43 protein-coding genes and 1 pseudogene are annotated in these 49,576 nt (G+C 74.3%); 32 read left to right on the forward strand and 12 right to left on the reverse strand.

Annotation, left to right across the window (positions count from 1 at the left end):
- Positions 1 to 191 precede the first annotated feature (191 nt).
- The 3 genes from ACFVVU_RS36270 to ACFVVU_RS36280 form a co-directional block, all read right to left on the reverse strand.
- The gene (locus ACFVVU_RS36270; protein ID WP_355370890.1) at positions 192 to 1,112 is read right to left on the reverse strand and encodes a lytic polysaccharide monooxygenase; all 921 of its coding nucleotides are present in this window, start codon (positions 1,110 to 1,112) and stop codon (positions 192 to 194) included.
- A gap of 269 nt (positions 1,113 to 1,381) precedes the next feature.
- Positions 1,382 to 1,789, reverse strand: a complete 408-nt coding sequence (locus ACFVVU_RS36275; RefSeq protein WP_380687756.1) for a hypothetical protein — start codon at positions 1,787 to 1,789, stop codon at positions 1,382 to 1,384.
- An 80-nt stretch (positions 1,790 to 1,869) separates the two neighbouring features.
- Positions 1,870 to 3,099, reverse strand: coding sequence for an amino acid deaminase/aldolase (locus ACFVVU_RS36280; protein WP_387794113.1), 1,230 nt, complete (start codon positions 3,097 to 3,099; stop codon positions 1,870 to 1,872).
- 99 nt (positions 3,100 to 3,198) lie between these two features.
- Here ACFVVU_RS36280 and ACFVVU_RS36285 point away from each other — a divergent pair, with 99 nt between their 5' ends.
- A complete protein-coding gene (locus ACFVVU_RS36285; RefSeq protein WP_387794114.1) occupies positions 3,199 to 3,972 on the forward strand; it encodes an SseB family protein in 774 nt (257 codons plus the stop codon).
- A gap of 58 nt (positions 3,973 to 4,030) precedes the next feature.
- On the opposite strand, the gene ACFVVU_RS36290 is transcribed toward ACFVVU_RS36285, so the two are convergent.
- A complete protein-coding gene (locus ACFVVU_RS36290; RefSeq protein WP_380687750.1) occupies positions 4,031 to 4,408 on the reverse strand; it encodes a DUF1844 domain-containing protein in 378 nt (125 codons plus the stop codon).
- Positions 4,409 to 4,868: 460 nt separating this feature from the next.
- On the opposite strand from ACFVVU_RS36290, the gene infC reads away from it, so the two are divergent.
- From infC to ACFVVU_RS36335, 9 genes are all read left to right on the forward strand, one after another.
- The gene (infC, locus tag ACFVVU_RS36295) at positions 4,869 to 5,612 is read left to right on the forward strand and encodes a translation initiation factor IF-3 (RefSeq protein WP_387794127.1); all 744 of its coding nucleotides are present in this window, start codon (positions 4,869 to 4,871) and stop codon (positions 5,610 to 5,612) included.
- 139 nt (positions 5,613 to 5,751) lie between these two features.
- The gene (gene rpmI / locus ACFVVU_RS36300) at positions 5,752 to 5,946 is read left to right on the forward strand and encodes a 50S ribosomal protein L35 (protein ID WP_030055648.1); all 195 of its coding nucleotides are present in this window, start codon (positions 5,752 to 5,754) and stop codon (positions 5,944 to 5,946) included.
- A gap of 109 nt (positions 5,947 to 6,055) precedes the next feature.
- The gene (rplT, locus tag ACFVVU_RS36305) at positions 6,056 to 6,451 is read left to right on the forward strand and encodes a 50S ribosomal protein L20 (RefSeq protein WP_030395970.1); all 396 of its coding nucleotides are present in this window, start codon (positions 6,056 to 6,058) and stop codon (positions 6,449 to 6,451) included.
- Positions 6,452 to 6,549: 98 nt separating this feature from the next.
- Complete coding sequence (locus tag ACFVVU_RS36310; protein ID WP_387794115.1) at positions 6,550 to 7,410, forward strand: TrmH family RNA methyltransferase; 861 nt, start codon at positions 6,550 to 6,552, stop codon at positions 7,408 to 7,410.
- A 122-nt stretch (positions 7,411 to 7,532) separates the two neighbouring features.
- Positions 7,533 to 8,636, forward strand: coding sequence for an ATP-binding protein (locus ACFVVU_RS36315; protein ID WP_387794116.1), 1,104 nt, complete (start codon positions 7,533 to 7,535; stop codon positions 8,634 to 8,636).
- A gap of 248 nt (positions 8,637 to 8,884) precedes the next feature.
- The gene (pheS, locus tag ACFVVU_RS36320) at positions 8,885 to 10,006 is read left to right on the forward strand and encodes a phenylalanine--tRNA ligase subunit alpha (RefSeq protein ID WP_355370869.1); all 1,122 of its coding nucleotides are present in this window, start codon (positions 8,885 to 8,887) and stop codon (positions 10,004 to 10,006) included.
- Positions 10,006 to 12,507, forward strand: coding sequence for a phenylalanine--tRNA ligase subunit beta (gene pheT / locus ACFVVU_RS36325; RefSeq protein WP_380687960.1), 2,502 nt, complete (start codon positions 10,006 to 10,008; stop codon positions 12,505 to 12,507). Before pheS ends, pheT begins: the two co-directional genes overlap by 1 nt.
- Before the next feature lie 186 nt (positions 12,508 to 12,693).
- Positions 12,694 to 13,539, forward strand: coding sequence for a chitosanase (locus ACFVVU_RS36330; protein ID WP_387794117.1), 846 nt, complete (start codon positions 12,694 to 12,696; stop codon positions 13,537 to 13,539).
- 107 nt (positions 13,540 to 13,646) lie between these two features.
- Positions 13,647 to 14,378 (forward strand): hypothetical protein, encoded by a 732-nt coding sequence (locus tag ACFVVU_RS36335; protein ID WP_380686332.1) that lies wholly within the window; start codon positions 13,647 to 13,649, stop codon positions 14,376 to 14,378.
- Positions 14,379 to 14,790: 412 nt separating this feature from the next.
- Here the strand turns inward: ACFVVU_RS36335 and ACFVVU_RS36340 are convergent, their stop codons facing one another.
- Entirely contained in the window at positions 14,791 to 15,666 is an 876-nt protein-coding gene (locus tag ACFVVU_RS36340) for a 3-hydroxybutyryl-CoA dehydrogenase (RefSeq protein WP_380686330.1), read from the reverse strand.
- 294 nt (positions 15,667 to 15,960) lie between these two features.
- Here ACFVVU_RS36340 and ACFVVU_RS36345 point away from each other — a divergent pair, with 294 nt between their 5' ends.
- On the forward strand, positions 15,961 to 16,779 hold the full coding sequence (locus tag ACFVVU_RS36345) for an SDR family NAD(P)-dependent oxidoreductase (protein WP_387794118.1): 819 nt from the start codon (positions 15,961 to 15,963) through the stop codon (positions 16,777 to 16,779).
- Positions 16,780 to 16,837: 58 nt separating this feature from the next.
- Here ACFVVU_RS36345 and ACFVVU_RS36350 read toward each other — a convergent pair whose 3' ends face one another.
- Positions 16,838 to 17,836: a ketopantoate reductase family protein gene (locus ACFVVU_RS36350; RefSeq protein WP_380686326.1), complete on the reverse strand. Its 999-nt coding sequence runs from the start codon at positions 17,834 to 17,836 to the stop codon at positions 16,838 to 16,840.
- Positions 17,837 to 17,882: 46 nt separating this feature from the next.
- Entirely contained in the window at positions 17,883 to 18,779 is an 897-nt protein-coding gene (locus tag ACFVVU_RS36355; protein ID WP_380686324.1) for a polysaccharide deacetylase family protein, read from the reverse strand.
- A 274-nt stretch (positions 18,780 to 19,053) separates the two neighbouring features.
- On the opposite strand from ACFVVU_RS36355, the gene ACFVVU_RS36360 reads away from it, so the two are divergent.
- From ACFVVU_RS36360 to ACFVVU_RS36370, 3 genes are all read left to right on the forward strand, one after another.
- On the forward strand, positions 19,054 to 19,941 hold the full coding sequence (locus tag ACFVVU_RS36360; RefSeq protein WP_387794119.1) for an SAM-dependent methyltransferase: 888 nt from the start codon (positions 19,054 to 19,056) through the stop codon (positions 19,939 to 19,941).
- Positions 19,938 to 20,483: an HD domain-containing protein gene (locus ACFVVU_RS36365; protein WP_387794120.1), complete on the forward strand. Its 546-nt coding sequence runs from the start codon at positions 19,938 to 19,940 to the stop codon at positions 20,481 to 20,483. Before ACFVVU_RS36360 ends, ACFVVU_RS36365 begins: the two co-directional genes overlap by 4 nt.
- 105 nt (positions 20,484 to 20,588) lie before the next feature.
- A complete protein-coding gene (locus tag ACFVVU_RS36370; protein WP_380686318.1) occupies positions 20,589 to 21,098 on the forward strand; it encodes an FBP domain-containing protein in 510 nt (169 codons plus the stop codon).
- A gap of 73 nt (positions 21,099 to 21,171) precedes the next feature.
- On the opposite strand, the gene ACFVVU_RS36375 is transcribed toward ACFVVU_RS36370, so the two are convergent.
- The 3 genes from ACFVVU_RS36375 to ACFVVU_RS36385 form a co-directional block, all read right to left on the reverse strand.
- Positions 21,172 to 21,423, reverse strand: coding sequence for a hypothetical protein (locus tag ACFVVU_RS36375; RefSeq protein WP_380686025.1), 252 nt, complete (start codon positions 21,421 to 21,423; stop codon positions 21,172 to 21,174).
- 146 nt (positions 21,424 to 21,569) lie between these two features.
- Complete coding sequence (locus tag ACFVVU_RS36380; protein ID WP_387794121.1) at positions 21,570 to 21,944, reverse strand: RNA-binding S4 domain-containing protein; 375 nt, start codon at positions 21,942 to 21,944, stop codon at positions 21,570 to 21,572.
- A gap of 40 nt (positions 21,945 to 21,984) precedes the next feature.
- Positions 21,985 to 22,389 (reverse strand): VOC family protein, encoded by a 405-nt coding sequence (locus ACFVVU_RS36385; protein ID WP_380686021.1) that lies wholly within the window; start codon positions 22,387 to 22,389, stop codon positions 21,985 to 21,987.
- A gap of 105 nt (positions 22,390 to 22,494) precedes the next feature.
- On the opposite strand from ACFVVU_RS36385, the gene ACFVVU_RS36390 reads away from it, so the two are divergent.
- From ACFVVU_RS36390 to cobA, 17 genes are all read left to right on the forward strand, one after another.
- The gene (locus tag ACFVVU_RS36390; protein WP_387794122.1) at positions 22,495 to 23,718 is read left to right on the forward strand and encodes a methyltransferase; all 1,224 of its coding nucleotides are present in this window, start codon (positions 22,495 to 22,497) and stop codon (positions 23,716 to 23,718) included.
- A gap of 100 nt (positions 23,719 to 23,818) precedes the next feature.
- Positions 23,819 to 24,847 (forward strand): N-acetyl-gamma-glutamyl-phosphate reductase, encoded by a 1,029-nt coding sequence (argC, locus tag ACFVVU_RS36395; RefSeq protein ID WP_380686017.1) that lies wholly within the window; start codon positions 23,819 to 23,821, stop codon positions 24,845 to 24,847.
- A complete protein-coding gene (argJ, locus tag ACFVVU_RS36400) occupies positions 24,844 to 26,016 on the forward strand; it encodes a bifunctional glutamate N-acetyltransferase/amino-acid acetyltransferase ArgJ (RefSeq protein ID WP_380686015.1) in 1,173 nt (390 codons plus the stop codon). The genes argC and argJ overlap by 4 nt, the downstream gene beginning before the upstream one ends.
- 88 nt (positions 26,017 to 26,104) lie before the next feature.
- Positions 26,105 to 26,980, forward strand: a complete 876-nt coding sequence (gene argB, locus ACFVVU_RS36405; protein ID WP_380686027.1) for an acetylglutamate kinase — start codon at positions 26,105 to 26,107, stop codon at positions 26,978 to 26,980.
- Complete coding sequence (locus ACFVVU_RS36410; RefSeq protein WP_387794123.1) at positions 26,977 to 28,185, forward strand: acetylornithine transaminase; 1,209 nt, start codon at positions 26,977 to 26,979, stop codon at positions 28,183 to 28,185. The genes argB and ACFVVU_RS36410 overlap by 4 nt, the downstream gene beginning before the upstream one ends.
- Before the next feature lie 17 nt (positions 28,186 to 28,202).
- A complete protein-coding gene (locus ACFVVU_RS36415) occupies positions 28,203 to 28,751 on the forward strand; it encodes an arginine repressor (RefSeq protein ID WP_380686011.1) in 549 nt (182 codons plus the stop codon).
- A 188-nt stretch (positions 28,752 to 28,939) separates the two neighbouring features.
- Positions 28,940 to 30,133 carry an argininosuccinate synthase gene (locus ACFVVU_RS36420; protein WP_355370819.1) on the forward strand — a complete coding sequence of 398 codons (1,194 nt, stop codon included), beginning with the start codon at positions 28,940 to 28,942 and terminating at the stop codon, positions 30,131 to 30,133.
- Positions 30,134 to 30,222: 89 nt separating this feature from the next.
- On the forward strand, positions 30,223 to 31,656 hold the full coding sequence (argH, locus tag ACFVVU_RS36425; RefSeq protein ID WP_380690288.1) for an argininosuccinate lyase: 1,434 nt from the start codon (positions 30,223 to 30,225) through the stop codon (positions 31,654 to 31,656).
- A 113-nt stretch (positions 31,657 to 31,769) separates the two neighbouring features.
- The gene (locus ACFVVU_RS36430) at positions 31,770 to 32,027 is read left to right on the forward strand and encodes a hypothetical protein (RefSeq protein ID WP_380715456.1); all 258 of its coding nucleotides are present in this window, start codon (positions 31,770 to 31,772) and stop codon (positions 32,025 to 32,027) included.
- Positions 32,028 to 32,430: 403 nt separating this feature from the next.
- Positions 32,431 to 32,931: a GNAT family N-acetyltransferase gene (locus tag ACFVVU_RS36435; RefSeq protein WP_380688940.1), complete on the forward strand. Its 501-nt coding sequence runs from the start codon at positions 32,431 to 32,433 to the stop codon at positions 32,929 to 32,931.
- Positions 32,932 to 33,511: 580 nt separating this feature from the next.
- Positions 33,512 to 34,552, forward strand: coding sequence for a methionine ABC transporter ATP-binding protein (locus ACFVVU_RS36440; protein WP_380688942.1), 1,041 nt, complete (start codon positions 33,512 to 33,514; stop codon positions 34,550 to 34,552).
- The gene (locus tag ACFVVU_RS36445; RefSeq protein ID WP_380688944.1) at positions 34,549 to 35,292 is read left to right on the forward strand and encodes a methionine ABC transporter permease; all 744 of its coding nucleotides are present in this window, start codon (positions 34,549 to 34,551) and stop codon (positions 35,290 to 35,292) included. The genes ACFVVU_RS36440 and ACFVVU_RS36445 overlap by 4 nt, the downstream gene beginning before the upstream one ends.
- 59 nt (positions 35,293 to 35,351) lie before the next feature.
- Positions 35,352 to 36,182: a MetQ/NlpA family ABC transporter substrate-binding protein gene (locus tag ACFVVU_RS36450; protein ID WP_387794124.1), complete on the forward strand. Its 831-nt coding sequence runs from the start codon at positions 35,352 to 35,354 to the stop codon at positions 36,180 to 36,182.
- 205 nt (positions 36,183 to 36,387) lie between these two features.
- Positions 36,388 to 37,053, forward strand: a complete 666-nt coding sequence (locus ACFVVU_RS36455) for a GNAT family N-acetyltransferase (protein WP_380684308.1) — start codon at positions 36,388 to 36,390, stop codon at positions 37,051 to 37,053.
- Positions 37,054 to 37,264: 211 nt separating this feature from the next.
- The gene (cbiE, locus tag ACFVVU_RS36460) at positions 37,265 to 38,551 is read left to right on the forward strand and encodes a precorrin-6y C5,15-methyltransferase (decarboxylating) subunit CbiE (protein WP_380684309.1); all 1,287 of its coding nucleotides are present in this window, start codon (positions 37,265 to 37,267) and stop codon (positions 38,549 to 38,551) included.
- 471 nt (positions 38,552 to 39,022) lie between these two features.
- Positions 39,023 to 42,754, forward strand: coding sequence for a nicotinate-nucleotide--dimethylbenzimidazole phosphoribosyltransferase (gene cobT, locus ACFVVU_RS36465; protein WP_387794125.1), 3,732 nt, complete (start codon positions 39,023 to 39,025; stop codon positions 42,752 to 42,754).
- 97 nt (positions 42,755 to 42,851) lie between these two features.
- A complete protein-coding gene (gene cobA, locus ACFVVU_RS36470; protein ID WP_380684311.1) occupies positions 42,852 to 44,105 on the forward strand; it encodes a uroporphyrinogen-III C-methyltransferase in 1,254 nt (417 codons plus the stop codon).
- 187 nt (positions 44,106 to 44,292) lie between these two features.
- Here cobA and ACFVVU_RS36475 read toward each other — a convergent pair whose 3' ends face one another.
- A complete protein-coding gene (locus ACFVVU_RS36475) occupies positions 44,293 to 47,064 on the reverse strand; it encodes a SpoIIE family protein phosphatase (RefSeq protein ID WP_380684312.1) in 2,772 nt (923 codons plus the stop codon).
- Between the two features lie 98 nt (positions 47,065 to 47,162).
- Between ACFVVU_RS36475 and ACFVVU_RS36480 the strand changes: the two genes are divergently transcribed.
- Positions 47,163 to 47,972, forward strand: a complete 810-nt coding sequence (locus ACFVVU_RS36480; RefSeq protein ID WP_387794126.1) for a TrmH family RNA methyltransferase — start codon at positions 47,163 to 47,165, stop codon at positions 47,970 to 47,972.
- 535 nt (positions 47,973 to 48,507) lie between these two features.
- Here ACFVVU_RS36480 and ACFVVU_RS36485 read toward each other — a convergent pair.
- Positions 48,508 to 49,576, reverse strand: a pseudogene (locus ACFVVU_RS36485) (hypothetical protein); the annotation flags it as partial.

Below are 49,576 nucleotides of genomic sequence, written 5' to 3' on the forward strand. Positions count from 1 at the left end.
GTGTGGGGAGCCCCCACCGAGCCCCCCCCCCCGCGCGCCCCCCCCAACCCCGCGCCGGCGCTCGCCCCCCCCCCCGGGCGGCGCCCCCCCGCTGCGCCCGCGGGCCCCCCCGCCGCCGTTCTCACTGCCGGTGGATCGGCCGGGGCGGGGCCGAACGGGGGATGGAGCGGCCCGGCCCCGGCTTCCGGCGGTCAGCCGTCGTGTCGCACAGCCTCGACCCGACGGCGCCGGAGCACCATGCCGGCCCAGCCGACGCCGATCGCGGCGGCACCGGTCAGCAGCAGCGGGCCGGTGGCGGAACCGCCACCCACCGCCGCGCTGTCGGCCGCGACGACCTTGCCGGCGGGCTCCTCGGCGTTGCCGCCGTGCCCGTGGTGGGCGACGGTGGACTTGGACTGGCCGGCGGCGATCTGCGCCTCGCTGGGCGCGGCCGGGGCCTGGGCGGTGAGCGCCGACGCGGCGGCGGCGGTGCCGCCCTTGCCGAAGTCGACGTCGGAGCAGCTGTAGAACGCCTCCGGGCTGTCGGTGCGCTGCCACACCATGTAGAGCAGCTGACGGCCGGTGCGCTGCGGCAGGGTGCCGGTGTAGTTGTAGTAGCCGTTGTCCGAGGTGCGGGAGGTGGCCACCTGGGCGACCGGGACGGCGTCGAGGTCGGACCACTTCAGCGGCTGGGTCGGGTCCCAGCTCTGCTTGGTGATGTAGATGGTCTGGTTGCCCTGGTGGGCGGCGGTGACCCGGAAGTTGAAGTTGACCTTGCCCGCGGAGACCGGGCTGGCCGGCCAGTCGGCGCGCGGCAGGTCCAGCGCCTTGTACTTGTCGCGGCCGGCGGAGCAGAGCTTGCCGTCCGGGATCTGCGCCTGGTGGGCGCCGTTGACGCTGGGGAGGTTGACCTCGTTCCAGTCGTACAGCGGCTGGGTGCCGCCGAGCGCGACGACGTCCTTGCAGATCTGCGACTTGGGGGTCTCCGGGCCCTCCGCGTAGCAGGCCGCGACCCGGCTGACCGGGTTGGTGACGGTGCCGTGGGCGGAGGCCGTGCCGATGCCGACGGCCGAGACGGAGAGGAACGCGGCGCCGACGACGCCGACGGACATGGCGGTTCGCTTGATGGACATGGGGTGGGGACTCCTTGACCGTGAACCGGGTCGAGGCTGTGGGGGGAACTGCCGGGCACGTCTGCCCGAGGGGCCCGCCGACCCGGCGCGGCGCCCCTGGGGGGAGCGTATGATTGGACTAGACCAGCTGGCAATAGTGCGTCGTGGGCCACTTTTTGACGGAATGTGGCCCTTCGAGCAGCGCAAAGGCCCGACGGGGCGCCTGGGTTAGGCATCCCTTCGGGCCTGCTTAAGGTGGGACCAAGGTTCTCCGCCGCCCCCCGGGCGGTCTACTGCCCCCGCCTGATCTGCGCGCCGGTCTGGATGACGGTGCCGCGCACCGTCGAGTCGCGCACCGTGTTGACGGTGTGGTGCACCACGACCGACTGCGGCTGCCTCGGAGTGAACTCCTCCAGCAGGGCGCGCAGTTCCTCCGCCACCTGCGGGTCCTGGCGCAGCAGCCGGCGGATCCGGTTGCGCAGCTCGGCCCTCTGGTCGTCGACCAGCTCCTCGTCGCCGTCCGCCCGGACCACCTCGACCCGGATCTCCTCCAGCTCGGCGGACACCTCCTCGGCGTCCCGGCCGCGCCCCAGCAGTCCCGCGAGCCGGGAACGCAGCTGCGTCCAGGCCTCGGTGGCCATCAGTCCGACCACCGTCGTGGCGCCCGTGGTCACCAGCTGTGCGATCTCGGCCTCCACGGCCTCCCCCCTTCGTCCGTTCCGGTCCGCTCCCCCACGGTAGTGGAACCGCGGCCCCGGGTGGAGCGCGGGCGCGCCGCTCAGAGGAAGGTCCGCCCCTCGCCCCGGTAGGTCGGTACGGTGCGCACCACCGCGTCGCCCTCCACCAGGTGCAACTCGGCGAACCGCTCGCAGAGTTCCCCCGCCTTGGCGTGCCGGAACCAGACCCGGTCGCCGATCAGCAGGTCGTCGGCGGCCGCGCCGAGCAGCGGCGTCTGCACCTCGCCGGCCCCCTCCATCGGGTCGTAGCGCAGCCCCGGCGGCAGGTAGGGCACGGGGGAGCGGTCCGGGCCGGCCGCGCCGGACGCCGGGTAGCCGCCGCCGAGCACGGTCACCACGCCCACCCCGGGGCGGCGCACCACCGGCTGGCCGAACAGCGCCGCCGGCCGGCCGCGGAACGCCCGGTAGTGGTCGAACAGCTGCGGCTGGTAGAGCCCGGACCCGGCCGCCACCTCGGTCACCGCGCGCTCGGCCACCGTCGACTCGACGCTGCCGGTGCCGCCGCCGTTGACGAACTCCAGCTCGGCCACCCGGCGCAGCAGCCGCACCGTGGCCGCCCGGCGCTCGGCCAGCTCGGCCCGCGCCCGGGCCTGCATCACCCGCACCAGTGCGGAGCGCACCGGGCGCCCGGGCACCGCGTCGCCCACCCCGGCGACGTGTCCCTCGTAGGCCATCAGCCCGACCACCCGGAAGCCCCGGCGGCGCTGCACCAGCTCGGCGAAGGCGGCCACGTCCTCGGGGGTGCGCAGCGGGGAGCGGCGGGCGCCGACCCGTACCCGGCCGCCGAGCAGGTGAAGTGAGGTGTCCAGCTCCAGGCAGACCCGCACCTCGGCGGGGCCGGTCCGGGCGGCGTCGACCAGGTCCAGCTGGGTGGGGTCGTCCAGCACCACGGTGACGGCGGCGGCGAGCTCCGGGTCGGCGGTCAGCTCGGCGAAGCCCGCCCGGTCGCTGGAGGGGTAGGCGAGCAGGACGTCGCGCAGCCCGGAGCGGGCCAGCCAGAGCGACTCGGCGAGGGTGAAGCTCATCACCCCGGCGAAGCCGCGCACGGCCAGCACCCGCTCCAGGAGGGCGCGGCAGCGCACCGACTTGCTGGCCACCCGGATCGGCTTGCCGGCGGCCCGGCGCACCAGGTCCGCCGCGTTGGCGTCGAAGGCCGCCAGGTCGAGGACGGCCACCGGGCCGTCCAGGTGGGCGGTGGCCCGGTCGTACCGGGCGCGGTCGGCGGCCGGCGAGGGGGCGGGGTGGGCGGCGGAGGCTTCGAGCGTGGCCATGCGCGCAGACTGCCACAGCGGGTCTACCCGCGGGTAGGGGACGGACGGGGGACCTTCGGTCCGTGTGGGGGCGCGGGGCCGTGGCATAGGGTCGGCCGGGTGGACCGCAAAGACTTCTCGAACCCGGCGTTCGTCGGCAAGAACATCCCCGACCCGGGTTTCTCCGGCGACGACGGCACCGCCGACCCGGCGCTCGCCGCCGCGCTCGCCCGTTGGGCGCAGGACCGCGCCGCCGAGCCCGAGGTGCTCGCGGCGCTGACGCCCACCCGGCTGATGGTGCCGATCGTCGCGATCCTCGGCGAGGTCGAGGTGGACGCGCACGGGCACCGCCACGAGAAGACCAGCGACATGGCCGTCCCGGTGCTGGAGGCCGCCGACGGCCGGCGCGCGCTGCCGGCCTTCACCTCGTTGGAGTCGCTGGCCCGCTGGCGCGCGGACGCCCGTCCGGCGCCCACCGCCGCCCCGCAGGCCGCGATGGTGGCCTTCTCCGAGCGGGCGGACACCCTGCTGGTGGACCCGGCCGGGCCGGTGCCGTTCCAGCTGTCCGGGGCCCGGCTGCGGGCGCTGGCGGAGAACCGGCCCTACCTGCCGCCGGCCGCCGACCCGCAGGTGCGCGAGGCGGTCCGGGCGCTGCTGGCGGCCGAGCCGCAGGTGACGGCCGGGCTGCTGGCGCCGGCGGAGGACTCGGACGGGGTGCTCGCGGTGCTCCTGGACCCGGCGCTGGACCAGGCCGGGATGCAGGCGGCCGCGCAGCGGGTCGGGCAGGCGGTGGCCGCCGACCCGGTGCTGCGGGTGCGGCTGGACCGAGGGCTGGACCTGGCGGTGCTGCCGGCGAGCGCCGGGCTGCCGGGCGAGCCGCTCTACCGGCGGTAGGAACGTCGCGGTTGCGTCTCGTGTGTCACGTGACACACGAGACGCAACCGTCGGGGTCTCAGGAGTAGACCGGACCGGTGAACTTCTCGCCCGGCCCGGTACCCGGGGCGTCCGGGACGATCGAGGCCTCGCGGAAGGCCAGCTGCAGCGAGCGCAGGCCGTCGCGCAGCGGCGCGGCGTGGAAGTTGCTGATCTCCGGGGCGCCGGCGGTGACCAGTCCGGCCAGCGCGGTGATGAGCTTGCGGGCCTCGTCGAGGTCCTTGTCCTTCTCGCCGCCCTCGGCGAGGCCGCACTTCACGGCGGCGGCGCTCATCAGGTGCACCGCGACGGTGGTGATCACCTCGACGGCCGGGACCTCGGCGATGTCCCGGGTGAGGTCGTCGAAGCCGATCGCCTCGTCGTCCGCGGCGGGGTTCTGGGTGGGCTCGCTGCTCAAAGGTGGCTCGTTCCGTCGTGCCGGTGTCCGTACACAGGGAGCGTACAAGCCGGGGTGCGCGGGGGCGGAATAGCGTTCGACCCCCTGGCGCTGTATGCTTCGAGACTGACCGGCCAGACGTCCTCACGGAGGTCCGGCCAGCAAGTGGAGGCTCCACCCAGGAGGCCCGAGAGGGCAACCGCGAAAGTCTCCCACCTGATCGGCCTCACGGTCGACGGGTCCGGTCCGCGACGGGCGCCCAGTGTGCCGACGGTCGCCGCAGCGCCCCTCACCGGGTGCCGCCCCCGGTTGTGTGGAGCCCCGCTTGTACCGAGCGGGGCTTTTTTCGTGTCGCGGTGTGAACGGCCGAACGGAGCCGGGCACAGCGCAGCACGAATGAAGCCCCGCCCAGTGGTCGAGTCCACTACGTGCGACCGCCGTCCGACGGCCGCATCGCAGAAGGTGCAACCGAGGAGGCCCCATCAGCACCGAGCCCCGCATCAACGACCGGATTCGCGTCCCCGAGGTGCGACTCGTCGGTCCCAGCGGCGAGCAGGTCGGCATCGTGCCGCTTGCCAAGGCGCTGGAGCTCGCGCAGGAGTACGACCTCGACCTGGTCGAGGTCGCGGCGACCGCCCGGCCGCCGGTGTGCAAGCTCATGGACTACGGCAAGTTCAAGTACGAGTCGGCCATGAAGGCCCGTGAGGCGCGCAAGAACCAGGCGCACACGGTCATCAAGGAGATGAAGCTCCGGCCGAAGATCGACCCGCACGACTATGACACCAAGAAGGGTCACGTCGTCCGGTTCCTCAAGCAGGGCGACAAGGTCAAGATCACGATCATGTTCCGCGGTCGTGAGCAGTCCCGCCCCGAGCTGGGTTTCCGTCTGCTCCAGCGGCTCGCCGACGACGTCCAGGACCTGGGCTTCGTCGAGTCCTCGCCGAAGCAGGACGGCCGTAACATGATCATGGTTCTCGGCCCGCACAAGAAGAAGACCGAGGCGATGGCCGAGGCTCGCGCCGCCGCGGACGCCCGCAAGGCCGAGCGTCTGGGCCGCGCCGCCGGTGCGGACGAGGACATCGCCGAGTCCGACGAGCCCGCCGAGGCCCAGGACGCCGTCGAGGCCCAGGACGCCGTCGAGGCCCAGGACGCCGCCGCCGAGACGGAGGCCGCCGAGGCCGCCGCTCCGGTCGAGCAGCCGGCCGAGGCCTCCCAGGGCGCCTGACCTCCCCAGGTCAGGAAGGTCCGGGAGACCGGCCACCAGGGTGACGGGGCGCCCCGCCCGGTCACCGCAGATCCATCCTTCACGCCCGCGCGGCGCACACCGCGCGGGCGTGGACGGACCGACGAGGAGATACGGCGAAATGCCGAAGCAGAAGACGCACAGTGGCGCCAGCAAGCGCTTCAAGATCAGTGGCTCTGGCAAGGTGCTGCGCGAGCGCGCCGGCCGCCGCCACCTCCTGGAGCACAAGCCCTCCACGCTGACCCGCAAGCTGGCCGGGACGGTCGAGCTGGCCCCCGCCGACGCCAAGAAGATCAAGAAGCTTCTCGGCAAGTGATCGCCCTCCCGCCCGGCGCGAGCCGCGTGCGGGGCAGCTGATCCTTCCCGACCCATTCGAATGACGGACCACGTGAAGTAGTCCGTGGTCCAACCCAAGGAGTAATCAAGTGGCACGCGTCAAGCGGGCAGTCAACGCCCACAAGAAGCGCCGGGTCATCCTGGAGCGCGCCAGCGGCTACCGCGGCCAGCGCTCGCGCCTGTACCGCAAGGCCAAGGAGCAGGTCACCCACTCGCTGGTCTACAACTTCAACGACCGCAAGAAGCGCAAGGGCGACTTCCGTCAGCTGTGGATCCAGCGCATCAACGCTGCGGCCCGTGCCAACGGCATCACCTACAACCGCTTCGTGCAGGGCCTGAAGGCCGCCAGCGTCGAGATCGACCGCAAGATGCTGGCCGACCTGGCCGTCAACGACCCGGGTGCCTTCGCCGCCCTGGTCGAGGTGGCCCAGAAGGCGCTGCCGGCCGACGTGAACGCCCCGAAGGCCGCCGCCGACGCCGCCTGATCTTCCGAGATCGGTTGAGCTCTGACCGGACCCGCAGGCTCGCCTGCGGGTCCGGTCCTGCTTTGCCCCCTCCTTCAGCGCCTCCGGAGAACGAGACCATGCCCAGCACCGACATCCCCCTGCTCACCTCGCTGCGTTCGCCCCGGGTGGTCGCCGCCCGGCGGCTCGCCAAGCGGAGCCAGCGCGGCAAGGAGCGCCGCTTCCTCGCCGAGGGCCCGCAGGCCGTGCGCGAGGCCGTCGCCTTCGGCAGGCTGCCGGGCACCGGTGAGCACGCCGTGGTCGAGGTCTACGCGACGCCGGACGCCGCCGAGCGGCACGCCGGCATCGTCGAGGCCGCCCTGGCCGAGGGGCTGCCGGTGCTGACCGCCACCGACGAGGTCGTCGCCGAGATCTGCGACACGGTGACCCCGCAGGGCATCGTCGCGCTCTGCCGCTTCATCGACACGCCCTTCACCGACGTGCTCGCCGCCCGCCCCAAGCTGGTCGCGGTGCTCGCCCACGTGCGCGACCCCGGCAACGCCGGCACCGTGCTGCGCACCGCCGACGCGGCCGGCGCGGACGCCGTGGTGCTGACCGACGCCTCCGTCGACCTCTACAACCCGAAGGCCGTGCGGGCCTCGGTCGGCAGCCTCTTCCACCTCCCGGTCGCCGTCGGCGTGCCGGTCGAGGAGGCGATCGGCCGGCTGCGCGAGGCCGGGGTGCGGGTGCTCGCCGCCGACGGCGCGGGGGAGCGCGACCTCGACCGGGAGCTCGACGAGGGCACCCTGGGCGCGCCGGGCGCATGGGTGTTCGGCAACGAGGCGTGGGGGCTCCCGGAGGAGACCCGCGCACTGACCGACGAGGTGGTGCGCGTGCCGATCCACGGCCACGCCGAGAGCCTCAACCTGGCCACCGCCGCCGCCGTCTGCCTCTACGCCTCGGCCCGCGCCCAGCGTTCGCCCGGCGGCTGCCGAGCCTAGGGCCGACCCGGGCGCCGACCCGCGGCGGCAAGTCGACGTGGGCCCTACTACCGGGGGCTGCGAGGCGCTAGGGTCTGCCTCGGTGGGGGGAAAGACACGGTGGGTAATCGGGGAGGACACCCATGGTCGGCAGCGGGGCAGAACTGGACCCGGACGACCTGCCGGACGGCCTGGTGGTCGCCGACGCCCTGGGCCGGGTGACCTGCTTCAACCGCGCCGCCGCCCGGCTGACCGGCGTGCTCCCGCAGGCCGCGCTCGGCAGCGAGCTGGAGGACGTCCTGCCGCTGGAGGACCTCGACGGCCGCCGCTGGTGGCAGCTGACCGACCCGTACGGCGGCCTGGCGGTGCGCACCGGCCAGCCGGAGCGCAACCTGCTGCTGCCCGGCGGCCGTGAGGTGCTGGTCTCCGCCCGCTACGTCCGCGCGTACCCGGGCGGCCCGCTGGAGCGGCTGGTGATCGCCCTGCGCGGCACCGAGGCGCGCCGGCGCACCGAGCGCAGCCACGCCGAGCTGATCGCCACCGTGGCGCACGAGCTGCGCTCGCCGCTCACCAGCGTCAAGGGGTTCACCGCGACCCTGCTCGCCAAGTGGGAGCGGTTCACCGACGGGCAGAAGCGGCTGATGCTGGAGACCGTGGACGCCGACGCCGACCGGGTCACCCGGCTGATCGCCGAGCTGCTGGACATCTCCCGGATCGACGCCGGCCGGCTGGAGCTGCGCAAGCAGGTCGTCGACCTGGCCGCCGCCGTGCGCCGGCACGTCGAGCGCAAGGTCGCCACCGGCATCCCCGAGGACCGCTTCGACGTCCGGGTCAGCGAGCCGCTCACCGTGCTGTGGGCCGACCCGGACAAGGTCGACCAGGTGCTCGCCAACCTGCTGGAAAACGCGGTGCGGCACGGCGAGGGAACTGTCACCATCGAGGTGGCACCGGCCAAGGAGGTCGTCGAGGCCCCCGTCTGGGAGCGCCCCGGCGCCCCGCCCCGCATCGTGGAAGGCACAGCGGTCACCGTGAGCGACGAAGGCAGCGGCATCCCCGAGGAAGCGGTGCCGCGCGTCTTCACCCGCTTCTGGCGCGGCTCCAAGCGCGGCGGCACCGGGCTCGGCCTCTACATCGTCAAGGGCATCGTGGAGGCCCACGGCGGCTCGATCCGCGTCGACCGCGCGCCCGGCGGCGGCGCCCGGTTCCGATTCATCCTGCCCGCCGGGATCCCCGACTTCATGCTCTGAACGAGCGTGGACGGCAGGCACCACCTGTCGCGGGCGGCCCACCGGGCGGGCTTGACGGCGGTCGCGCTACGCGCTGCGACTACACTCGACCTTTGGCGTTGTGGAACGCCCCGCGCGGCCGCGCCGCGGACACCCCGCCTCCCCGGTTCGGAGAACGGCTGCCCGTGCCCCGGCCACGTCGGGCGTGACGCGAAGGCACGAGCCCCCTTACCTGAGCACGGACGAGCAGGAGCACGGGAAAGATAGAGATGTCGGCACCCAACAAGTCGTACGACCCGGTCGAGGTCGAGGCCCTCAAGCCCGAGGTGGTGGAGGCGGCCCGGGACGAGGCCGTCGCCGCGTTCGCCGCCGCCACCAGCCTCGACGAGCTGAAGCAGGCCAAGGTCGCCCACACCGGCGACCGCTCCGCCCTGTCCCTCGCCAACCGCGAGATCGGCGCCCTGCCCCCGCACGCCAAGGCCGCGGCCGGCAAGCTGATCGGCCAGGCCCGGGGCGCCGTCAACCAGGCGCTCGCCAAGCGGCAGGCCGAACTGGAGGCCGAGCGCGACGCCCGTGTGCTGGTCGAGGAGGCGGTGGACGTCACGCTGCCCTACGACCGCACCCCGCGCGGCGCCCGCCACCCGCTGACCACGCTGGCCGAGCGCATCGAGGACACCTTCGTCGCGATGGGCTACCAGGTCGCCGAGGGCCCCGAGGTCGAGGCCGAGTGGCTCAACTTCGACGCCCTCAACCTGGGCCCGGACCACCCGGCCCGCTCCATGCAGGACACCTTCTTCGTGCAGGCCCCGGACGGCTCCGCCGACTCCGGCGTGGTGCTGCGCACCCAGACCTCCCCGGTCCAGGCCCGCACCCTGCTCGACCGCGAGCCCCCCGTCTACGTGGTCTGCCCCGGCCGGGTCTACCGCACCGACGAGCTGGACGCCACCCACACCCCGGTCTTCCGCCAGGTCGAGGGCCTGGCCGTGGACGAGGGCATCACCTTCGCCGACCTCAAGGGCACCATCGAGCAGCTGGTCTCGACCCTGATCGGCGACGGCCTGGAGCTGCGCTGGCGGCCCTCCTACTTCCCGTTCACCGAGCCGAGCGCCGAGATCGACCTGCAGTGCTTCGTGTGCCGCGGCGAGTCGGTCGGCAACCCGGACCGCCCCTGCCGCACCTGCGGCTCCGAGGGCTGGATCGAGCTCGGCGGCTGCGGCGTGGTCAACCCGCGGGTGCTCGTCGCCTGCGGCGTGGACCCCAACCGCTACAGCGGGTTCGCCTTCGGCCTGGGCCTGGAGCGGATCCTGATGAACCGTCACAACGTCGCCGACATGCGCGACATGGTCGAGGGTGACGTGCGCTTCACCCTCCCGTTCGGGATGGAGATCTGATGCGCGTCCCGCTTTCCTGGCTGCGCGAGTACGTCGACCTGCCGGCCGGTGAGACCGGCCGCGACGTGGCCGAGCGGCTGGTCCGCGCCGGCCTGGAGGTCGAGACCGTCGAGCAGCTCGGCGGCGACCTCAAGGGCCCGCTGGTGGTCGGCGAGGTGCTCTCCATCGAGGAGCTGACCGGCTTCAAGAAGCCGATCCGGCACTGCTTCGTCAACGTCGGCGACGCCAACGGCACCGGCGAGCCGCAGGAGATCGTCTGCGGCGCCAGCAACTTCGCCGTCGGCGACAAGGTCGTCGTGGTGCTCCCCGGCGCCGTGCTGCCCGGCCCGTTCCCGATCGCGGCCCGCAAGACCTACGGCCAGACCTCGGCCGGCATGATCTGCTCGGCCCGCGAGCTCGGCATGGGCGACGACCACAACGGCATCATCGTGCTGCCGCCCGAGTTCGAGCCCGGCACCGACGCCATCGAGCTGCTCCAGCTCGTCGACGAGGTGCTCGACATCGCCGTCACCCCGGACCGCGGCTACTGCCTGTCCATGCGCGGCGTGGCCCGCGAGGCCGCCGCCGCGTACGGGCTGCCGCTGGCCGACCCGGCGCTGCTCGACGTGCCGCCGGCCAACTCGTTCGGCTACCTGGTGAAGGTCAACGACCCGGCCGGCTGCGACCGCTTCGTGGCCCGCACCGTGGTCGGCCTCGACCCGGCCGCCAAGTCCCCGATCTGGCTCCAGCGCCGGCTCCAGAAGGCGGGCATCCGCCCGATCTCGCTGGCCGTCGACATCACCAACTACGTGATGCTGGAGGTCGGCCAGCCGCTGCACGCCTACGACAAGCAGCGCGTCGACGGCCCGATCGTGGTCCGCCGCGCCGAGGCCGGCGAGAGCCTCACCACGCTGGACGGCGTGAAGCGCACGCTGTCCGCCGAGGACCTGCTGATCTGCGACAACAGCGGCCCGATCGGCCTGGCCGGCGTCATGGGCGGCGCCTCCACCGAGATCCTCGACCCGGCCGCGGGTCCGGGCACCACCGAGGTGATCATCGAGGCGGCGCACTTCGACCCGGTCGCCATCGCCCGCGGCGCCAAGCGTCACAAGCTGCCCTCCGAGGCGTCCAAGCGCTTCGAGCGCGGCGTCGACCCCGAGGCCGCCCGCGCGGCCGCGCAGCGCGCGGTCGACCTGCTGGTGCTGATCGCCGGCGGCACCGCCGAGGCGGGCGTCACCGACATCGCCGCCCCGCACCCGGTGCGCACCATCACCATCGCCGCCGACCTGCCCGACCGGGTCGCCGGCACCGCGTACGGCCGCGAGACGGTCACCCGGCGCCTGCAGGAGATCGGCTGCTCGGTCGCCGGCGCCGACGTCCTGGAGGTCACCCCGCCGACCTGGCGCCCCGACCTCACCGACCCGTACGACCTCGCCGAGGAGGTCATCCGGCTGGAGGGCTACGACAACGTCCCCGCCCGGATGCCCACCGTCCCGCCGGGCAAGGGCCTGACCGAGGCCCAGCGGATGCACCGCCGGGTCGGCGTCGCGCTGGCCGGGGCCGGCTACGTCGAGGTCAACAACTACCCGTTCGTCGGCGAGGCCGCCTTCGAGGCGCTCGGCCTGGAGGCGGAGGACCGCCGCCGGCGGACCGTCACCCTGGTCAACCCGCTGAACGACGAGGAGCCGGGGCTGCGCACCACGCTGCTGCCGGGCCTGCTCGGGGCGCTGCGCCGCAACGTCGGCCGCGGCAACACCGACCTGGCGATCTTCGAGACGGGCACCGTGTTCCTGCCGAAGGACGAGCTGTCGGTCGCCCCGCGTCCGGCCGTCGACCGCCGGCCCAGCGACGAGGAGCTGGCGGCGCTGGACGCCGCGCTGCCGCACCAGCCGCGCCGGGTCGCCGTCGCGCTGGCCGGCGAGCGGCTGCCCTCCGGCTGGTGGGGCAAGGGCGCTCCGGCGAGCTGGGCCGACGCCATCGAGGCCGCCCGCACGGTGGCCCGTGCCGCCGGCGTCGAGCTGACCGTGCGCCAGGGCCGGCTCATGCCGTGGCACCCGGGCCGCTGCGCCGAGCTGGTGGTGGCCGGCACCGACCGGGTGGTCGGCCACGCCGGTGAGCTGCACCCGCGCGTCGTCAAGGCGCTGGGCCTGCCGGAGCGCACTGCCGCGATGGAGCTGGACGTGGACCTGCTGGCCGCCGACGGCGCCGTGCGGGTCGACGGCCCGGCGGTCTCCGGCTTCCCGGTGGCCACCCAGGACGTCGCGCTGATCGTCGACGACGCGGTGCAGGCCGCCGACGTGGAGGCCGCGCTGCGGGCCGGGGCCGGTGAACTGCTGGAGGCGATCCGGCTGTTCGACGTCTTCACCGGCGAGCAGGTCGGCGCGGGCAAGAAGTCGCTGGCGTACGCGCTGCGGTTCCGCGCCGGGGACCGGACGCTGACCGCCGACGAGGCGAGCGCCGCCCGCGAGGCCGCCGTCGCCGAGGCCGTCGCCCGTACGGGCGCGGTGCTGCGCGGCGCCTGACGCCCCGTCGGAAGGGCCCCGGCCGGATCGCCGGCCGGGGCCCTTCCGCGTGCCGTGCCGGTGCGATCGCGGACCGTCCCCTTGCGCCGCGCCCGGCGTGAACGCTTCAATCAAGTTAGGAAACTTTCCTAACTCCTCGTCGGGTCCGGCCACCCCCGTGCCCGGACCAGGGAAACGGAGCGTCAGATGCGTACCCAGCACCGCACCGCCCGCACCGCCCGCCTCGCCCTCGCCGCCCTGCTGGTCGCCGCCCCGGCCACCGTCGCGGCCGCCGGCACCGTCCACGCCGCCCCCGTCGCGGGCACCGTCCGGCTCGCCGCCGTCGGCCTGGACGACCCGCACAAGAAGGACATCGCCATGCAGCTGGTGTCCAGCGCCGAGAACTCCACCCTCGACTGGAAGGCCCAGTACAAGTACATCGAGGACATCAACGACGGCCGCGGCTACACCGCCGGCATCATCGGCTTCTGTTCCGGCACCGGTGACATGCTCGAACTCGTCGAGCACTACACCGACCTCAAGGCGGGCAACATCCTCGCCAAGTACCTCCCGGCGCTGCGCAAGGTCAACGGCACCGACTCGCACGCCGGCCTCGGCTCCGCCTTCGAGAAGGACTGGGCCACCGCCGCCAAGGACACCGTCTTCCAGCAGGCCCAGAACGACGAGCGCGACCGCGTCTACTTCAACCCCTCGGTCAAGCAGGCCAAGGCCGACGGCCTGCGCGCGCTCGGCCAGTTCGTCTACTACGACGCCATCGTGATGCACGGCCCCGGTAGCGGATCCGACAGCTTCGGCGGCATCCGCAGCGCCGCCCTGAAGAAGGCGAAGACCCCCGCCCAGGGCGGCGACGAGGCCACCTACCTCAAGGCCTTCCTGGAGGCCCGCAAGGTCGTGATGAAGAAGGAGGAGGCGCACGCCGACACCAGTCGGGTCGACACCGAGCAGCTGGTCTTCCTCAACGCCGGCAACTTCGACCTCAACCCGCCGCTGAAGTGGAAGGTCTACGGCGACAGCTACGCCATCAACAGCTGACCCGCCGCCGGGCGGTGGCGGGTGCGTCCGGCGCGCGGCCGGGCCTCCCGCCGCCGGCCCGTTTATTCGGATGACGCCCGAACGGACGCGCTGGTAGCGTCCCCGACGTGGCAAAGCTGAACCAGATCATCGCCGTCGAAAAGGGCGTCAAGTCGAAGTCCTTCCAGGAGCTGACGCAGTCCCACCAGGATCTGCAGAAGCCCCCGCTGCTGGCCGGCATCTCCCGGACGTACCAGCCCAAGGACGAGGAGGGCGAGCAGCTGCCCCCCGAGTCCACCCGCGTCCAGGTCAAGGCCGAGGACGTGCTGCGGGCCACGGCCACCACCCTCACCCGGCTGTTCGACGTCACCGCGACGAAGGACTGGGCCAACACCGAGGCCCGCGCCGACGTCGTCGTCGACGGCCGCACACTGGTCGCCGCCGCGCCGGTCACCTACCTGCTCTTCCTGGAGAAGCAGCTCACCGACCTGCGGACCTTCGTCCGCAAGCTGCCCGTCCTGGACGCCGCGGAGGCCTGGAGCCACGACCCGTCCACGGACTCCTGGAAGACCGAGGCGGTGCGCACCATCCGCACCAAGAAGGTGCCGCGCAACCACGTCAAGGCCGAGGCCACCGAGAAGCACCCGGCGCAGGTCGAGGTGTACTACGAGGACGTCGCGATCGGCTACTGGACGACCGTGAAGTTCTCCGGGGCCCTGCCCGCCCGGCGGGTCAACGAGCTCCTGGAGCGGGTCGAGAAGCTCCAGCAGGCCGTCCAGTTCGCCCGCGAGGAGGCCAACGGCGCCGAGGTCGACGACCGGCGGGTCGGCGACGCGGTCTTCGGCTACCTGTTCGGGTAGCCCCACGAGCCCCCCGGGTGAGACCGGGGGTGGCGCGAAAAGCGCAAGCTGACACTGAAGTCGAAGCTGATACCGGGGAGACGGTGGGGGTTCGAATCCCTCCTCCGGCACCACGTGCCGGAGTGGCCCAATGGCAGAGGCGCCCCGTAAGACTCAGACTCTCGCTCAAGTCTCAGCATTCGCCGCCGAGCGCCGGATCGACCGGGTGTGTGCTACAGCGTGGGATGCGGGTTCGACTCCCGTCTGCGCCTCTCCGCGGCGCGGTAGCTTCAATGGCAGAGCAACGCTGTGAAACTGACCCACACCCTTAAACGTGCCGGTGCGCAGCAATTGGGTGGCACACCAGGGGCCCGGGAGCTGGATACCGCTCCCGGGCCCCGTCACGTCCGCCCCGACCCTCGGGCGTCCGACGTCAGGCGGTGGCGGTCGCCGTGTAGTCGTAGAAGCCGCGGCCGGACTTGCGGCCCAGCAGGCCCGCGTCCACCATCCGCGACAGCAGCGGGGGAGCGGCGTACAGCGGCTCCTTGTACTCGTCGTACATCGACTCGGCGATCGAGACGACGGTGTCCAGACCGATCAGGTCGCACAGCCGCAGCGGGCCCATCGGGTGGGCGCAGCCGGCCTCCATGCCCTTGTCGATGTCGGAGGCGGTCGCCACCCCCGACTCGAACATCCGCACCGCCGACAGCAGGTACGGCACCAGCAGCGCGTTCACCACGAAGCCGGCCCGGTCCCGGGCCCGGATCGGGGCCTTCTGCAGCACCTCGGTGGCGAACGCCTCCACCCGGTCGGTGGTGGTCGCCGAGGTGGTCAGGGTCGGGATCACCTCGACCAGCTTCTGCACCGGCGCCGGATTGAAGAAGTGCAGGCCGATCACCTGCTCCGGGCGGGAGGTGGCGGCGGCCAGCTTCACGATCGGGATCGAGGAGGTGTTCGAGGCGAGGATCGCGTCCCGGCGCTCGACCACCCGGTCCAGGGTCTCGAAGATCTTCACCTTGATGTCCGCGCGCTCGGCGACCGCCTCGACCACCAGGTCGCGGTCGGCGAAGTCCGCCAGGTCGACGGTGAACGCCAGGCGGGACAGTGCCTCGTCCCGCTGCTCCTCGGTCAGCTTTCCGCGCTTCACGGCGGTGTCCAGCGAGTTGGTCAGCCGGGCGCGCCCGAACTCCAGCGCCTCCCCACTGGCCTCGGCGACCAGGACGTCCAGCCCCGCCCGGGCGAACACCTCCGCGATGCCCGACCCCATGAGTCCGCAGCCGATCACTCCGACGCGCGCGATGTCACTCACTCAGTTGCCCTTCGGTGGTGCTGGGGGTCGCCCAGCGACAGATGACCCAGCAGCTGCTGTTCGGCGGTGCGGGACACCGGTATGTGCGGACCGGTGCACCGTCCCGACGACGTTACTACTCCCTACCGGCGAGTAGGTCATCCCCTCCCCGGCCGACCCGGGGGCCGGCGCCTTCCCCCGAACGGGTGGGTCCGCCCGCGTCGCGGGGGCGCCCCGGCGACGCCCCGCCCGCCCGGACGACAGAATGCGGGGCCTGACCGCGGGTGGTCACCAACGGACGGAGGGAGCACGGGCATGCCGACGGGATCGCTCACGGGACAGGTCGGCCTGGTCACCGGCGCCGGCCGCGGCATCGGCCGGGAGATCGCCATCGGCCTCGCCGCCGAGGGCATGGCCGTCGGCCTGGTCGGCCGCACCCACGAGACCCTCACCGACACCCTCAAGGAGTGCGTGCGGCTCGGTGCGCGCGGCGTCGCCGTCACCGCCGACGTCACCCGTCCCGGCTCGGTGCGCGAGGCCGTCCGGCTGATCGAACGCGACCTCGGCCCCGTCGACCTGCTGGTCAACAACGCCGGCCAGGTCGACCGCGCCGAGGTCCCGCTCTGGGAGACCGACGTCAACCAGTGGTGGCAGGTCGTCGAGGTCAACCTGCGCGGCCCCTACAACCTGCTGCGCTGCGTCCTGCCCGGCATGGTCCGGCGCCGGCGCGGGCGCGTCGTCAACCTCAACTCCGGTTTCGCGCTGCGCCCCGACGGCCACTACACCGCGTACGCCACCTCCAAGGGCGCGCTGCTCCAGCTCTCCGACAACCTCGCCGACTCGCTCGCCGAGCACCATGTGGTGATCCTCGACATCAGCCCCGGCGCGGTCGCCACCGACATGACCGCCGGGATGCCGATGTTCCGGGACACCAAGGACTGGGGCTCCATCCCGTACATGGTCGCCGTCACCGTGGACGCCGCCCGCGGGCGCTTCGACGCGCTGCACGGGCGCTTCCTGCACGCCGGGCGGGACGACCTCGGGGAACTCGTCCGCCGGGCCGAGGAGATCCGCGCGGCGGACGCCCGTACGCTGCGGCTGCGCCCCTACGGGCCCGGCGATCCGATGGGCTGACGCGTCGAACGGCCGGAGCGTCGGCGCCACCGGCCGACCGGTGCCGCCGACGATCCGGTCACAGCGCGGTGAGCGCCGACAGCTCCTCGGCGGTGAGCGAGCCCGGCGCCCGGCCGGTGCGGGCGAACTCCCCGGCCAGCCGCTGCAGTGCCTCGTTGAGCGGCGCCGGCACCCCGTGCAGCCGGCCCAGCAGCACGATCTCGCCGTTCAGGTGGTCGGCCTCGATCGAGCCGGTGCCGCGCGCCAGGCTCTGCCAGGACGACGAGCCGCTGCGCTCCTCGCCGGCCACCGGCTCCAGCCGCAGCGTCGCACGCGCCACGCGGACCTGCTCGGCCGGGTCCCGGTGGGCGATGCCGGCGGCCGCCAGCACCGCGACGCCCTCCGCGACCGCCCGCTCCCGCAGCGCCCGCAGCTCCTCGCCGTCGGTCCCACCGGCCACCGCGTCCAGCGCGTTGCCGAGGTTGCCGAGCAGCTTGGTGTACTTCCAGCGCATCACGTCCTCCGCCACCGGGGCGCTGAAGCCCGAGGCGGCGAGGTCGGCGGCGATCGCGGCGGCCCGGGCGCCGCCGGTGCCGGACGGATGGCCGCCCAGCCACAGCACCCCGCTCACCGGGGTGCCGCCCGCGCTCACCCGGCCGGGCGCCAGATGGGTGGACGGCATCCACACGCACATCGCCAGCACCTCGCGGAACAGCCGCAGGGCGAGCCGCTCGTTCTCCACCCCGTTCTGCGCGCACACCAGCGGCAGCCGCTCGGCGGCCGTGCCGCCCCCGGCCACCGGGCACGGTGCCCAGGCGGCCAGCGCGGCGGCGGTGTCCTGCGTCTTCACGGCCAGCACCAGCACGTCGTCCGCCCGCAGCGCCACCTCCCGCGGTCCGCCGACGGCCGGGATCCGCAGCGTCCGCACCCCCTGCGGGGTGCCGAACCGCAGGCCGTCCGCGCGCAGCGCCGCCAGGTGCGCGCCGCGCGCCACCAGCACCACGTCGTGCCCGCCCTCGTGCAGCCGGGCACCGATCGTGCCGCCCACCGCACCCGCCCCGATGATGATGTACCGCATCCCCGAAGCATCGCACGCGTCCCGGGTGCCCCACGGGCCCCGGGGGTCAGGCGCAGAGGCGGCTCGCGGTCACCGGGGTGAGGCCGGCCCTGCCGAGGCCGTCGAGGATGCCGGGCAGCGCGTCGACCGTGCAGCGGTGGCCCAGGTGCAGGGCGACCACCGAGCCGCCGCGCACCGAACCGAGCACCCGGCGCTGCAGTTCGGCGGCGCTCGGGTCGGCGTAGTCGCGTGGGTCCACGTCGAAGGAGAGCACGTGCTCGTAGCCGACCGCCCTGGCCTGCTCCCGCACCATCGGCGTGGCGTACTGGGCGGCCGAGGGGCGGAACCAGCGCCCGATCGAGCCGGTGAGCCGTTGCAGCCGTTCCGCGCACTCGGCGATCTCGGCGCGGGCCCGGTCGGGGGGCATGGTCGAGATGTTCTGGTGGTTCTGGGTGTGGTTGCCCAGCTCGTGGCCGCCGTCCAGGATCCGGCGGGCCATTCGGGGCTGCTGGTCGAGCCAGCTGCCGACGACCATCACGGTGAGCCCGACGCCGCGCTGTTCGGCGATCTCCAGCAGCGCGGTGGCGAGCGCCGGGTCGCCGCTGCCGTGGAAGGTCAGCGCGACGTTGCGGCCGGTGCGCGGCCCGTACGCGACCTCGACCGGGGTGCCGGGCGCCAGCGGCGGCAGCACCGGCGGGGTGGGCGGCGCGCCGGCGTCGGCGGTGGGCGGGGCGCTCGCGGCGGCCGTGGTCGCGTCGGGTGCCGGCGAGGCCGCTCCCTCGCCGGCGGCCCAGGCCGGGTCGACGGTGCCCGACGGGTCCACCGGGCCCGGACGCGTGGCGAACGTCCCCGGGTCGGCCCGGCGTCGGCCGGTGTCGCCGCAGGCGGTGAGCAGGCCGCCGACGGCGGTGAGGGCGGCCAGTTTGACGGTGGTGCGCAGGACGGTGCGCCGGTCGGCAGTCATCGGCAGCCAGCATAGAGACGGCGTCACCGGGTGGCGACCGCCGGCGCCGTCGGCCCGGAGTCGCTCGCGGACCGTCGTTGACGTGCCCACACGTCGCTGTTCGGATACTGCGGAAACCTGAACTTCCGCTGTTTTGGCGGCGTTTCGTCGGTTACGATCACGGCGCACCGCGCGGTGGGGGCGCCACCGGCCGCCGGCCGGCCGCGGGGCGAGGAGACAGCAACCGTCCGGCAGGGGACACTGCGGACGTCGTGGACACACCAGGGGGCGGCAGATGAGTGAGGACAGGACGGCGGCGCTGGGCGTCACCGGCACCGACTGGGAGTGGGCGCGCGCCGAGGACTGGCAGCCGCCGACCGAACTGGACACCGGGGTCCCGCACACGGCCCGGATGTACGACTACTACCTCGGCGGCAAGGACAACTTCGAGGCCGACCGCACGGCCGCCGAGGCCGCCATCGCCGCCTATCCGGCGCTGCGGCTGCTGGCCCGCACCAACCGCGAATTCCTCGGCCGCGCCGTCGAGTTCGCGGCCGACCGGGGCATCCGGCAGTTCCTCGACATCGGCACCGGCATCCCCGCCGTCGGCTCCACCAGCGAGGTCGCCCGCCGGGTCGCCCCGGACGCCCGGGTCGTCTACGTCGACAACGACCCGATCGTGGCCACCCACGCGCGCGCCCTGCTCGCCGGCCACCCGGCCGGCCACACCTCCGTCATCGAGGCGGACCTGCGCGAGCCCGGGACGATCCTCGCCCACCCGGCCCTGAGCGCGGCCGTGGACCTCGGCGAACCGGTCGCCCTGATGCTGGTCGCCGTGCTGCACTTCATCCGCGACGAGGACGGCGCGGAGCGGATCGTGCGCACCCTGCGCGACGCGCTGGCGCCGGGCAGCGCGCTGATCCTCTCGCACGGCAGCCCCGACTTCGCCTCCCGGGAGAGCGCCGCCGAGGGCACCCGCGTCTACCGCAGCGCCAGCGCCCCGCTGGTGCTGCGCCCGCGCTCGGCCGTCGAGCCCTTCTTCGGCGACTTCGAGTTCGCCGGCCCCGGCCTCGTCCAGCTCCCGCTCTGGCGCCCCGAGGCCGGCCACATCCGCACCGCCGACCTCCCCGACGGCTGGCAGGACGTCTCCGCCTACGCGGGTGTCGCCTTCAAGCGCGGATGACCGCCCCCACCCCGCCGTTGCCCGCGGCCGCGGCCGTCCTGCTGGCGGCCGTCGACGCCCCGCCCCGGCTGACGGCCCATCTCGGCCTGGTGCACGAGGTCGCCGGGACGATCCTCGACTGGTGCGCCGGGTACGGGGTGCCGGTGGACCGGGAGGCCGTGCTGTTCGGCGCGGCCACCCACGACATCGGCAAGGCCGTCCACCGCGAGGAGCTCTCCGTCCCCGGCTCGCTGCACGAGCGGGCCGGGTACGAGCTGCTGCTCACCCACGGCGTGCCGCGGCGCCTCGCCCGCTTCGCCGGCACCCACGGCAGCTGGGGCGAGCCCGGCACCACCGTGGAGGACCTGCTGGTCAGCCTGGCCGACAAGGCGTGGAAGGACAGCCGGGTCCGCGACCTGGAGGACCGGGTGGTCGACCGGCTGGCGCGGGCGGCCGGGCGCGAGTCCTGGGAGGTGTTCCTCGCCCTCGACGACCTGCTCACCGGGATCGGCGCCGACGCCCCGCGGCGGCTCGCCGTCCAGGCCGCCCACCCGGTGGCCTGACCGCGGCGGTGGCGGCGTCGGCGGGCGGTTCGGGGCTCGGGGCCGGTGAGGGGCGCGCGGAAAATCGGGAGACGGGTGCGGCGGGGCGGTGTTAGCTTGCCGGGCATGCGAGCGCTGACCGACCCCGAGATCCGTGCGTCCTTCGTCAACTGTTCCAAGGGCGAGGCCCGGCGGCTCAACCTGCCCCGAGGGCTGGCCGAACTCCCCTGGGACGATCTCGACTTCCTCGGCTGGCGGGACCAGGGCGCGCCCGACCGCGCCTATCTGGTCGCCGAGCACCGCGACGAGCTGGTCGGCGTCACCCTGCGGGTGCCCTCGTTCCGGCGGAGCATGACCAAGACCAACGTCTGTTCGCTGTGCGTCACCGCCCACGCGGGTTCCGGCGTGGCGCTGCTCACCGCCCGCCGGGCGGGGGCGGCGGGGCGGGAGGGCAATACCGTCGGCACCTACATCTGCGCCGACCTCGCCTGCTCGCTGTACGTGCGCGGGCGCAAGAACTCCGCGGCGGTCACCCGCCCCAACGAGTCGCTCCCGCTGGAGGAGCAGATCGCCCGGACGCTGGCCAACCTGGACGCCTTCCTGACCCAGGTCCGCACCGACACCCTGGCCGCCTGAACCCCGGCGACGCACCCCGTCACCGCCGGACCGGTCGGCGACGGGGTGCGTCGCCGACCGGTCCGCGGCGCGATCAGGCCCAGATGGAGAGGCGGGCCGTGTACGGCGGGAAGTCGAGGACGTCGCAGAAGTACGAGACCGCCTGGCCCCGGGCCACGTAGGCCTTGCCCGCGGCGTGGCACGCGTCACCGCTCGGGTACATGCCGACGTAGACGTAACCGGTCGTCTTGGTGGTGGACGCCTGGGCGGCGGGGGCGGCCATCAGACCGCCCGCCGCGAGCAGGCCGGCCAGGGCCATGGTGGAAACCGCCTTGCGCATTGCCATGCCGGTGCTTTCCTTCCTCGGACACGAGCGCCGGACTGCCCGCCCGGCGCTTCGCAGCGAGCCTCCTCCGCCGCCGGCTCCAGGGCAATGGTCGAGACCAATTCGGCAGGAACCTGCCGTGGCCTGTGCGGCTGCCGGGGCAGCTGCTACCGCCGCCGCAGCTCGTCCATCTCCCGGCGGTCGCGCTTGGTCGGCCGCCCGGCGCCCCGGTCGCGCACGCCGGGCGCGGCGACGAACTCGCGCGCCGGGCGCGGCGGGCTGTTGTCCACCAGGCACTCCGCCGCGACCCCCGCGCCGACCCGCTTGCGGATCAGCTTCGTCACCACGACGACCCGCTCCCACCCCTCCACGCGCACCCGGACCTCGTCACCCGGCTTCAGCGCCTGCGCCGGCTTGGCCCGCTCGCCGTTGACCCGCACGTGCCCGGCCTTGCACGCCGCCGCCGCGGCCGACCGCGTCTTGGCCAGCCGCACCGACCAGATCCAGCTGTCCACCCGGACGCTTCCCTCGTCTTCGACCATCCTCCGAGCTTAGGGCCTCTCTTTCGGACCACGCCGGGCGTCAGCGCCGGCCGGGCGCCTCCTGGACGGCCCAGCCGTTGCCGTCCGGATCGCTGAAGAAGACGAACGAGTTCCACATCTCGCCCCGCCCGTCCACCCGGTCCCCGTCCTCGAAGTGCTGCACCGGGCTCACCTCCACGCCCCGCGCCACCAGCTCCGCGTGCGCCCGGTCGATGTCCGGCACCACCAGCTGCAGCCCCTTCAGCGAGCCGGCCGGCGCGTCCGTCAGCCCCGTGCCCACCACGATCGAGCAGCTGGAGCCGGGCGGCGTCAGCTGCACCACCCGCACCCCGTCCCGGATCCGGCTGTCGTGGTCGACGGTGAAACCGACCCGTTCCTCGTAGAAGAGCTTCGCCCGGTCGACGTCCGTCACCGGGACCACCACCACTTCGAGCTTCCAGTCCATGGCCGCGCCCCTTCCGTCGGGCCCTCCCAGTATCGACCGCCGCCCCGGTCCGCGCTCGGGCGCCGGCCGTCCGGCCCGCGGCCCGGTCGGCTAGCCTGGGCGGCGATGAACCACCTCGCCACCACCGCCGCCGCGACCCCCTTCCCGACCCCGTGGGGCGGCCTCGACCTCACCCGCCACCCCGAGGACCCGCGCGAGCGGCTGCGCGCCTGGGACGCCGCCGACGAGTACCTGCTGCGGCACCTGGCCGGCGAGGCCGACTCCGCCGAGGGCCGGCCCACCGCCCTGGCCGGCCGCGCCGTCACCGTCCTCGGCGACCGCTGGGGCGCGCTGACCACCGCGCTCGCCACCGCCCCCGCCGAGCGGGCCCCGGCCCGGATCACCCAGATCAGCGACTCGCACCTCGCCCAGCGCGCCACCGCGGCCAACCTCGTCCGGGCCGGCGCCGGCGAGGGCGCCGCCCGGCTGCTCACCACCCGCGACACCCCGCCCGGGCGGACCGACGTCCTGCTGGTGCGCGTCCCCAAGAGCCTCGCCCTGCTGGAGGACCAGCTGCACCGGCTCGCCCCGGCCCTGCGCCCGGACACGGTGGTCCTCGGCACCGGCATGACCACCGAGATCCACACCTCCACCCTGGAGCTCTTCGAGCGGATCCTCGGCCCCACCCGCACCTCGCTCGCGGTCCGCAAGGCCCGGCTGATCCTCTGCACCCCCGACCGGACGCTCGACCCCGGCCCCAACCCCTGGCCGCACCGCTACGCCCTGCCCGGCGACATCGGTCCCGCCTCGGGCCGCACCGTGGTCAACCACGCCGGCACCTTCTGCGCCGACCGCCTCGACATCGGCACCCGCTTCCTGCTCGCCCACCTGCCCACCGCCGCCCCCGGAGCCCGGGTCGTCGACCTCGGCTGCGGCAACGGCGTGGTCGGCACCGCCGCCGCCCTGGCCGCCCCCGGCGCCGAGCTGGTCTTCGTCGACGAGTCGCACCAGGCGGTCGCCTCCGCCGAGGAGACCTTCCGCGCCAACCTCGGCCCGGACGCCCCCGCCGAGTTCCTCACCGCCGACGCGCTCGCCGACGCGGGCCTGCCGGCCGGCTCGGTGGACCTGGTGCTCAACAACCCGCCGTTCCACTCCCACCAGGCCACCACCGACGCCACCGCCTGGCGGATGTTCACCGGCGCCCGCCGCGCCCTGCGCCCCGGCGGCGAGCTGTGGGTGGTCGGCAACCGCCACCTGGGCTACCACGTCAAGCTGCGCCGGCTGTTCGGCAACTGCCGCACGGTCGCGGGCAATCCGAAGTTCGTGGTGCTCAGGGCCGTCAAGCGCTGAGCGGCGCCGCACCGGTCCGGCCCGAGGGCCGCCCTGCGCATACTCCTTGCATGAATGTTCCGTGCTGCGTATATTCATGCCACGACGAAGGAGGAACGCCATGGCATTGCGAGTCGCCGTCGCCGGCGCGAGCGGGTACGCGGGCGGTGAGGTGCTGCGCCTGCTGCTCGGCCACCCCGAGGTGGAGATCGGGGCGCTGACCGGCGGCTCGAACGCGGGCACCCGGCTGGGGCTGCTCCAGCCGCACCTGCTGCCGCTGGCCGACCGGGTCCTGGAACCGACCACCCCGGAGGTGCTGGCCGACCACGACGTGGTGTTCCTGGCGCTGCCGCACGGCCAGTCCGCCGCCGTCGCCGAGGCGCTCGGCCAGAACGTGCTGGTCGTCGACTGCGGCGCCGACTTCCGGCTGAAGGCCGCCGCCGACTGGGAGCAGTTCTACGGCTCCGCGCACGCGGGAACCTGGCCCTACGGCCTGCCCGAGCTGCCCGGCCACCGCGCCGCGCTCAAGGGCAGCAACCGGATCGCCGTCCCCGGCTGCTACCCGACGGCCGTCTCCCTCGCGCTGTTCCCCGCCTACGCGGCGGGCCTGGCCGAGCCCGAGGCGGTGGTCGTCGCCGCGTCCGGCACCTCCGGCGCCGGCAAGGCCGCCAAGACCCACCTGCTCGGCAGCGAGGTGATGGGCAGCGTCAGCGCCTACGGCGTCGGCGGCGTCCACCGGCACACCCCGGAGATGGCCCAGAACCTCACCCCGTTGGCGGGCGAGCCGGTCACCGTCTCCTTCACGCCCACCCTCGTCCCGATGCCGCGCGGCATCCTCGCCACCTGCTCCGCCAAGGCGAAGCCCGGGGTGGGCACCGAGGAACTGCGCGCCGCCTACGCCGAGGCGTACGCCGACGAGCCGTTCGTCCACCTGCTCCCCGAGGGGCAGTGGCCGCAGACCAGCAGCGTCTACGGCTCCAACGCCGCGCTGGTGCAGGTCGTCCTGGACCCGGCCGCCGGGCGGATCGTGGCGATCAGCGCGATCGACAACCTGGTCAAGGGCACCGCCGGCGGCGCAGTGCAGAGCATGAACATCGCCCTCGGCCTGCCCGAGGAGCTGGGCCTTCCCGTGAACGGAGTCGCACCGTGACCGACCACCAGAACGTCGGCGTCACCGCCGCCCAGGGCTTCCGGGCCGCCGGCGTGACCGCCGGGATCAAGGCCTCCGGCACCCCCGACCTCGCGCTCGTCGTCAACGACGGGCCCTCGCTCGCCGCCGCCGGCGTCTTCACCTCCAACCGGGTCAAGGCAGCCCCCGTGCTCTGGTCCGAGCAGGTGCTCAAGGGCGGCACGGTCTCCGCCGTCGTCCTCAACTCCGGCGGCGCCAACGCCTGCACCGGCCCGCTGGGCTTCCAGGACACCCACGCCACCGCCGAGAAGGTCGCCGAGGAGCTGGAGCTGAACGCCGGCGAGGTCGCCGTCGCCTCCACCGGCCTGATCGGCGTGCGGCTGCCGATGGACATCCTGCTGCCGGGCGTCGGCGCGGCCGCCGCCGCGCTCAGCGCCACCGGCGGCGAGCGGGCCGCGATCGCCATCAAGACCACCGACACCGTGCACAAGACCGCCCAGGTCACCAGCCCGGCCGGCTGGACGGTCGGCGGCATGGCCAAGGGCGCCGGCATGCTCGCCCCGGGCCTGGCCACCATGCTGGTCGTGCTGACCACCGACGCCGAGGCGGACGCGGGCGTCCTGGACGCGGCGCTGCGCGGCGCCACCCGCACCACCTTCGACCGGATCGACTCCGACGGCTGCATGTCGACCAACGACACCGTGCTGCTGCTCGCCTCCGGCGCCAGCGGCACCGTCCCGGAGCGGGCCGAGTTCGACGAGGCCGTGCGCACCGTCTGCGCCGACCTGGCCCGCCAGCTGATCGGCGACGCCGAGGGCGCCAGCAAGGACATCCGGATCGACGTCACCGGCGCCGCCACCGAGCAGGAGGCCGTCGACGTCGCCCGGGTGATCAGCCGCAACAACCTCCTCAAGTGCGCGATCCACGGCGAGGACCCCAACTGGGGCCGGGTGCTGGCCGCGATCGGCACCACCGACGCCGCCTTCGACCCCGACCGCCTGGACGTCGCCATCAACGGGGTCTGGGTCTGCCGGGACGGCAGCGTGGGGGAGGACCGCGACCTGGTCGACATGACCGGCCGCGAGGTCGTCATCACCGCGAACCTCAACGCCGGCGAGGCCGGGGCCAGCCTGTGGACCAACGACCTCACCGCCGACTACGTGCACGAGAACAGCGCCTACTCCACCTGACCGTCGCCAGCAGAGCCGGGGAAGCAGAACAGTGCAGATCGCACCCAAGGGCGAACAGGCCCGCAACAACACCGCGTTGCCCAAGGCCATGACGCTCATCGAGGCCCTGCCGTGGCTGGAGCGCTTCCACGGCAAGACCGTGGTGATCAAGTTCGGCGGCAACGCCATGGTCGACGAGGAGCTCAAGGCGGCCTTCGCCAAGGACGTCGTCTTCCTGCGCTTCGCCGGCCTGCACCCCGTGGTGGTGCACGGCGGCGGCCCGCAGATCAGCGCCCAGCTCGACAAGCTCGGCCTGGAGTCCTCCTTCACCAACGGCCTGCGGGTCACCACCCCCGAGACCATGGACGTGGTCCGGATGGTGCTCGCCGGGCAGGTGCAGCGCGAGCTCGTCGGCCTGCTCAACCAGCACGGCCCGTTCGCGGTCGGCCTGACCGGCGAGGACGCCCACACCATGACCGCCGTCAAGCGGTACGCGGTCGTGGACGGCGAGCAGGTCGACATCGGCCTGGTCGGCGACATCGTCAACATCGAGGCCGGCGCGGTGAAGGGCCTGATCGCCGACGGCCGCATCCCGGTGATCTCCTCGATCGCCCGCGGCGCCGACGGCCACGTCTACAACATCAACGCCGACACTGCCGCCGCCGCCCTCGCGGTCGCGCTCGGTGCCGAGATGCTCGTGATCCTCACCGACGTCGAGGGCCTCTACAAGGACTGGCCGCACTCCGACGACGTGATCAGCCAGCTCGACGCCTCCGAGCTGGAGGAGCTGCTGCCCACCCTGGCCAGCGGCATGCTGCCCAAGATGGAGGGCTGCCTGCGGGCGGTGCGCTCCGGCGTCGGCACCGCCCGCGTGCTGGACGGCCGGGTGCCGCACAGCCTGCTGCTGGAGATCTTCACCGACGAGGGCATCGGCACGATGGTCGTGCCGGACGACGAACCGACCGTGACCGGGGGACTCGCATGACTTCCAACGCCCAGCTCACCGAGCGGTGGCAGCACGCCTTCACCGACAACTACGGCACCCCGCGGATCCCGCTGGTCCGCGGCGAGGGCAGCAAGCTCTGGGACGCCGACGGCAAGGAGTACACCGACCTGCTCGGCGGCATCGCCGTCAACGCCCTCGGCACCGCCCACCCGGCGGTCGTCGAGGCCGTCACCCGGCAGATCGCCACCCTCGGCCACGTCTCCAACCTGTTCATCGCCGAGCCCACCGTCGCCCTCGCCGAGCGGCTGCTGCACCTGGACGGCCGCCCCGGCCGGGTGTTCTTCTGCAACTCCGGCGCGGAGGCCAACGAGGCCGCCTTCAAGATCAGCCGCCGCACCGGCCGCACCCACCTGGTGGCCCTGCAGGGCGGCTTCCACGGCCGCACCATGGGCGCCCTGGCGCTCACCGGCCAGCCCGCCAAGCAGGAACCGTTCCGCCCGCTGCCCGGCGACGTCACGCACGTCCCGTTCGGCGACGTCGAGGCGCTGCGCGCGGCCGTCACCACCGAGACCGCGGCCGTCTTCCTGGAGCCGATCCAGGGCGAGAACGGCGCGATCCCGCTGCCCGACGGCTACCTGGCCGCCGCCCGCGCGATCACCTGCGCCACCGGCACCCTGCTGGTCCTGGACGAGATCCAGACCGGCGTCGGCCGCACCGGTCACTGGTTCGCCCACCAGGCGTTCGAGGGCATCGAGCCGGACGTCGTCACGCTGGCCAAGGCGCTCGGCGGCGGCCTGCCGATGGGCGCGGTGCTGGCCTTCGGCGAGGCGGCCGAGCTGCTCACCCCGGGCCAGCACGGCACCACCTTCGGCGGCAACCCGGTGGCCGCGGCGGCCGGTCTCGCGGTGCTGGACACCATCGCGTCGCAGGGCCTGCTGGAGCACGCCCGCAAGATCGGCGACCGGCTGCGGCACGGCGTCGAGGCGCTCGACGACCCGCTGGTCTCGCACGTGCGCGGGGCCGGGCTGCTGCTGGGCATCGTGCTCACCGAGCCGGTGTCGGCGAAGATCCAGGCGGGCCTGCAGGAGGCCGGGTTCCTGGTCAACGCCGCGGTGCCGGACGCGGTGCGCCTCGCGCCGCCGCTGGTGCTGACCGAGCAGGAGGCGGACGCCTTCCTGGCGGCGCTGCCGGCCGTCCTGCGGGCCGTCCGCGAGGACGCCCCGGACGATGCGAACCGAGCGTAGTCCGGGAGAATAATCACATGACCGTACCCAACTCTGAGCAGTCCGCCACCGGCCCGACGCCGCAGGTCCCGCAGACCCGCACCGCGCGCCACCGGAGGATCGTGGACCTGCTCACCCGCCAGCCCGTGCGCTCGCAGAGCCAGCTCGCCAAGCTGCTCGCCGACGACGGACTCGTGGTCACCCAGGCCACCCTCTCCCGGGACCTGGACGAGCTGGGCGCGGTGAAGATCCGCAACCGGGACGGCGCGCTCATCTACGCCGTCCCGGCCGAGGGCGGCGACCGCACCCCGCGCGCGCCGATGGGGGAGTCCGCCACCGAGGGCCGGATGGCCCGGCTGGCCGGCGAGCTCATGGTCTCCGCCACCGCCTCGGGCAACCTGGTCGTGCTGCGCACGCCGCCCGGCGCGGCGCAGTTCCTGGCCTCGGCGATCGACCAGGCGGAGGTGTTCGAGATCATCGGCACCATCGCCGGCGACGACACCGTCCTGCTGATCAGCCGCGACCCGGCCGGCGGCCAGGCCCTCGCCGACCACCTGATGCAGCTCGCCCAGGCGAAGGCGCAGTAACCCCGCTCCACCCCCTGCCCCACTTCCTGCTCCACCCTCTGTTCCACCCCCGGTGGGCCCGGCTCCGGCCGGGCCCACCGGCGTATCCGGAACCCGCCCGTTGGACCGGGTTTTGAGTTTCATACGGAGTAGTGCATACTTATGCCTATCGCCGTAAGCCTGTTCGCACAGTTGTGAAGGAGAAAGCCGTGACCGAGCGCGTCGTACTCGCCTACTCGGGCGGTCTGGACACGTCCGTCTGCATCGGCTGGATCGCCGAGGAGACGGGCGCGGAGGTCATCGCCGTCGCCGTCGACGTCGGCCAGGGCGGCGAGGACCTGGACGTCATCCGCCAGCGGGCGCTGGACTGCGGTGCCGTCGAGGCCGAGGTCGCCGACGCCCGCGAGGAGTTCGCCGACGAGTACTGCCTGCCGGCCCTCAAGGCCAACGCCCTCTACCAGGGCGAGTACCCCCTGGTGTCGGCCCTCTCGCGGCCCGTCATCGTCAAGCACCTGGTCGCCGCCGCGCAGAAGCACGGCGCCACCACCGTCGCCCACGGGTGCACCGGCAAGGGCAACGACCAGGTCCGCTTCGAGGTCGGCATCAACTCCCTCGCCCCGGGCCTCAAGTGCATCGCCCCGGTCCGCGACTACGCGATGACCCGGGACAAGGCCATCGCCTTCGCCGAGGCCAAGGGCCTGCCGATCGCCACCACCAAGAAGTCCCCGTACTCGATCGACCAGAACGTCTTCGGACGGGCCGTCGAGACCGGCTTCCTGGAGGACATCTGGAACGCCCCGATCGAGGACGTCTACGAGTACACCCAGAACCCGGCCGTCCCGCGCGAGGCCGACGAGGTCGTCATCACCTTCGAGGCCGGCGTCCCGGTCGCGATCGACGGCCGCAAGGTGACCGTCCTGCAGGCCATCGAGGAGCTCAACAAGCGGGCCGGCGCCCAGGGCATCGGCCGCCTCGACATGGTCGAGGACCGGCTGGTCGGCATCAAGTCCCGGGAGATCTACGAGGCCCCCGGCGCGATCGCGCTGATCACCGCCCACCAGGCGCTGGAGAACGTCACCGTCGAGCGCGAGCTCGCCCGCTACAAGCGGCAGGTCGAGCAGCGCTGGGCCGAGCTGGTCTACGACGGCCTGTGGTTCTCCCCGCTCAAGCGGGCCCTCGACGGCTTCGTCAACGAGGCCAACCAGCACGTCTCCGGCGACATCCGGATGGTCCTGCACGGCGGCCGGGCCGTCGTCAACGGCCGCAAGTCCGAGCAGTCGCTCTACGACTTCAACCTCGCCACCTACGACACCGGCGACACCTTCGACCAGTCGATGTCCAAGGGCTTCATCGAGATCTTCGGCCTCTCCTCGAAGATCGCCGCCCGGCGCGACCAGGGCTGATCCGCCCCCGGCCCCGGCCGCGCCCCCCTTCCCGGGGGCCGGCCGGGGCCACCCCCTCCACCTTCCCGCACGTCAGTAAGGAGCCGTCGATGTCCGCCGACCAGCCCGCAACCGGTGGCGACGTCCGCCTCTGGGGCGCCCGCTTCGCCGACGGCCCGTCCGAGGCCCTGGCCAGGCTCTCCGCCTCGGTGCACTTCGACTGGCGCCTCGCCCCCTACGACATCGCCGGCTCCAAGGCCCACGCCCGCGTCCTGCACAAGGCCGGCCTGCTCACCGACGACGAACTCGCCGCCATGCACGACGGGCTCGACCGGCTGCTCGCCGACGTCGAGGCCGGCACCTTCACCGGCACCATCGCCGACGAGGACGTCCACACCGCCCTGGAGCGCGGCCTGCTGGAGCGCCTTGGCCCCGACCTCGGCGGCAAGCTGCGGGCCGGCCGCTCCCGCAACGACCAGATCGCCACCCTCTTCCGGATGTACCTGCGGGACCACGCGAAGACCATCGGCGGCCTGCTGCTCGACCTCCAGCACGCCCTGGTCGGCCTCGCCGAGGCCCACCCGGACACCGCGATGCCGGGCCGCACCCACCTCCAGCACGCCCAGCCCGTGCTCTTCGCCCACCACGTCCTCGCGCACGTGCAGGCCCTCGGCCGCGACGCCGAGCGGCTGCGCCAGTGGGACGCCCGCACCGCCGTCTCCCCCTACGGCTCCGGAGCCCTGGCCGGCTCCTCGCTCGGCCTGGACCCGCAGGCCGTCGCCGCCGACCTCGGCTTCGAGGGCGGCTCGGTCGGCAACTCCATCGACGGCACCGCCTCGCGCGACTTCGTCGCCGAATTCGCCTTCGTCACCGCGATGATCGGGATCAACCTCTCCCGCATCGCGGAGGAGGTGATCATCTGGAACACCAAGGAGTTCGGCTTCATCACGCTGCACGACGCCTTCTCCACCGGCTCGTCGATCATGCCGCAGAAGAAGAACCCCGACATCGCCGAACTCGCCCGCGGCAAGTCCGGCCGGCTCATCGGCAACCTCACCGGCCTGCTCGCCACCCTCAAGGCCCTCCCGCTCGCCTACAACCGCGACCTGCAGGAGGACAAGGAGCCGGTCTTCGACTCCTGCGACACCCTTGAGGTCCTGCTGCCCGCCTTCACCGGCATGATGGCCACCCTCACCGTCCACCGCGAGCGGCTGGAGGAACTCGCCCCGGCCGGCTTCTCCCTCGCCACCGACATCGCCGAATGGCTCGTCAAGCAGGGCGTGCCGTTCCGCGTCGCGCACGAGGTCGCCGGCGCCTGCGTCAAGGAGTGCGAGGCCCACGGCATCGAGCTCGCCGACCTGACGGACGCGCAGTTCGCCGCCATCTCCGCGCACCTCACCCCGGAGGTCCGCACCGTGCTCAGCGTCCACGGCGCCATCGCCTCCCGCAACGGCCGCGGCGGCACCGCCCCCGACGCCGTCGCCGTCCAGCTCACCGAGGTCAAGGCCGACCTCACCGCCCAGCAGGAGTGGGTGACCGGCTGACCACCGGAGGTCCACCCGGAGGAGGGGCGCGGCGGACGAACCGCCGCGCCCCTCCCGCGCGCACGCCACCGGACGGCCGTAACCGGCGGAGCCCCCGCCGGGTCAAGCACGGCATGTGCACCGAGCTCCCGCTCCACCCGTCCGCCGAGGACGAGGTCCTCGCCGGCCTGCGCCGCCGTCTGGTCCGCGAGGCCGTCGCCGCCCTGCCCGGACGCTGCCCGCAACTGGTCGCCGCCCTCGCCGAGGACCCACCGCCGACCTACCGCGAGCTCGCCGACCGCCTCGGCATGCCGCGCGGCTCCATCGGCCCCACCCGCGCCCGCTGCCTCGCCTGCCTGCGCGCCCTGCTGCGCACCGAGCGCCACGCCTGACCCGGCCGGCCGTGACCCCGCCCGCCCGCGCCCCGCCGCCGCGCCGCAGTCACCCCCGCGCCGTCACCCGCCCGGCCGGGCGTGACCCTCGCCACGTCCGCCCCTCCCGTCACCCGCCCGGCGGGGCGTGACCCTCGCCACGTCCGGCGGCCGCGAGGTTGAGCTGAGCTGACACACGGGTAAGGCGCTGGCGAACGCCGCTCTTGACGGTGACGTGCCCGCCCCGATACTGACCGTGGGCGCGTTGCCGCCGACACGGCCCCACCAGGGCCGTGCGGACCGGTACGTTCGTGCGCCACCCCGGTCTGGGCGGATCCCCGGCCGGGACAACACCTCCGGCAGGGAAACCGGTGCGACACCCTCACGACCGCGCGCCGGAACAAGGATGGGGAGGCCCCCGCACATGGGCATGAGCGTCATCATTTCGACCGCCGACACGGACGACGCGGAGCAGATCCTCAAGCTCCAGTACCTCGGCTACCAGAGCGAGGCCGAACTCTACGGGGACTGGGCCATCGAGCCGCTGACCCAGACCCTGGACAGCATGCGCACCGAGCTGACCGAGCAGCACGTCCTGGTCGCCCGCCTCGGCGACGAGGTCGTCGGCACCGTCCGCGGCCATGTCGGCGCCGACGGCGTCGGCCGGATAGGGCGCCTGGTCGTCCACCCCCGCATGCAGCGCCACGGCCTCGGCGGCCGGCTGCTGGAAGCCCTCGAACAGCGGCTCGCCGAGCACGGCGCGGTGACCTCCTACCGGCTCTTCACCGGCCAGCGCAGCCTCGGCAACCTGCGCCTCTACGCCCGCCAGGGCTACCGGCAGACCACCGTCGAACGGGTCAGCGGCCGGCTCACCCTGGTGCACCTGGAGAAGCCCGCCACCGCCGCGCTCGCCGCCACCGCCTGAACCCCGTCCGGACTCCGCCCGGGCCCCCCGACCGTCGCGGTCCTCGTCGGCGCCGCCACCATCCGGACCACGGTGGCGGCGCCGAGCCGCATCACCGCAGCTCAAAGCCAGTGCTGTCCGAATTGCGGACAGCCTTGCCAAATAATTGGGGTTCCCCCGGCCCATCTGTTTTACTGGCTCACATGACTGCGACGACGAAATGGACCCCCACCGGCACACTGCCGGCAGGTGAGCGTGCCATGTGCCGTCGAATGTGTCACCGCTGAGGGCCACCGCCCCCGGCACCCGTTGAGAGTGCCAATCCTCGCGCCCCGAAGCGAGAACCCCGCGCCGCTCCCGTCCGTGTGAGCGCGCCCGCTCCCGCCGCACCCCTCTCCGCACCCGTCACCCCCCACCCGTTCGCCCGCCCGCGGACACGGTGAACCGCCAGGGCCGCGCCGTCGCGCGGTCCGGCCGCCCGACGGCCGCGACCGGGGGACGGCGGATCGCACCCCCCAGGCGTGACGCCGTCGCGCGTCGCCGACCGCACCCCCCGGTGCGGCGGCCGCCCGCCGCCCGCCCCCGACTTACGGAAGCAGTTGTGATCACCACCACGGACCTCACCAAGGTCTACCGATCCCGCGGCCGCGAGGTGACCGCCCTCGCCGGCGTCGACCTCCACGTCCGCCCCGGCGAGGTCTACGGAGTCGTCGGCACCAGCGGCGCCGGCAAGTCCACCCTCATCCGCTGCGTGAACATGCTGGAGCGCCCCACCTCCGGCACCGTCACCGTGGACGGCGTCGAACTCACCGCCCTCTCCGGCGGCGAGAACCGGGCCGGCAAGGAGCTGCGCGAGGCCCGCCGCCGGATCGGCATGGTCTTCCAGCACTTCAACCTGCTCTCCTCCCGCACCGTCCAGCAGAACGTCGAACTCCCGCTGGAGATCATCGGCCTGGACCGCACCGAGCGCCGCCGCAAGGCCGCCGAGCTCCTCGACCTCGTCGGCCTCGCCGACAAGGCCCGCAGCTACCCCGGCCAGCTCTCCGGCGGCCAGAAGCAGCGCGTCGGCATCGCCCGCGCCCTCGCCGGCGACCCCAAGGTGCTGCTCTCCGACGAGGCCACCTCGGCGCTCGACCCCGAGACCACCCGCTCCATCCTCAAGCTGCTGCGCGACCTCAACCAGCAGCTCGGCCTCACCGTGCTGCTCATCACCCACGAGATGGACGTCATCAAGTCCGTCTGCGACTCCGCCGCTCTGATGCGCGGCGGCCGGGTCGTCGAGTCCGGCGCCCTCACCGACCTGCTCGCCCGGCCCGACTCCGAGCTCGCCCGCGAACTCTTCCCGCTCGGCGAGTTCGGCACCGGCCACCCCGGAGCCACCGTGCTGGAGATCACCTTCCAGGGCGACACCTCCGCCCAGCCCTTCGTCTCCCAGCTCGCCCGCACCTACCAGATCGACATCAACATCCTCGGCGCCGCGGTCGAGACCATCGCCGGACGCATGGTCGGCCGGATGCGGGTCGAACTGCCCGGCAGCCACCAGGACAACGTGGTGCCCATCGGCTTCCTGCGCGAGCAGGGCCTGCAGGTCGACGTCCTCGACGCCGCCCGCACCGCGAGCACGAAGGGAACGGCGGCATGACCTGGGACCAGATGCAGGAACTGATGGGGCCCGCCACCTGGGAGACCCTCCAGATGGTCGGCGCCGCCACCATCGGCACCGTCCTGTTCGGACTGCCGCTCGGCGTGCTGCTGGTGCTCACCGACAAGGGCGGCCTGCTGCAGAACCGGCCCGTCAACAAGGTGCTCGGCGCCGCCGTCAACGTCGCCCGCTCGGTGCCGTTCATCATCCTGATGATCGCCCTGATCTCCTTCACCCGCTGGCTGGTCGGCACCTCCATCGGCTGGCAGGCCGCGACCGTGCCGCTCACCATCGGCGCGATCCCCTTCTTCGCCCGCCTCGTCGAGACCTCCGTGCGCGAGGTCGACCGCGGCCTGGTCGAGGCCGTCCAGGCGATGGGCGGCTCCACCTGGACCATCGTCCGCAAGACGCTGATCCCCGAAGCCCTGCCCGGCCTGGTCGCCTCCGTCACCACCACGGTCATCACCCTGGTCAGCTACTCCGCGATGGCCGGCGCGGTCGGCGGCGGCGGACTCGGCACGCTCGCCATCAACTACGGCTACTTCCGCTTCGAGACCGCCTTCATGTGGATCATCGTCGCCGAACTGGTGATCATCGTCACCGTCGTGCAGCTGATCGGCGACCAGGCCGTCCGCTCCCTCGCCCACCGCGGCCGCACCGGCGGACGGACCCGCCTGCTGCGCCCCCGCGTCCCCGCCGCCCGGACCGCCGCCGACGAGAACGAGCTCGTCGCCCCCTAGACCTCCCGGCGTCCGAACCCGGACCCGGCTCCCCGGTACCACGCAGAAAGGCACTTTTCGTGCGCAACGTTCTGAAGTTCACCAGCGTCCTCGCCACCGCCGGCATCGCCCTCTCCCTCGCGGCCTGCGGCAGCAACGGCGACTCGAAGTCCTCCTCGGACCCGAACGCGCCGCTCACCGTCGCCGCCACCCCCACCCCGCACGGCCAGATCCTCAAGTACGTCAAGGACAACCTCGCGGAGAAGGCCGGCCTCAAGCTCACCATCAAGGAGGTCACCGACTACGTGACCCCCAACACCGCGGTGCAGGACGGCTCGGCCGACGCCAACTACTTCCAGCACGTGCCGTACCTGGAGGACTTCAACAAGAAGCACGGCACCCAGATCGTCTCCGTCGAGACGGTCCACCTGGAGCCGCTCGGCCTCTACTCCAAGAAGGCCAAGGCCATCGGCGACATCAAGGACGGCGCCACCGTCGGCCTGCCCAACGACGCCACCAACGAGGGCCGCGCGCTCAAGCTCCTCGCCGACAACAACCTCATCACCCTCAAGGACGGCGTCGGCACCGCCGCCACCCCCGCCGACGTCACCGGCAACCCGAAGAACCTCAAGTGGAAGGAGCTGGAGGCCGCCCAGCTGCCCCGCTCCATCGACGACCTCGACGCCGCCGTCATCAACGGCAACTTCGCCCTCGACGCCGGCCTCAAGCCCACCAGCGACTCGCTCATCCTGGAGAAGGCCGCGGGCAACCCCTACGCCAACATCCTCGCGGTCAAGCAGGGCAAGGAGAACGACCCCCGGGTCAAGAAGCTCGCCGAGCTGCTGCACTCGCCCGAGGTGAAGAAGTACATCGACGACACCTTCAAGGGCGCCGTCATCCCGGCGTTCTGATCCACGCCGACCGCGCCACCGACCCGTCCCGCCGGACACCACCGGGCCCCCGCCGCAAGCAGGCGGGGGCCCGGTCGGGCAGTATGCACCAGTGACGGTCCGACAGACCCACTTCTGACGTACCGTCGTCCGGTCCGTGCACCGCGTGACAACCCGGCACCGGCGAGGCGTACGGTGTGTCCACGACCCGGCGAGGAGAGACGGCATGGCAGCGAGCTTCCCCGAGACCGCCATCAGCACCGAGAGGCTGCTGCTGCGCCCGCTTGCGGAGGACGACGCCCCCGGACTGGCCGCCATGATGGCCGACGAACTCGTCCTGGCCTGGACCGACCAGCCGCACCCCTGCACCGAGGCCCACGCCGTCGAGCTGGCCCGCACCCTCGCCCCCGCCCACCGTGCCGCCGGCCGCGGCATCGTGCTCGCCGTCACCGAGCACCTCACCCAGCGCCTGGTCGGCCTCGTCGAACTCCGCAACACCGACTGGCGGCTGCGCTCCACCGAGATCTCCTTCATCACCGCAGCCTGGGCCCGCGGCGAGGGCTACGCCCCCGAGGCCGTCCTCGGCGTCGCCCAGTGGCTCTTCGAGGACCGCGGCTTCCTGCGCCTGGAACTGCGCACCGCCGCCGGCAACACCGCCGCCCAGCAGGTCGCCCAGAAGATCGGCGGCATCAGCGAGGGCGTGCTGCGCAGCGCCTGGATAGTGCGCGGAGAGGTGAGCGAGGTCGGCTCCGGGGCGCCCGCCGGTCAGCGGGCCGGGGGAGAGAGCCGCAGCGACCTCATCCTGTGGAGCCTGCTGCCCGAGGACCTCGAAGCGCCCGAGGCCCCGGCCCCCGCCTGGGCCGGGGGCGACCGCTACGTCCTGCGCGACTGAACCGTCCCCGCCCGGCCCCGGCCGTCCGGTCCCCGCCTGTCCGTGCCCGCCTGCCCGTCCGGGACCCGTCCGGTCTGCTCCGTCCGCCGCGCCCGTCGTGCACAGGTGTGCGAGATGTCCACGCCGAGGGGATCGCACCCGGTAGCCTCTGACCGGCGCCGCACACAGGCGCCGCCTGTCGGCGCACGGATGGCGAGGGAGACGGCCGCAGATGGCTGACCGGATCACGGTCATCGGGTGGGACGGAACACCGCTGACCGAGGCCGCCGCCGCGGCCCTCGCCGCGGCCACCCTGGTGGCCGGCGCCCCCTACCAGCTCAAGGCCCTCCCGGTGCCGTCCGGCGCCGAACGCCTCGCCCTCGGCAGCATCCAGCTCGCCGCCCGCCGGATCGCCGAACACCGCGGCGCCGCCGTCGTCATCGCCGAGGGCGACCCCGGCTTCTTCGGCGTCGTCCGCACCCTGCGCCGCCCCGAGTACGGCCTCGAACTCGAAGTCCTGCCCGCCGTCTCCTCCGTCGCCGCCGCCTTCGCCCGCGCCGGCATGCCCTGGGAGGACGCCCAGGTCGTCAGCGCCCACGGCGGCCGGCTGCGCCGCGCCGCCAACGTCTGCCGCGCCCACCCCAAGGTCGCCGTCCTCAGCGCCCCCGGCGCCGGACCCAGCGAACTCGCCCTGATGCTCCGCGGCGTCCATCGCACCTTCGTCGTCTGCGAGGCCCTCGGCACCCCCGACGAGGACGTCACCGTCCTCACCTCCGACCGCGTCGCCGACCACATCTGGCGCGACCCCAGCGTCGTCCTGGTGATCGGCGGCAGCAGCGCCGGCGGCCCCGGCGGCGGACCGCAGAGCGGCGCCGCCGGCGAAGCGGCCGGCTGGATCGCCGGACGCCCCGTCGGCTACCCCGGCCCCGACCGCGGCTGGGCCCTGCCGACCGACACCTACACCGGCACCGGGCGCACGCCGGGCGCCACCGACACGCTCCCGGCGCACGTCCGCGCGCTCGTGCTCGCCCGCCTCGGCGCGCGCCCCGGCGATCTCGTCTGGTCCGTCGGTGCCGGCAGCGGCGCGCTCGCCGTCGAGGCCGCCCGCTTCGGCGCCGCCGTCGTCGCCGTCGAGGCCGACGCCGCCGCCTGCGCCCGCCTCGCCGTCAACGCCCGCCGCTACGGCGTCGAGGTCGAGACCGTCCACGGCCACGGCCCCGACGTCCTCGGCGAACTCCCCGAACCCGACGCCGCCGTCGTCGAGAACGGCGGACCGCAAGCCGTGCGCGCCGTCCTCTCCCGCCGCCCCGAACGCGTCGTCGCCGTCGCCCGCACCCTCGCCGAGGCCGAGGAGGTCCGCCGCGCCATCGCCGAGGCCGGCTACCGCGCCGACGGCGCGCTGCTCCAGTCCGCGCCCCTCCTCGCGCCCTCCGGCACCCCCGGCGACGGCGGCCACGGATTGCGCCTCGGCGTGGGTGACCCCGGCACCTTCCTGCTCTGGGGTGAGCAGAAAGCGTGAAGGCCCGGTGCCGCCCGCCCCGGCCGGACGGTGATCCAGGTCGCATCCGGACACCGATTCGAGAGGCGGCCCCGCCGGGCCGGTAGTGTGGCGTCCGGGACGGCTGCGGCCTCCGCCGGCCCGCCCGATCCGGCCTGTTCGTCGCCAATCCGACGCGGTACGGACCGGTACGGCTCGAAGTGTGGGCAATTCGACGGGCCGCCCGCCGGACCTGGAGAATGCCGTAGGGTCCGGTGCGGTCGTGCCGGTTGCCCCGGCTTGTCGTTGTTTCAGATGACGCGCCATCCCCCGCGGGTGGTGCGCGGGCCGGGGTGCCGCAGCGCGCCGGAAGGACTTCGGCCGCAGCGCCTCGGCGCGGCGGCCGTGTGTGGTTGAGGGGCGGGCCGGTGCAGGCCCGACCCGTGCGGATGGGCGCTGCGGTCGTTGATCGCGTCGCCGAGGGCGCGGCAGCGGCCTGGAAGGAGCTTTGACATGACCGATGGCGGCCACGTCCCGAACGAGGGACTGCCGGAGCACCTGCTCGCCGGGCCCGACCCGCTCGGCGGCCCCGAGGGCGCCGCGGCCGTCGCACCCGGACAGGGTGTCGCGACGGACGGCACCGGCCTGCCCGGCACCCTCCCGCCGCACGGCGTCCCCGCCCAGGGCACCCCGCTCGGCGCGCCCGGCGTCCCTGGTGCCCCTGGTATTCCCGCCGGCGTCGGCGTCGGCGACGGCTGGACCGTCGACCCGGGCGCCCAGCGCCCCGCCTTCCACTTCGTCGACCAGCCCGACGGCCTCGACGACGAGGACGACGTCCTGCTGATGCCCGGCCCGCAGGGCTCCTGGGGCGAGCCGGCCGCCGACCAGCAGACCCCGCCCGGCACCCCCGTCGAGCCGTCCTGGCCCCCGCTGGACCCGCCCGTGCTCGGCGCCGCCCACGGTGCCGCGCACGCCCAGGCCCCGCAGGTCCCGCCGCACGCCCAGCCCGCGCCCGGCGCCCAGACCGTCCCCGTCCAGGGCCAGGGCCCCGACGCGATGACGGCCGCTCAGCCGCCGCGCCGCCCGCTGCACGCCGGCCCGCCGATCCCGGACCCCTCCCTGATGACCGGCCAGGTCCCGGTCCGCTCGCTCGCCGACCGCGGCCCGTCGACCGGCGCCACGCCCGCCCACGGCATCCCGGTCGTGCCGGCCGGCCTCCAGCCGGAGCCGCAGGCGGTCCCGGTGGCCCCCGCGCCCGGCGTGCCCGCCGCGGTTGCCGCCCCCGGTGCGCCCGTGGCCCAGCCGGTGCCGGCCGCCCAGCCGGTCGAGACCGCCGCCCAGCCGGCCGCCGCGCCCGTCGAGGCTCCGGTTCCCGTGGCGGAGGCCGTCGCCGCGTCCGCCGAGCCGGTCGAGAACGCCGAGGCCGTCGCCGTGCCCGCCGCGCCCACCGAGGCCGCGGTGCCCGTCGAGGCCGTCGCGCAGCCCGTCGCCCCCGCCGGGGTGCCGGAGACCGCCGAGCCGGCCGCCGCCCACGCCGCCCACGCCGTCCCCGTCGCACCGGTCGCCCACGCCGAGCCGGTGGCCGTGCCCGCCGCCGAGGCCCCGGCCGAGGCGGTCGTGGAGCAGTCCGAGCAGCCGGTCGAGGTCGTCGCCGAGCCGGTGCCGGGGGAGACCTCCGCCGCCCCGGCCGGCCCGCCGCGCCGGATCTCCGCCTTCCTCGCCGCGCCGACCCCGCACGGTCTGCCGCAGGTCGAGGCCGTCGCGCAGCCCGCCCCGGCCGCCGCGCCCGTCGCCGTGCCGGAGACGGAGCAGTCCGCCCCCATAGCGCCCGCCGCCGAGGCCCCGGCCGAGCCCGTCGTCGAGGTCCAGGCCGAGCAGGCCGCCCAGGCCGAGCCCGCCGTGCCCGCCCAGGCCGAGCAGCCCGTGGCCGAGCCGGCCGAGCCCGCCGCCGAGCCGGCCGAGTCGGTGGCCCCGGTCGCCGAACAGGCCGTCACCGAGCAGCCCGCCGTCGAAGCCCCGGCCGAGCCCGTCGTCGAGCCCGTCACCGAGGCGGTTGCCGAGACCGCCGCCGGAACCGGCGAGATGCCCTCGGGCCGGCCCGTCCCCGTCGCCGTCCCGGTCGCCGAGGCCCCCGCCGAGGAGCAGCCCGTCCCCGAGGCCCCGGTCGCCGCCGAGCAGCCCGTCGTCGAGCAGCCCGGCGTCGAGCCGACCCCCGCGGAGCAGCCCGCCGAGGCCCCGGTCCCCGCCGAGGCCGCGCCGGCGACCGAGGCGCCCGCCGAAGCCGAGGCCGGAGCCGACGCCGAAGCCACCGCGCCGACCGCCACCGCCGAAGCGGCCGAGGCCGCCACGCAGAGCGCCGAGCCCGCTGCCGCAGCCACCGAGGCCGCCGAGGCAACCGAGGTCGAGACCGGAGCCGGGTCCGAAGCCGAGTCCGCGCCCGCGCCCGACTCCGAGGACGCCGAAGCCGCCGCCGAGCCCGCCGAACCGCGCGGCCCGGCCGCCCCCGGCTACGACGACGCCGGCCGCGAGGCCGTCCACCAGGTCATCCGCGAGCGCCGCGACGTCCGCAACGGCTTCCGCCCCGACCCGATCCCGCACGAGGTGCTGATCCGCGTCCTGGAGGCCGCCCACACCGCCCCCAGCGTCGGCTACTCGCAGCCCTGGGACTTCGTGGTCATCCGCTCCGCCAAGACCCGCCGCAAGATGCACGAACTGGCCGAGCGTCAGCGCGAGGCGTACGCGGACACGCTCCCCAAGGGCCGCGCGAAGCAGTTCAAGGAAATCAAGATCGAGGCGATCCTCGAAACGCCCGTCAACATCGTGGTCACCGCCGACCGCACCCGCGGCGGCCGGCACACCCTGGGCCGCCACACCCAGCCGCAGATGGCCCCGTACTCGTCCGCCCTCGCGGTCGAGAACCTCTGGCTGGCCGCCCGGGCCGAGGGCCTCGGCGTCGGCTGGGTGAGCTTCTTCGACGAGGAGGAGCTGGTCCGCGAGCTCGGCCTGCCCGAGCACCTGGAGGTCGTCGCCTACCTGTGCGTCGGCTTCGTCGACGCCTTCCCGGACGAGCCCGAGCTCCAGCAGCAGGGCTGGGCGAAGAAGCGCCCGCTGTCCTGGGTCGTCCACGAGGAGCAGTACGGCAACCGCGCCCTGCCGGGCGAGGAGCCGCACAACGCGCTCTCCGAGACCCTGCGCGGCATCCGCCCGCTGGACGCCAAAGCGCTCGGCGAGGCCTGGGACCGTCAGAAGCGGATGACCAAGCCGGCCGGCTCGCTCGGCATGCTGGAGATCATCTCCGCCCAGCTGAGCGGTCTGTCCCGCAAGTGCCCGCCGCCGATCCCGGAGCCCGCCTGCGTCGCGGTCTTCGCCGCCGACCACGGCGTGCACGCCCAGGGCGTCAGCCCCTGGCCGCAGGAGGTCACCGCCCAGATGGTCGGCAACTTCCTCGCCGGGGGAGCGGTGGTCAACGCCTTCGCCAAGCAGATCGGCACCGAGGTCTGCGTGGTCGACGTCGGCGTGGCCGCCGAACTGCCGGACGCGATCCAGCAGGGCCGCACCACCGGTCTGCTGCCGCGCAAGGTCAAGCCCGGCACCGACGACATGACGCAGGGCCCGGCGATGACCCGCGAGGAGGCCCTCAAGGCCCTGGAGGTCGGCATCGAGACCGCCCGCGACCTCGTCGCGGCCGGTAACAAGGCCCTGATCACCGGTGACATGGGCATCGCCAACACCACCGCCTCCGCGGCCCTGATCTCGGTGTTCACCGGCCTGGACCCGGCCGAGGTCACCGGCCGCGGCACCGGCATCGACGACGAGACGCACGCCCGCAAGGTCGAGGTCGTCCGGGCCGCCCTGGCCCTGCACCAGCCCGACCCGGCCGACCCGATCGGCGTCCTCGCCGCCGTCGGCGGGCTGGAGCACGCGGCCCTCGCGGGCTTCCTGCTCGGCGCGGCCAGCCTGCGCACCCCGGTCATCCTGGACGGCGTGATCGCCGGCTCGGCCGCGCTCGTCGCCAAGGCGATCGCCCCCGAGGTGCTGGCCGCCTGCATCGCCGGTCACCGCTCGGCCGAGCCCGGCCACCAGGCCGCGCTCGCCAAGCTCGGCCTGCGCCCGCTGATCGACCTCGACCTGCGGCTCGGCGAGGGCACCGGCGCCCTGCTGGCCCTCCCGCTGGTGCAGAGCGCGGCCCGTGCGATGCACGATGTAGCCACCTTCGACTCCGCCGGGGTCACCGAGAAGGCCTGACGCTCGTCCGAACCGCTCCGCACACCGGCCCGAGGGCGCGCCGGTGCGCGGAGCGGCGCCGTACCCCCGCACCCTCACCGATCCAGGAGCACCACCGATGACCGCGCCCACCCCTCACCCCAGCACCGAGGGCCGCACCCCGTACCCCGTCGGCCTGCTGCTGGCCGGCCGCCGCGTCGTGGTGGTCGGCGGCGGGCACGTCGCCCAGCGGCGGCTGCCCGCCCTGCTCGCCACCGGCGCGGACGTGCACCTGATATCGCCGGCCACCACCCCGGCCGTCCAGGCGATGGCCGACGCCGGCGAGCTGACCTGGCACCGCCGGCCCTACCAGGAGGGCGACCTCGCCGACACCTGGTACGCGCTGGTGGCCACCGACGACCCGGCGGTGAACGCCGCCGTCAGCGCGGAGGCGGAGCGCGAGCGGGTGTTCTGCGCCCGCAGCGACGACGCCTCAGCCGCCACCGCGTGGACGCCGGCCAGCGGGCGGGACGCCGGGGCGACCGTTGCCGTCCTCACCGGCGACCCGCGGCACTCGGCCGCGCTGCGCGACTCGATCGTCGAGGGACTGCGGGACGGCTCGCTCGCCGCCCGCCAGTACCGCGCGCACGGCGCGGGGGTCGCGCTGGTCGGCGGCGGCCCGGGCGACCCGGACCTCATCACGGTGCGCGGCCGGCGGCTGCTCGCGGACGCCGACGTGGTGGTGGCCGACCGGCTGGCGCCGCGCGAGCTGCTGGCGGAGCTGCCGGAGCACGTCGAGGTGATCGACGCGTCGAAGATCCCGTACGGGCGCTTCATGGCGCAGGAGGCGATCAACCGGACGCTGGTCGAGCACGCCAAGGCCGGCAAGTTCGTGGTGCGGCTGAAGGGCGGCGACCCGTACGTGTTCGGGCGCGGCGGCGAGGAGCTGCTGGCCTGCGCCGAGGCCGGGCTGCCGGTCACGGTGGTGCCGGGCATCTCCAGCTCGATCAGCGTGCCGGCGGCGGTCGGGGTGCCGGTCACCCACCGGGGGATGACGCACGAGTTCACAGTGGTCTCGGGGCACGTCGGCCCGGACGACGAGCGGTCGCTGACCGACTGGGGGGCGCTCGCCCGGATGACGGGCACCGTGGTGCTGCTGATGGCCGTGGACAAGATCGGCGCCATCGCGGCCCGGCTGATCGCGGAGGGACGCGCCGCCGACACCCCGGTCGCCGTCGTCCAGGAGGGCACCACCGCCGCCCAGCGCCGCGTCGACGCCACCCTGGCCACCGTCGCCGCCACCGTCGCGGCCGAGGGCATCAAGCCCCCGGCGGTCATCGTCATCGGCGACGTCGTCAACGTCCTCGCCCCCGCCACGGCCGCCGGCGCCTGACCCCTCGGCTTCTTCCCCCTTCCTTCCGCCAGCACTTTGCAAACAGCAGCTGTTTGCAAAGTGCTTGGCGCGTCGTCCCAGCTCAGCGCCCTCGATGCCCGCGTTCCATGCACTTTGCAAAGTATGGACTTTGCAAAGTGCATGGCCGTGCAGCTAAGCGCTTGAGCGGCCGAGCGCCCACGCCCGGCTACTCCAGCGGCTGCTCCGTCCAGATCACCTTCCCGGTGGCCGTGTACCGCGTCCCCCACCGGTCCGCGAACTGGGCGACCAGGAACAGCCCGCGCCCGCCCTCGTCCGTGGTGGCCGCGTACCGCAGGTGCGGCGAGGTGCTGCTGCCGTCCGACACCTCGCAGATCAGCGACCGGTCGAGCAGCAGCCGTACCTTGATCGGCCCCGTGCCGTACCGGATCGCATTGGTCACCAGCTCGCTCAGGATCAACTCGGTGACAAACGCCGCGTCCGCCAGCCCCCAGTGCTCCAGCCGCTCCGCGACCGCCGCCCGCACCCCGGCGACCGCCGCCGGGTCCGACGGCACCTCCCACTGCGCCACCCGGTCCGCCGACAGCCCCCGGGTCCGCGCCACCAGCAGCGCGATGTCGTCCTGCGGCCGCTCCGGCAGCATCGCCCCCAGCACGTCCGCACAGGTCTGCTCCGGCGTCCGTGCCGGCCCCTCCAGCGCCGCCCGCAACAGCTCCAACCCCTCGTCGATGTCCCGCTCGCGGTCCTCCACCAGCCCGTCCGTGTAGAGCACCAGCCGGCTGTCCTCCGCCACCTCCAGCTCCACCGTCTCGAACGGCAGCACCGCCAGCCCCAGCGGCGGCCCGGTCGGCAGCTCCGGGAACACCACCGACCCGTCCGGGCGCACCAGCGCCGGCGGCGGATGCCCCGCACTCGCCACCGTGCACCGCCGCGCCACCGGGTCGTAGATCAGGTACAGGCAGGTCGCCCCGGTCACCGCCGCCGACGCCCCGGTCGCCGACTCCTCCAGGTCGATCCGGTTCACCAGCTCGTCGAGGTGCCCCAGCAGCTCGTCCGGCGGCAGGTCCAGCGTCGAGAAGTTGTGGATCGCCGTCCGCAGCCGCCCCATCGTCGCCGCCGCGTGCAGCCCGTGCCCCACCACGTCCCCCACCACCAGCGCCACCCGGGCCCCGGGCAGCGGGATCAGGTCGAACCAGTCCCCGCCCACCCCCGCCTGCGCCGGCAGGTACCGGTGCGCCACCTCCAGCGCGTTCTGCTCCGGCAGGCTGCGCGGCAGCAGGCTGTGCTGCAGCGTCACCGCCATCGCGTGCTCCCGGGTGTACCGGCGCGCGTTGTCGATGCACACGGCCGCGTGCGCGACCAGCTCCTCCGCCAGCGCCAGGTCCTCCTCCTCGAACGGCTCCGGCCGCTCCGAGCGCCAGAACCGGACGATCCCCAGCAGCACCCCGCGCGCCTTCAGCGGCACCCGGACCAGCGAGTGCACCCCGTCCGCCAGCACCCGCGCCGCCGCCTCCGGATCCTGCTCGCGCCACCCCGCAGCCTCCGTCAAACGCGGCTCCAGCCCCGGCAGCCCGCTGTTCAACGCCCCCGCCAGCGGCGTCGACGGCCCCACCTCCAGCACCGTGCCGACCGGGTAGAACGGCACACCCTCCCGCACCGCCGACAGCGCCGCCCGCCGCATCCGCAGCAGCGCGGGACCGGACGGCGGCTCGTCGCCCTCCAGCACCTGGTCGGCCAGGTCCACCGTGACGATGTCGGCGAACCGGCCCACCGTCACCTGCGCCAGCTCCTCCGCCGTCCGCGTCACGTCCAGCGTGCTGCCCACCGTGACCCCGGCGTCGTACAGCAGCCGCAGCCGCCGCTGCGCCACCTCGGCCCGCCCGGACAGCGCCAGCAGTTCCGTGGAGTCCCGCAGCGTCGCCACCGACCCGGGCGGTCCGCCGTCGCGGTCCGTGGGCCGGATGTTCACCGCCAGCAGCCGCTCACCGGCCAGCACCACCTCGTCGCTGACGGCCCGCCCGTCCGCCAGCAGCTCCAGCGGCGCCGGCTCCAGGCCCAGCTCGGTCAGCGGACGGCCCTCCGCGTCCGGCGGCAGGTCCAGCAGCCGGCGCGCCTCGTCGTTGCAGAGCAGCAGCCGCCCGTCGTCGCCGATGATCAGCACGCCCTCGCGCACGGAGTGCAGCACCGCCGCGTGGTGCTCGTACATGCGGGTCATCTCGGCCGGCCCCAGCCCGCGGGTCTGCCGCTTCAGCCGCCGGCTGATCAGCGCCGTCCCGCCGGTCGCCAGCGCGAGCCCGGCGGCGGCCGTACCGAGCACCACGGGTAGCTGCCGCTCGCTGGCACTGCTCACATTGGCGATCGTGATGCCCGCCGAGACCGCCCCGACCACCTGCCCGTCCGGGGCGCGCACCGGCACGATGGCCTGCACCAGCGACCCGAGCGTGCCGGTGACCTGCTCGGTCACCACCTGTCCGTTCAGCGCGGGCTGGTAGTTGCCGATGATCTTGTGGCCGATCCGGGCCGGGTCGGGGTGGGTCAGGCGGATGCCGTCGGTGTTGATCACGACGATGAAGTCCACACCCGCGTTGATCCGCGCCGACTGCGCGGAGGGCTGCAGGATCGCGGTCGGGTCGGGGGAGCGCAGCGCCGCGACGATGCCCGGCGAGTTGGCATAGGTCTGCGCGACCGCCACCGAGCGGTTGGTGGCCTCCTGCCGGGCGTCGTTGCGGGACTGCACCAGCAGCGCGACCACGGCCGCCACCACCAGCATCAGCACCACCACGACCTGCAGCGCGAAGACCTGCCCGGCCACCGACCGGACCCGGGCCGGTGCCGGCCGGGCCGTTCGTGATCGCTGGTGCCGACCGTGTGGGCGCCCGCCGGGCGAGCCGGCGCCGGTACCGGTGGACCGGGAAGCGGAGGTGGAACCGGCCGCACCGGGGTCCGACGGCGCCCAAGATCGACCCGGAAAACGGGCCATACGTCATATTTGCACTCCACACGGCGGCGGGCCAATGACGACCACGCCGCCCATTGGGCCGGTTGGCCTTCCCCGGCCCGACTTGGCAAGATCGCAGGGTGTCCGAACCCCGCACCATCACCGACCCCGCCGACCCGCGCCTCGCCGACTACACCGGCCTGACCGACGTCGAACTCCGCCGCCGCCGCGAACCCGCCGAGGGCCTGTTCATCGCCGAGGGCGAGAAGGTCGTCCGCCGCGCCCTGGCGGCCGGCTACCGGATGCGGTCGATGCTGCTGACCCCCAAGTGGCTGGACGTGATGGCGGACGTCATCGCCGAGGCCGACGCGCCCGTGCACGTCGCCGAACCCGCCCTCGCCGAGGCCGTCACCGGCTACCACGTCCACCGCGGCGCCCTCGCCTCGATGGAGCGGCAGCCGCTGCCGGACGCCGCCGAGCTGCTGGCCGGTGCCCGCCGGGTGGCCGTGCTGGAGGGCCTGGTCGACCACACCAACCTGGGCGCGATCTTCCGCAGCGCCGCCGCCCTCGGCATGGACGCCGTGCTGCTCTCGCCCGACTGCGCGGACCCGCTGTACCGGCGTGCGGTGAAGGTCTCGATGGGCGCCGTCTTCGCCGTCCCCTACGCCCGGCTGGACCCCTGGCCGGCCGCCCTGGACACGGTGCGCGCCGCCGGCTTCAGCCTGCTCGCGCTCACCCCGGCCGAGACCGCCGTCGACCTGGCCGACCTCGCCCCGCACCGCCTCCCCAAGGCGGCCCTGATGCTCGGCGCCGAGGGCGACGGCCTCACCCGCCGCGCCCTGGCCGCCGCCGACCACGCCGTGCGCATCCCCATGGCCCACGGCGTCGACTCCCTCAACGTAGGCGCCGCCGCAGCCGTGGCCTTCTACGCCGTCACCGCCACCGCCTGACCCCCCACCCCCCACAGGAAGTCGGCCCCGCCGACCTCCCACTCCGGCATGCCCCGCCGCCTCCGGCGAAGCACCGTGCTGCGGCACAGCAGGTCGGGCCGGCCTCGGGCTGCCCGTCGTGGGCGCCCCCGGTGAGGCGCCTGCTGCCGCACGGAAAGTCGAGCAGAGCGACTCTCCGTGCTCAGGCGGACCAGTCGCCGCCGACCGGGCGCGCCGCGCACCAAGAGTCGGCCCGGCCGACCTCCTGCTCCGTAGTGCCCGCCCATCACGGGCGCCTCCGGCGTGGCTCGGTGCTGCCGCACGGAAAGTCGGGCTCGCCGACTTCCTGCTCCGGCGTGCGTGCCCGTTCCGGCCGCCTCCGGTTGTGCCCACCGTCGACGCGGCGCCGTGCTGCGGCGCGGGAAGTCGGATCCGCCGACTTCCTGCTCCCGGCGCGCTTGCGTGTTCTGGTCGCGGCTTGCCCGGGCCCGCCGCCTCCGACCGGGCGGGCTGCGCACCAAAGGGCGGCCCGGCCGACTTCCTGTGCCCGCCCGGGTCAGCCAGCGGGGGCGGTGGGGGGTGCGGGGGCAGCGGCGGGGGGTGGGGTGGTGATCGGGGGCGTCATGGTGGGGGAGCCGGGCCAGGACTCCTCCAGGGTGCCGTCCGCGCGCAGCGTGTAGCGCGTGGATGTGGTGGCCCCGGTCTGGGCGACCCGCTCCTCCCGCACCAGGGCCCCGGCCTCCAGCCGCCAGGCCGCAGTCGCCTGCGGGTCCGCCGCCGAGGAGCGCGAGGTCAGCGCGACCGGGGCGTCCCCGTTGAAGGCGAACAGCTGCACCAGGTCGACCGGCACCGACCCCTCCGAGCGCCGCAGGACGACCAGCGCCGCCGGTGCGCCCTTGTACCGCGCCGGGAGGACCGCGCTGAGCACGACCTGCGGCCCCGCGCCCGCCGAGCGGCCGTCGCGCAGGGCGATGGCCGGACCGCCCGCCGGATCGGCATAGGAGCGGTTCGGCCAGTCGACCGCCGGGCCCGCACCCTGGGCGGGGGCCAGCGCGCCCTCCGCACCGCCGCCCGCCGGGGCCCCGTGGGCCGCGGCCGCCAGCGGAGCGGTCGACGGCGCTGTGGCGGACGGCGCTGTGGTGGACGGCGTGAGCCCGTCCGCCGACAGCCCCGCCCCGGTCGACGCCTCCGGAGCCGGGGCGGTCGCGGGCGCCGCACCGGCCGTCGGGCCCGCCGCAGCGGCGGAGCTCGCCGGTGGCCGCATGCCCTGCTTGTCCCGGTTCTCGCACCCCTGCGCCGCCGCGATGGCCAGCGCCACCCCGACCGTCACGGTCACGAACACCACCAGCCGCTGTCGCATCAGCCGCTGCCGCGCCGTCCCGGGGCGCCCCCCGGGCGCGGGCGTGTGCTGCCGGTCTCCCGCCCGGCCGCGCGGCCCGCCGGGCCGCTGCCGGGTCGGCCGTGCGGGCGGCGGGGTCTGCTGGCGCTCGCGCATCGGCCGGGTGGCCTGGAGCGCGTCGGGACGGGGGAGCGGCGCGGTGGCCGCCTGCCCGTCGCTCGGGGCGGGGGACCGTCGCGGCGCACCGGCGGGCGCGCCCGCCGCCCGTGCCCGGGCCGCGGCCTGT

The sequence above is a fragment of the Kitasatospora sp. NPDC057965 genome, assembly GCF_042887135.1.
Classification (GTDB): Bacteria; Actinomycetota; Actinomycetes; order Streptomycetales; family Streptomycetaceae; genus Kitasatospora.

Coding starts and splice junctions, on each gene's coding strand:
- ACFVVU_RS36270 (WP_355370890.1), bottom strand. CDS start 1,112: ATGTCCATCAAGCGAACCGCCATGTCCGTCGGCGTCGTCGGCGCCGCG.
- ACFVVU_RS36280 (WP_387794113.1), bottom strand. CDS start 3,099: ATGGCCACGCTCGAAGCCTCCGCCGCCCACCCCGCCCCCTCGCCGGCC.
- rpmI (WP_030055648.1), top strand. CDS start 5,752: ATGCCGAAGCAGAAGACGCACAGTGGCGCCAGCAAGCGCTTCAAGATC.
- ACFVVU_RS36310 (WP_387794115.1), top strand. CDS start 6,550: ATGCCCAGCACCGACATCCCCCTGCTCACCTCGCTGCGTTCGCCCCGG.
- ACFVVU_RS36315 (WP_387794116.1), top strand. CDS start 7,533: ATGGTCGGCAGCGGGGCAGAACTGGACCCGGACGACCTGCCGGACGGC.
- pheS (WP_355370869.1), top strand. CDS start 8,885: ATGTCGGCACCCAACAAGTCGTACGACCCGGTCGAGGTCGAGGCCCTC.
- pheT (WP_380687960.1), top strand. CDS start 10,006: ATGCGCGTCCCGCTTTCCTGGCTGCGCGAGTACGTCGACCTGCCGGCC.
- ACFVVU_RS36330 (WP_387794117.1), top strand. CDS start 12,694: ATGCGTACCCAGCACCGCACCGCCCGCACCGCCCGCCTCGCCCTCGCC.
- ACFVVU_RS36345 (WP_387794118.1), top strand. CDS start 15,961: ATGCCGACGGGATCGCTCACGGGACAGGTCGGCCTGGTCACCGGCGCC.
- ACFVVU_RS36350 (WP_380686326.1), bottom strand. CDS start 17,836: ATGCGGTACATCATCATCGGGGCGGGTGCGGTGGGCGGCACGATCGGT.
- ACFVVU_RS36355 (WP_380686324.1), bottom strand. CDS start 18,779: ATGACTGCCGACCGGCGCACCGTCCTGCGCACCACCGTCAAACTGGCC.
- ACFVVU_RS36360 (WP_387794119.1), top strand. CDS start 19,054: ATGAGTGAGGACAGGACGGCGGCGCTGGGCGTCACCGGCACCGACTGG.
- ACFVVU_RS36365 (WP_387794120.1), top strand. CDS start 19,938: ATGACCGCCCCCACCCCGCCGTTGCCCGCGGCCGCGGCCGTCCTGCTG.
- ACFVVU_RS36370 (WP_380686318.1), top strand. CDS start 20,589: ATGCGAGCGCTGACCGACCCCGAGATCCGTGCGTCCTTCGTCAACTGT.
- ACFVVU_RS36375 (WP_380686025.1), bottom strand. CDS start 21,423: ATGGCAATGCGCAAGGCGGTTTCCACCATGGCCCTGGCCGGCCTGCTC.
- ACFVVU_RS36380 (WP_387794121.1), bottom strand. CDS start 21,944: ATGGTCGAAGACGAGGGAAGCGTCCGGGTGGACAGCTGGATCTGGTCG.
- ACFVVU_RS36385 (WP_380686021.1), bottom strand. CDS start 22,389: ATGGACTGGAAGCTCGAAGTGGTGGTGGTCCCGGTGACGGACGTCGAC.
- ACFVVU_RS36390 (WP_387794122.1), top strand. CDS start 22,495: ATGAACCACCTCGCCACCACCGCCGCCGCGACCCCCTTCCCGACCCCG.
- argC (WP_380686017.1), top strand. CDS start 23,819: ATGGCATTGCGAGTCGCCGTCGCCGGCGCGAGCGGGTACGCGGGCGGT.
- argB (WP_380686027.1), top strand. CDS start 26,105: ATGACGCTCATCGAGGCCCTGCCGTGGCTGGAGCGCTTCCACGGCAAG.
- ACFVVU_RS36410 (WP_387794123.1), top strand. CDS start 26,977: ATGACTTCCAACGCCCAGCTCACCGAGCGGTGGCAGCACGCCTTCACC.
- ACFVVU_RS36415 (WP_380686011.1), top strand. CDS start 28,203: ATGACCGTACCCAACTCTGAGCAGTCCGCCACCGGCCCGACGCCGCAG.
- argH (WP_380690288.1), top strand. CDS start 30,223: ATGTCCGCCGACCAGCCCGCAACCGGTGGCGACGTCCGCCTCTGGGGC.
- ACFVVU_RS36430 (WP_380715456.1), top strand. CDS start 31,770: ATGTGCACCGAGCTCCCGCTCCACCCGTCCGCCGAGGACGAGGTCCTC.
- ACFVVU_RS36435 (WP_380688940.1), top strand. CDS start 32,431: ATGGGCATGAGCGTCATCATTTCGACCGCCGACACGGACGACGCGGAG.
- ACFVVU_RS36445 (WP_380688944.1), top strand. CDS start 34,549: ATGACCTGGGACCAGATGCAGGAACTGATGGGGCCCGCCACCTGGGAG.
- ACFVVU_RS36455 (WP_380684308.1), top strand. CDS start 36,388: ATGGCAGCGAGCTTCCCCGAGACCGCCATCAGCACCGAGAGGCTGCTG.
- cbiE (WP_380684309.1), top strand. CDS start 37,265: ATGGCTGACCGGATCACGGTCATCGGGTGGGACGGAACACCGCTGACC.
- cobT (WP_387794125.1), top strand. CDS start 39,023: ATGACCGATGGCGGCCACGTCCCGAACGAGGGACTGCCGGAGCACCTG.
- cobA (WP_380684311.1), top strand. CDS start 42,852: ATGACCGCGCCCACCCCTCACCCCAGCACCGAGGGCCGCACCCCGTAC.
- ACFVVU_RS36475 (WP_380684312.1), bottom strand. CDS start 47,064: ATGGCCCGTTTTCCGGGTCGATCTTGGGCGCCGTCGGACCCCGGTGCG.